The organism is Streptomyces sp. NPDC043867 (assembly GCF_056435845.1).
Genome location: NZ_JBWKDS010000003.1, coordinates 105,168 through 146,262, shown reverse-complemented (window position 1 = coordinate 146,262; position 41,095 = coordinate 105,168). Strand labels below are relative to the sequence as shown.

The 41,095-nt window shown below is 72.1% G+C and carries 38 protein-coding genes; 20 read left to right on the top strand and 18 right to left on the bottom strand.

Annotation, left to right across the window (positions count from 1 at the left end; all coding sequences use genetic code 11):
• Positions 1-107: 107 nt before the first annotated feature.
• From AC069T_RS04195 to AC069T_RS04170, 6 genes are read right to left on the bottom strand one after another with little or no spacing between them, the layout of a single operon-like run.
• Positions 108-1,373 carry a methyltransferase domain-containing protein gene (locus AC069T_RS04195; protein WP_478781240.1) on the bottom strand — a complete coding sequence of 422 codons (1,266 nt, stop codon included), beginning with the start codon at positions 1,371-1,373 and terminating at the stop codon, positions 108-110.
• The gene (locus AC069T_RS04190) at positions 1,370-2,857 is read right to left on the bottom strand and encodes an NDP-hexose 2,3-dehydratase family protein (RefSeq protein ID WP_478781239.1); all 1,488 of its coding nucleotides are present in this window, start codon (positions 2,855-2,857) and stop codon (positions 1,370-1,372) included. The genes AC069T_RS04195 and AC069T_RS04190 overlap by 4 nt, the downstream gene beginning before the upstream one ends.
• Positions 2,854-3,801: an NAD-dependent epimerase/dehydratase family protein gene (locus AC069T_RS04185; protein ID WP_478781238.1), complete on the bottom strand. Its 948-nt coding sequence runs from the start codon at positions 3,799-3,801 to the stop codon at positions 2,854-2,856. The genes AC069T_RS04190 and AC069T_RS04185 overlap by 4 nt, the downstream gene beginning before the upstream one ends.
• The gene (locus AC069T_RS04180) at positions 3,798-4,412 is read right to left on the bottom strand and encodes a dTDP-4-dehydrorhamnose 3,5-epimerase family protein (RefSeq protein WP_478781237.1); all 615 of its coding nucleotides are present in this window, start codon (positions 4,410-4,412) and stop codon (positions 3,798-3,800) included. The genes AC069T_RS04185 and AC069T_RS04180 overlap by 4 nt, the downstream gene beginning before the upstream one ends.
• Before the next feature lie 55 nt (positions 4,413-4,467).
• A complete protein-coding gene (locus AC069T_RS04175) occupies positions 4,468-5,679 on the bottom strand; it encodes a methyltransferase domain-containing protein (protein WP_478781236.1) in 1,212 nt (403 codons plus the stop codon).
• A 36-nt stretch (positions 5,680-5,715) separates the two neighbouring features.
• Positions 5,716-7,059 carry a cytochrome P450 family protein gene (locus AC069T_RS04170; RefSeq protein ID WP_478781235.1) on the bottom strand — a complete coding sequence of 448 codons (1,344 nt, stop codon included), beginning with the start codon at positions 7,057-7,059 and terminating at the stop codon, positions 5,716-5,718.
• A 132-nt stretch (positions 7,060-7,191) separates the two neighbouring features.
• On the opposite strand from AC069T_RS04170, the gene AC069T_RS04165 reads away from it, so the two are divergent.
• Together AC069T_RS04165 and AC069T_RS04160 are read left to right on the top strand one after the other, a co-directional pair.
• Entirely contained in the window at positions 7,192-7,935 is a 744-nt protein-coding gene (locus tag AC069T_RS04165; protein WP_478781234.1) for an NAD-dependent epimerase/dehydratase family protein, read from the top strand.
• A gap of 126 nt (positions 7,936-8,061) precedes the next feature.
• On the top strand, positions 8,062-9,285 hold the full coding sequence (locus tag AC069T_RS04160) for an acyl-CoA dehydrogenase family protein (RefSeq protein ID WP_478781233.1): 1,224 nt from the start codon (positions 8,062-8,064) through the stop codon (positions 9,283-9,285).
• A 116-nt stretch (positions 9,286-9,401) separates the two neighbouring features.
• Here the strand turns inward: AC069T_RS04160 and AC069T_RS04155 are convergent, their stop codons facing one another.
• Both AC069T_RS04155 and AC069T_RS04150 read right to left on the bottom strand, forming a co-directional pair.
• Positions 9,402-10,352, bottom strand: coding sequence for an aromatase/cyclase (locus tag AC069T_RS04155; RefSeq protein ID WP_478781232.1), 951 nt, complete (start codon positions 10,350-10,352; stop codon positions 9,402-9,404).
• A gap of 149 nt (positions 10,353-10,501) precedes the next feature.
• A complete protein-coding gene (locus AC069T_RS04150) occupies positions 10,502-12,106 on the bottom strand; it encodes an FAD-binding oxidoreductase (RefSeq protein ID WP_478781231.1) in 1,605 nt (534 codons plus the stop codon).
• 347 nt (positions 12,107-12,453) lie between these two features.
• Between AC069T_RS04150 and AC069T_RS04145 the strand changes: the two genes are divergently transcribed.
• From AC069T_RS04145 to AC069T_RS04135, 3 genes are all read left to right on the top strand, one after another.
• Positions 12,454-13,443, top strand: coding sequence for an ATP-binding cassette domain-containing protein (locus AC069T_RS04145; protein ID WP_478781230.1), 990 nt, complete (start codon positions 12,454-12,456; stop codon positions 13,441-13,443).
• 2 nt (positions 13,444-13,445) lie between these two features.
• On the top strand, positions 13,446-14,219 hold the full coding sequence (locus AC069T_RS04140) for an ABC transporter permease (protein WP_478781229.1): 774 nt from the start codon (positions 13,446-13,448) through the stop codon (positions 14,217-14,219).
• Positions 14,220-14,280: 61 nt separating this feature from the next.
• A complete protein-coding gene (locus AC069T_RS04135) occupies positions 14,281-14,982 on the top strand; it encodes a mycothiol-dependent nitroreductase Rv2466c family protein (RefSeq protein WP_478781228.1) in 702 nt (233 codons plus the stop codon).
• Between the two features lie 56 nt (positions 14,983-15,038).
• On the opposite strand, the gene AC069T_RS04130 is transcribed toward AC069T_RS04135, so the two are convergent.
• The gene (locus AC069T_RS04130) at positions 15,039-15,824 is read right to left on the bottom strand and encodes an SDR family NAD(P)-dependent oxidoreductase (RefSeq protein WP_478781227.1); all 786 of its coding nucleotides are present in this window, start codon (positions 15,822-15,824) and stop codon (positions 15,039-15,041) included.
• Positions 15,825-16,020: 196 nt separating this feature from the next.
• On the opposite strand from AC069T_RS04130, the gene AC069T_RS04125 reads away from it, so the two are divergent.
• From AC069T_RS04125 to AC069T_RS04095, 7 genes are all read left to right on the top strand, one after another.
• On the top strand, positions 16,021-16,839 hold the full coding sequence (locus AC069T_RS04125) for an NAD(P)H-binding protein (protein ID WP_478781226.1): 819 nt from the start codon (positions 16,021-16,023) through the stop codon (positions 16,837-16,839).
• Between the two features lie 99 nt (positions 16,840-16,938).
• The gene (locus AC069T_RS04120) at positions 16,939-18,123 is read left to right on the top strand and encodes a class I SAM-dependent methyltransferase (RefSeq protein WP_478781225.1); all 1,185 of its coding nucleotides are present in this window, start codon (positions 16,939-16,941) and stop codon (positions 18,121-18,123) included.
• A 29-nt stretch (positions 18,124-18,152) separates the two neighbouring features.
• Positions 18,153-19,376 (top strand): nucleotide disphospho-sugar-binding domain-containing protein, encoded by a 1,224-nt coding sequence (locus AC069T_RS04115; RefSeq protein WP_478781224.1) that lies wholly within the window; start codon positions 18,153-18,155, stop codon positions 19,374-19,376.
• A gap of 88 nt (positions 19,377-19,464) precedes the next feature.
• Positions 19,465-20,253 (top strand): SDR family NAD(P)-dependent oxidoreductase, encoded by a 789-nt coding sequence (locus AC069T_RS04110; RefSeq protein WP_478781223.1) that lies wholly within the window; start codon positions 19,465-19,467, stop codon positions 20,251-20,253.
• 167 nt (positions 20,254-20,420) lie between these two features.
• Positions 20,421-21,731: an activator-dependent family glycosyltransferase gene (locus tag AC069T_RS04105; RefSeq protein WP_478781222.1), complete on the top strand. Its 1,311-nt coding sequence runs from the start codon at positions 20,421-20,423 to the stop codon at positions 21,729-21,731.
• 86 nt (positions 21,732-21,817) lie between these two features.
• Positions 21,818-22,225, top strand: coding sequence for a MarR family winged helix-turn-helix transcriptional regulator (locus AC069T_RS04100; RefSeq protein ID WP_478781221.1), 408 nt, complete (start codon positions 21,818-21,820; stop codon positions 22,223-22,225).
• Between the two features lie 155 nt (positions 22,226-22,380).
• Positions 22,381-23,682 (top strand): activator-dependent family glycosyltransferase, encoded by a 1,302-nt coding sequence (locus AC069T_RS04095; RefSeq protein ID WP_478781220.1) that lies wholly within the window; start codon positions 22,381-22,383, stop codon positions 23,680-23,682.
• Positions 23,683-23,706: 24 nt separating this feature from the next.
• Here AC069T_RS04095 and rfbD read toward each other — a convergent pair whose 3' ends face one another.
• Positions 23,707-24,558 carry a dTDP-4-dehydrorhamnose reductase gene (gene rfbD / locus AC069T_RS04090; protein ID WP_478781219.1) on the bottom strand — a complete coding sequence of 284 codons (852 nt, stop codon included), beginning with the start codon at positions 24,556-24,558 and terminating at the stop codon, positions 23,707-23,709.
• On the bottom strand, positions 24,555-25,550 hold the full coding sequence (rfbB, locus tag AC069T_RS04085) for a dTDP-glucose 4,6-dehydratase (RefSeq protein ID WP_478781218.1): 996 nt from the start codon (positions 25,548-25,550) through the stop codon (positions 24,555-24,557). Before rfbB ends, rfbD begins: the two co-directional genes overlap by 4 nt.
• Positions 25,551-25,692: 142 nt before the next feature.
• Between rfbB and AC069T_RS04080 the strand changes: the two genes are divergently transcribed.
• Positions 25,693-26,016, top strand: coding sequence for a muconolactone Delta-isomerase family protein (locus AC069T_RS04080; RefSeq protein WP_478781217.1), 324 nt, complete (start codon positions 25,693-25,695; stop codon positions 26,014-26,016).
• On the opposite strand, the gene AC069T_RS04075 is transcribed toward AC069T_RS04080, so the two are convergent.
• From AC069T_RS04075 to AC069T_RS04050, 6 genes are all read right to left on the bottom strand, one after another.
• Complete coding sequence (locus tag AC069T_RS04075) at positions 26,006-26,974, bottom strand: SRPBCC family protein (RefSeq protein WP_478781216.1); 969 nt, start codon at positions 26,972-26,974, stop codon at positions 26,006-26,008. The genes AC069T_RS04080 and AC069T_RS04075 overlap by 11 nt on opposite strands.
• Positions 26,971-28,260 (bottom strand): activator-dependent family glycosyltransferase, encoded by a 1,290-nt coding sequence (locus AC069T_RS04070; RefSeq protein ID WP_478781215.1) that lies wholly within the window; start codon positions 28,258-28,260, stop codon positions 26,971-26,973. Before AC069T_RS04070 ends, AC069T_RS04075 begins: the two co-directional genes overlap by 4 nt.
• Positions 28,257-29,414: a cytochrome P450 family protein gene (locus AC069T_RS04065; RefSeq protein ID WP_478781214.1), complete on the bottom strand. Its 1,158-nt coding sequence runs from the start codon at positions 29,412-29,414 to the stop codon at positions 28,257-28,259. The genes AC069T_RS04070 and AC069T_RS04065 overlap by 4 nt, the downstream gene beginning before the upstream one ends.
• Positions 29,411-30,220, bottom strand: coding sequence for a phytanoyl-CoA dioxygenase family protein (locus tag AC069T_RS04060; RefSeq protein WP_478781213.1), 810 nt, complete (start codon positions 30,218-30,220; stop codon positions 29,411-29,413). The genes AC069T_RS04065 and AC069T_RS04060 overlap by 4 nt, the downstream gene beginning before the upstream one ends.
• Before the next feature lie 83 nt (positions 30,221-30,303).
• On the bottom strand, positions 30,304-31,452 hold the full coding sequence (locus AC069T_RS04055) for a nucleotide disphospho-sugar-binding domain-containing protein (RefSeq protein ID WP_478781212.1): 1,149 nt from the start codon (positions 31,450-31,452) through the stop codon (positions 30,304-30,306).
• Between the two features lie 84 nt (positions 31,453-31,536).
• Positions 31,537-32,265 (bottom strand): class I SAM-dependent methyltransferase, encoded by a 729-nt coding sequence (locus AC069T_RS04050; protein ID WP_478781211.1) that lies wholly within the window; start codon positions 32,263-32,265, stop codon positions 31,537-31,539.
• Positions 32,266-32,417: 152 nt separating this feature from the next.
• Here AC069T_RS04050 and AC069T_RS04045 point away from each other — a divergent pair, with 152 nt between their 5' ends.
• Complete coding sequence (locus AC069T_RS04045) at positions 32,418-33,557, top strand: aromatic ring-hydroxylating oxygenase subunit alpha (RefSeq protein WP_478781210.1); 1,140 nt, start codon at positions 32,418-32,420, stop codon at positions 33,555-33,557.
• 52 nt (positions 33,558-33,609) lie between these two features.
• Here the strand turns inward: AC069T_RS04045 and AC069T_RS04040 are convergent, their stop codons facing one another.
• Complete coding sequence (locus AC069T_RS04040; RefSeq protein WP_478781209.1) at positions 33,610-35,043, bottom strand: FAD-binding oxidoreductase; 1,434 nt, start codon at positions 35,041-35,043, stop codon at positions 33,610-33,612.
• A gap of 134 nt (positions 35,044-35,177) precedes the next feature.
• Between AC069T_RS04040 and AC069T_RS04035 the strand changes: the two genes are divergently transcribed.
• The 6 genes from AC069T_RS04035 to AC069T_RS04010 all read left to right on the top strand — a co-directional run.
• Positions 35,178-36,224 carry a beta-ketoacyl-ACP synthase III gene (locus AC069T_RS04035; protein ID WP_478781208.1) on the top strand — a complete coding sequence of 349 codons (1,047 nt, stop codon included), beginning with the start codon at positions 35,178-35,180 and terminating at the stop codon, positions 36,222-36,224.
• A 73-nt stretch (positions 36,225-36,297) separates the two neighbouring features.
• Positions 36,298-36,537 (top strand): acyl carrier protein, encoded by a 240-nt coding sequence (locus AC069T_RS04030; RefSeq protein ID WP_476754225.1) that lies wholly within the window; start codon positions 36,298-36,300, stop codon positions 36,535-36,537.
• Positions 36,537-37,757: a beta-ketoacyl-[acyl-carrier-protein] synthase family protein gene (locus AC069T_RS04025; protein WP_478781207.1), complete on the top strand. Its 1,221-nt coding sequence runs from the start codon at positions 36,537-36,539 to the stop codon at positions 37,755-37,757. Before AC069T_RS04030 ends, AC069T_RS04025 begins: the two co-directional genes overlap by 1 nt.
• A 31-nt stretch (positions 37,758-37,788) precedes the next feature.
• Positions 37,789-39,630, top strand: coding sequence for an acyl-CoA dehydrogenase family protein (locus tag AC069T_RS04020; RefSeq protein ID WP_478781206.1), 1,842 nt, complete (start codon positions 37,789-37,791; stop codon positions 39,628-39,630).
• Between the two features lie 5 nt (positions 39,631-39,635).
• Positions 39,636-40,058, top strand: a complete 423-nt coding sequence (locus AC069T_RS04015; protein WP_476754228.1) for an acyl-CoA thioesterase — start codon at positions 39,636-39,638, stop codon at positions 40,056-40,058.
• A gap of 1 nt (position 40,059) precedes the next feature.
• Positions 40,060-41,095 (top strand): fumarylacetoacetate hydrolase family protein (locus AC069T_RS04010; protein WP_478781205.1); only part of this gene is annotated, 1,036 nt, incomplete at its 3' end.

Here is a 41,095-nt window from a genome sequence, read left to right as displayed (position 1 = left end):
ACTACCCCACCCCCCCCCCACCCCCCCCCCCCCACCCCCCACCCCTCACCCCCCCCCCCCCCCCCCCCCCCCCCCCCCCCCCCCCCCCCCCGTGCCTCGGCTCCGCGTCAGTGGAGCGTGTCGGCGGAGACGACCGCGGGCTTCGGGAAGGGCAGGATGAACCGGCCTCCGCCCCGCAGGAAGTCCGCCTCCTTGCGGAGGATCTCGTCGGCGTAGTTCCACGCGAGCATCAGGTAGACGTCGGGCGGGTCGTTGCGTGCGTGGCCGGGGCTGCGGACCGGGATGTGCGTGCCGGGCAGCACCTTGTCCTGTTTGAGCGAGGTGGTATCGGTGCAGTAGGCCACCTCGTCGGCCCCGAGACCGCAGATGTTGAGCATCGTGGTGCCCTTGGCCGAGGCCCCGTAGCCGGCGACCCGCTTCCCCTCCGCGAGCAGGGAGCGGACCAGGACGGGCAGTTCCTCGCTGACGACGCGGACGCCCCGGGCGAACTCCCGGTAGGCGGCGTCGGAGCCGAGCTCGGCCCGCTCCTCCGCCCCGATCAGCTCACCGACCGTGCCGGTGACGGGCCGTCCCGCCTCGGGACGGCCGACGAGGACGAGGAGGGACCCGCCGTGAACCGTGAGCCGCTCCACGTCGAAGAGCTTCAGTCCATGCCGGGTGAAGAGGGTGTCCAGGGTACGGACGAGGAAGTACGACAGGTGCTCGTGGTAGATGGTGTCGAAGGCGTATTTCTCCAGCAGGTCCACCGCGTACGGGACTTCGATGGCGAAGACCCCGTCGGGGGCGAGCAGCGCGCGCACCCCGGCAAGCACTCCGGCGAGGTCGTCGATGTGGGCGAAGACGTGGCGTCCGAGGATGAGGCGCGCAGGGCCGTGGGAACGGTGCACGGCCCCGGCGGTGGTCTCGGTGAAGAACTCGGGCAGGGTGCGGACGCCGCGTTCGTTGGCGACGGCCACCAGGTTGCGGGCGGGGTCCACGCCGAGCACCCGGGCCCCGTTGCGCGCGAAGGCGGCCAGCTGCTGGCCGGTATTGCTGCCGAGTTCCACCACCAGGTCCCCGGCGGCGAGGCCGGCCCGCTCTCCGCAGGTGGTCGCGACGAACTCCATGTGGCGGGTGATGGTCTCCGAGTCGGAGGTGACGTAGCTGTACGTCCGGTACATCACCTCGGGGTCGACGACGTGGGTGACACTCATCAGCCGGCAGGAGCGGCAGGAGATCACGCCGAGCGGATAGGAGGGCTCGCCCTCGTAGGAGTCTGCGGGCTCCAGGAAGGCGTTGGCCAGGGGCACGTCTCCGAAGGAGACCACGTCCTGCCAGTCCGACGCGCCGCACACCCGGCAACTGGTGACGGTCCGTACGTTCTCCGTGGTCATACCCGGACCTTCCTCTCCGCGGTCGGCGCCGGTTCGCCCGGCATCAGCAGACTCTGCAGGCAGGCCACCAGACTGCGGGCCTGGATGTTGAGATAGTGGCTGTGCCGCAGCAACTCGACGAGTTGGTGGACGGTCATCCACCGGTAGTCGGGATCGTCGGGCGCGACGTCGAGGTCGGTGTCGACGATCAGATAGCGGTTGCGCGCGTGGTGGAAGCGTCCGCCCTCCTCGGAAAGGACGGAGCGGAAACGGACCCGTGCGGGATCCGCGCCCTCCACCGCGTCGAGGTAGCGCGGTCGCGCACTCCTCGGCAGGTGCTCGTAGGAGGCGGGGGTGCACTGGACCGTGGGCGCCAGTTCCACCACGTCCATGTAACCCGCCTCGACCCGGGCGTTCATCAGCACATGCAGCACCCCGCCGATGGGCCGGGTGAGGAAGGCGACGACGCCGGTGCCGTGCGGCTCGATCATCGGCTGGGACCAGCGGGCGACCTCTCGGCCGCCGGCCTCCACGCGGACGCCGATGACGTCGAAGAAGGCTCCGGAGGCGTGCGAGATCCGTTCCCGGGTGCGGTGCCAGTCGGGCAGCCGGGCCAGCGGAACGCGGAGCGCCTGGACCTCGGTGCGGGTGCGGGCCTCGGTGATCCAGCTGAGGATGGCGCCAAGCGGGTGGCGGGCCTCGGCGGAGGGGTCGCAGGAGCGGAAGAGGGCGGCCCGGAAGGGGTCGGCGGGCGTACCGAGCTCCCGGCCGAGTTCCGCGTGGGCGAAGGGCAGGCATGACAGGACCGTACGGGCGTCCATGTTGACCACGTCGTCCTCGGCGAGGAGCCGGTGGAGCTGACCTAGGGTCAGCCAGAGGAAGCCCTCGTGGTCCTCCACCTCCCCTTCGGCCTCGACGACTATGTTCCGGTTCCGTTTGTGGTGAAAGGCGGATCCCTGTTCCGACTGCCGTACGTCGACGAGCGGGCCACGGGGGCCGGGGTCACGGAACCACTGCAGGTACGGGACGGGGCGCCCGCCGTGAACTCCGGTGTAGTTGCTGCGGGTCGCCTGGACGGTCGGAGAGATCTGCACGCCGTTGGCGTTGCCGGGTTCGACCTTGGCCTGCATCAGACAGTGCAGGATCCCGTCGAACTCCTTGACCAGGATGCCCAGCACCCCGACCTCGGGCTGGTTGATGATGGGCTGGCTCCAGGCCGGGACCGGCCCGGCCGGCATGCGCACCTCCAGGCCCTCCACGGTGAAGAAGCCGCCGGTGTGATGACGCAGGTTGCCGGTGCCTGGCTCGGTCTCCCAGCCGGTGAGCTCGTCGAGCGGGACCCGTTCGACCCGGGTGAAGGTGCGGGCGGCGGCCTCGGCGTACCAGTCGTGGAACGTCGAGTGCGGGGCGCGTCCGCCCTCGCGGGCCCGGGCCGACGCGGCGACGCGCAGCGGGGTGGCGGCACCGCGCGGGCGGCTCGCGGTTCGCGTGAAGGATTCGGTCATGACTGCTCCACAGGGTGGCCCGCGCGGGACGCGTCCCACATGTCCTTGATCGATTCGGGCAGTTCCACGGTCGGACGCCATCCCAGCGACCGGGCCGCGTGGCTGATGTCGACCCGTGTCCAGTCGCCGCCCCGCGAGTCGACGGGCGCAGCCCGGAGCCGGACGGCTCCCGGGGGCGGTCCGGCGGCGGCGATGAGCAGGTCGAGCAGGTGCGCCACCGATACGGCCTCGCCGCGGCCCACGTTGATCACCTGTCCGGCGACGGGGGCGGCCGCGGCGGCAAGGACGGCGGCGGCCAGGTCCCGTACGTCCAGGAAGTCCCGGTGGGCGTCGGCGACGGTCAGCTCGGCGGGCCGTTCGGGGGAGGCGGCGCGCAGTTGACGGGCGGCGGCGCCGAGGAATCCGACCTCCGCCGCCTCCGGGCCGCAGAGGTTCACGACGCGCAGGACCACACCGTCCACGAGGCCCGCGCGGGTGGCGCGGAGCACAGCCTCGGCTCCGGCCAGTTTGCTGCGCCCGTAGGCGGAGGCGGGCCGGGGCGGGCGGGTCTCCTCTGCGGCGGTGCCGGCGGGGAGCGGGCCGTACTCGTGGACGGACCCGATCTGCACGAACCGGGTCCTGCCCGGCGTCCGGGCGAGCGCGGCGAGCAGGTTCTCCACCAGGTGGACGTGGACTCGCTCGTTCTCGGCCTCGCCGGTGACCCAGCCGCCGGTCGCGTTGACCACGGTATCCACGCGGGCCGCGGCCAGCAGACCGGCGAGTTCGCCGGGGTGGGCGGCGGCCGCGTCCAGGGTGAGGAAATGGTCGTCGCTCGTGTACGCGGGCCGGTGGCGCGCCACTTCGAGGACCGGCCGGCCCATCCGGACGAACGCGGAGGTCACCGCGCGGCCCACGCAGCCCGTCGCGCCGAACACGGCGACGGCGGGCTTTCGGGCGGCGGTCACCGGGCCGGGCCGCCGCACAGTGCCCTTTCGATCTCCAGGCACCGGCGGTAGTCCGGGAGGGTGCCGGACTTCTCCGCCGTCTCCAGGGTGGGCGCGGCCAGGTCCCGTTCCGACATGACCGGCTCGATGTCCGTCGGCAGGGCGAGTTCGAGGACCGGATCGAACACGGAGAGGGCCAGCTCGTTCTCGGGCACGTACTCCCCGGAAAGCATGTACGACATCACCGTGCGGTCCTCCAGCGCCACGAAGGCGTGGGCTACGCCGACGGGGAAGTAGACGGCGCGGAAGTCCTCTTGGTCGAGGAGGACGGTTTCCGAGCGGCCGTAGGTCGGCGAGCCGACCCGGACGTCGATGACGATGTCCAGGGCCCGGCCGCGCGCGCAGTACACGTACTTGGCGATGCCCGGGGGCGTGAGGGTGTAGTGGGCGCCCCGGATCGTCCCCCGCCTGGAGAGACTGTGATTGGTCTGGGCCACGGGGAACAGCGCGTGCCCCAGGGCCTGTCGGACGGCCGTCTCCTGGAACGGGGATACGAAGAGCCCCCGTTCGTCGGTGAAGATCTTCGGCCGGAACTCGAACGCGCCGTCCACGGCGAGCTGTCGCGACTGCATGACACCGTCCTCGGTTGCTTGTGGTGGTGCCGGCCTTGCCGGCTGCGTTCCGCGGTCAGAGGACGCGGACCTCGGGCACGTACACGATCCAGCGCCCACCGGACTCGCGGAACAGCCGCTCCTTTGCCATGATCTCCTCGGCGTGGTTCCAGGCGAACAGCAGCGCGTAGTCCGGGTAGGGGTGGCTGAGCGCCTCGGTGGGACGGACCGGGATGTGCGAACCGGGCATGAGCTTCCCGTGCTTGGCCGGGGTCACGTCGCACACCCAGTCGATCGACTCGGGGCCGATGCCGCAGAAGTTGGTCACGGTGGCGCTCTTCGCCGTGGCGCCGTAGCCGACGATCCGCTTGCCGTCGGCGCGCAACCCCCTTATGAGCGAGGTCAGTTCGCTGCGGACCCGTTCGACCCCGGAGGCGAAGGTGTCGAAGGTCTCGGGAGTGCCGACCCCCTTGCGGTCCTCCTCGGCGATCAGTTCGGCCACGGCCGGGCTCGGCGTGCCCCGGCCCGTCCGCTTCAGGGTGTAGCGGAGTTCGCCCCCGTGCACGGGCAGCCGTTCGACGTCGACGACCTCGAAGCCGAAGCGGGTTGCGACGGCGCTCACCGAGCGCACGGTGAAGAAGTAGAAGTGCTCGTCGTAGATCTGGTCGAAGGAGGTGCACTCCAGGATGTCGCCGAGGTAGGGGTCCTCGAAGACGAAGACGCCGTCCGGTGCGAGGAGGGTGTCGAGGCCCCGGAAGACGGAATCGAGGTAGGGGATGTGGCAGATGGTGTTGGCCGAGTAGACCAGATCGGCCGGCCCGTCGGCGGCTACGATCTCGGCCGCTGTCGCCTCCTCGAAGAACTCGGTGAGGACACGGACCCCCTGCTGGCGGGCGAGTTCGGCGACGCCGCCGGAGGGTTCGACGCCCAGGTGCCGGATGCCCTCCTTGGCCAGGGCACGCAGCATCACCCCGTCGTTGCAGCCGATCTCCACCACGAAGGGGTCGGGGCCGCGCAAGTGCTCACGGGAGAGGCGGCCGGCAGTCTGCTCGAAATGGCGTCGCATGTGGACCGAGCCGGACGAGTGATAGGGGTAGGCCTCGTGGAACATCCGGTCCCGGGCGACCTCGTCCAGGAGCTGGGTCAAGCCACAGGACTCGCAACTGCCCACAGCGAGCCTATAGAAATACTCGTCGTCGACGCGGTCCGGGTCCAGGAACGCGTCGGACAGTGGCTGGCGCCCGAAGTCGAAGAACTGACGGACGGGTCCTCCACAGACACGGCACATGTGGCCTTCCTCGGGTTCATAGGGTCCGGGGCGGAACTACCGCCGGACGTGTCCTTGGCGGGCGACGGGGAAGCGGATCACACCGCCGGTGATCGGGGACCGGAGGCGGCGCAGCACCTCGCCGGTCCTGGTCAGGCCGGGCAGTTCCGCGGTGATGCCCCGCAGGGCGGCCTCGGCGGCCAGGCGCGCAACCGGACCGACAAGGGTGTCGGCGTGGCCGTCCTCGGGGAGCGGGCGCCGTTCGTGGGCGGGCCGGTGGATGTCGAACCGGTTCGGGTCTCGGTGGTGGCGGGGGTCGCGCCGGGCCGCCTCGGTGAGCAGGACGACCTCCTCGCCCACCGCCACCGGCGTTCCCGCGAGTTCCAGGTCCTCGCGCGCGTACAGCCGGTGCAGGCGGACGGGAGGGGTGTGGCGCAGGGTCTCGGCGACGGCGGCCGGGGCGAGGCCGGGGTCCTCGCACAGGGCCCGCCACTGGTCGGGGTGGTCGAGGAGGAGGGCGACTGCGTTGCCGGTCAGGGTGGTGGTGACGTCGATGCCGACCAGGGCCAGCAGGGAACACACCGTCAGGATGTCCTCAGGCGGCGGTGTGCCGTCGCAGGTGGGGGTGGCGGAGAGACGACGGGGGAGGCCGGAACGGGCACCGCGGCCGCCCGGTGCGCTTCCCGTGCCGGAAGGGCCGGGCGCCCCAGGTGTCTCCAGTGTCTGCGCGAGCAGGGCCCGGAGTTCCGGCAGTGCCGCGAGGTACCGGCGGGCCGTGTCCAGCCGCGGGGGGCAGAGCGTGGCGTCCAGAGCTCCGGTGAGTTGCCCGCACAGTTCCGCGAACCGGGCAGCCAGGTGTTCCGGTATGCCCAGCAGGACGCGCGCGGCGGCCACCGTGGCGGGCCGTATCAACTCGTCCACCAGGTCGAACCGCTCCCCCACCGACTCCGCCCGGTTCCGGTAGGCCCGGACGGCCGAGGCCTGCCGACAGCGCAGGGCGGGCTCGCCCAGCACCGGCGCGGCCCATCCCCGCAGCCGTTCGTACTCCTCCCGGTCGAGCGCCGCCGGAAGTCCGGCCAGCGGCAGTGCCTCCCGCAGGGTCGGCACGTCCCACGGAGCGGGTTCCCCGTCCGGTCCTCCGAGCGGGGGGCCGGTGTCGGGGGGCCTGGGCGTGAGGCGCCGGTCGGCCAGCGCGGCGGCGACCACCTTGTGGTCGGCCGTCACCCAGGTCTCAGCGCTGCTCCAGTACAGGGGGCCCCGTTCGCGGACGCGCCGGCCCAGTTCGGCCCGATCGTCTCCGGCTGCACGCAGCATCAGCGCATACGGGTCACCTTTCGTGCCCAGGATCCACTGGACGCCACGCAGGGTCAGCAGGACGCGCCCCAGCGCGCTGTCAGTCATGCTCGCCGCCATGGGCCGGAACGCTAGGCAGGCCGCCTCGACCCCCTCTCGACTTCCCTTGGCTTCGGCCGGACCGGGCGTCGAGCCGGGCACGAGGGGAGCGTGGCACCGGTTCCCTAGGGTGACGCGGTCATGGACATCATCGGCAAGGGTTTCATCGCCCGGCATCTGTGGCCGTTGCGCGAGACGCATCCCGGGGTGACGGTGCTGGCGGCGGGTGTTCCGCGCCAGCACCTGCCGGATTCCGAGCACGCGCGGGAGGCGGCGCTCGTACGGGAGACGGTCGCGCGCTGTCGCAGCCGGGGCGAACTGCTGGTCTTCTTCTCCACGGTCAGCATGTACGGCGGTCCAGGCTGCCGGGGCCGTGAGGCCGACCCGATCGTCCCCACCACCCGCTACGGCCGCCACAAGTTCGCCCTGGAGTCGACGATCCGGGAGTCCGGCGTGGCGTATCTGGTGCTCCGCCTCTCCTATGTGCTGGGGCCGAACGGGCCCGACTTCCGGCTGGTGCCCACCCTGGTGTCGCAGGTGCGCGCGGGGCGGGTCCGGGTCCATCCCGGGGCCCGGCGTGACCTGCTGCACGTCACGGACTTCGTGGGACTCGTCGACCGCCTGCTGGCCTCCGGGGTGCACGACGAGACGGTGAACGTGGCGTCCGGGGACTGCGTGGACGTCCTCGACGTCGTCGCCCACCTCAAGCGGCGTCTGGGGCTCGATGCCGTGGAGGAGGTGCTGGGCGGGGGCGAAAGCGCCTTCTCGCACTGTCCGTCGGTGGAGAAGCTGCGGGCCCTGGTGCCCGAGGCGGACGGTTCGGTGTTCGGGCCGGGTTACCACCGGCTGGCCCTGGACCGCTATCTCCGTGAGACGGGCGCATGACCGGTGGTGAATCAGGGTGCAGTGGCCTTCCAACGGTCGTCGAATCGCGCCGGACATCATCGAGGCCGTCCCGATCGCTCCGGCGACCGGATTCCAGTGAGTCGAGTGAAGGAAGCGGGGAACGCGATGGCGACGTTCGACAGGAACCGGGCGGTCACGGCGGATCTGCGCGGCCCAGGGACCGCCTCCGGGCACGCGCTGCTCGCGCTGCTGACCGAGCACCTTCCCCGGATGCGGGAGGGGGCCCGCCAGGCGGACCGGGAAGGTGCCTTCCCGGTCGGGGTTTTCGAGGGGCTCCGCACGAGCGGGGTGCTCGGGGCCACCGTGCCGGAGGAACTCGGCGGGCTCGGTGTCTCCTCACTGCACGACGTCTGTCTGGCTCTGACGACCGTGGCCGAGGCGGACGCCTCGACCGCTCTCGCCCTGCACATGCAGCTCAGCCGAGGTCTGACGCTCACCCACGAGTGGCGGCACGGCGAAAAGGGGGCGCGGGAGCTGGCCGAGCGGCTGCTCCGGGGCATGGGCTCGGGGGAGGCGGTCGTGTGCACCACGGTGAAGGACGCGGGCGGGGGCCGGGTGGTCACCCGGCTCAGGCCGGCGCCGGACGGCGGCTGGGTGCTGACGGGCCGCAAGACTCTCGCGAGTATGGCGCCGATCGCCACCGACTTCGTGGTCTCGGCGCAGGTGGAGGTGGCGGGGGTGGCGCGGTCGGCAGCCGCCGTACTGCCCCGGCGAGCCCCGGGGCTGACCGTCCTGGACAACTGGGACGGGCTCGGGATGCGGGCCTCCGGCAGCGTGGACATCCTCCTGGAGGACTGCCCGGTCCGTCCGGAGGACGTGTTCCTGCGCGGGCCGCTCGGCGAGCGTGACGATGCGGCGCTGGCAGGGCAGACCGTCAGCTCGATCACCATGTTGGGGATCTACGTGGGGGTGGCCCAGGCCGCCCGGGACCACGTGGTGACCGAGCTGACCCGGCGCGGCGGTGCGCCGGGGGCAGGGGTGCGCACGCTGCTCGCGGAGATCGAGGCCCGGTTGCACGCGCTTCGCACCACGGCGGCGGGCACGCTGACGGTGGCGGATCACCTGGCGTACGAGTTCGACGGCGATCCGTTGGAGCGTGGCCGGCGCATGATGTTCGACTTCCAGCGGGCCAAGCTGACGGTCAATCGGCTGGCGCCGGAGATCGTCGCGGACTGCGTGACGCTGATCGGCGGCGCTTCGTACTCGGGTTCCCATCCGTTGTCGCGTCTCTACCGGGACGTCAGGGCGGGCGCGTTCATGCACCCGTTCACGTATCCGGACGCGGTGGACTGGCTCTCGGAGGCGGCTCTGGGCGGTCCGAAAGACTGAACCGGGCGGAACCGGCGGAACGGGAGGCCCGGGATTGCCGGCCCTCCCGTTCCGGTGTGCCCGGGGTGACGGCCCAGGGGATCCGGTCCTGTCACCAACGCCAGTGCTCAGTACACCTAGGAGCGGTCCCCCCGGGCGTGGGCGGCCGCGTGCTCCATCGTGGTGGTGCTGTTGCGGCTGAGCGCGTTCCGTACGAACGCGCGGGCGTCGGCGACGGTGGCATCCGGGCCGAGGACCGCCGTGACGGCCTCCTCGTTGAGGACCACGGTGTGGACGGAGGTGATCCGGGCCCCGTCCGCGTCCTCCTCGAACAGCCACCGCCCGATGTGCGCTGTCATCAGCGCGGGGGTGCGCAGCTGTTTGTAGACGATCCGTTCGTCCGGGAAGCAGATCCGGACGGAGCGGGTGGTGTGCGTCGACCCGTCCGGCGAACGGGTCTCCATCTCCAGGGTCTGCACCCCGGGAACGTCCTCCTCCAGGACGGTGCGGGCGACGTGGGGCAGCCGCTCGGGCCAGAGGTCCGCCTCGTTGATGAAGGCGTAGGCGTTCTTGAGGCCGCCGGGGATCTCGACGATGTCCTCGAAGGTGAGGGTGAGGCCGTCGGCGTCCCCGGCCCGTTCGGCCGCGGTGCGCAGGGCGTCCAGTTCGGCGGCGCTGTTGCGGTCGATTGCCCGCTCGATCCATTCCACACCGTCCGGGGCGTCATCGACCGCGCGGAAGTCGTGGAGGAGGCGCACTCGGCTGCGGGTGTCGTCGATCGTCTCGACGATCCACTCCCCGCCCATGGCGGCCACCGGGGGCTGGGAGACCTCCTGCCGGAAGGAGACGCGCAGCCGGTCGCGGTCCAGTTCGCGGCGCGAGGTCCAGGTCTTGACCTCGCCGTTGGCGGTGGCCCAGATCCGGATGCGCTCCTTCGTGGGGTTCCGTTCGACGTGTTCGACGTGGACGGTGGGCGGGAAGGTCTCCGGCCAGCGGCCGACGTCGACGATCAGCTCGAAGACGCGGCGCGCCGGGGCGGCCACCGTGATCGTGTGCTCGGTGTGGTGGGCGGTTCGAGGGTGTGGCATGGTCCTCCGCTCGGCTCTGGGTCAGCGCTCTCGTGGGCGCGGTCAGCTTCGGCGCGGGCTCTGGTCAGGGACTCGACGATGGCTCGGCGCCCCGGGGGACGGCGGAGGTCCCCGCACCGCTCGGCGTCGGTGGAACACGCCGGCGGCCGTCAGCCGGGCGGGCGGACGGACAGGGTGTGGCGGAACAGGTCCAGGGGGTCCCAGCGTTCCTTGACCCGGCGCAGCCGCTCGTCGTGGCCGCGGTGGTAGAGGGTCCTCCAGGGCACCCCTGAGGTGTTCAGCCGGGGGTCGGCGAGGTCGGTGTCCGGATAGTTGACGTACGCACCGCTGTTGGCCTCGTTCGGCACCGGGACGCCGCCGGTGTCGGCGTGGAGCTCCCGGTAGAGGCCCCGGACCCAGGCGAGTTGGCGCTCGGTCTGCCCCTCCTCGCCCCAGAGGGCCTCGTGCACGGCGCTGAAGAGGCAGTCCCGGTGGGGCATGGCGGTGGCCTCCGGGGATACGTCGTTGATCCGTCCGCCGAGGAAGGTGAGGTAGACGGCGGCGGTGGCGAACTCCGGGCCGCCCCGGCCCAGGTGGTCGTGGAGGACGCCGATCTGCCGGTCGTCCCAGGGCTTGCGCAGCAGTGTGGACTTGGACTTGAACCGGGCTCCACCGGGCCATTGGACGCCTCCGAGCACTGACTTCAGCCAGGGAGTCGTGGCCGTCGAGGAGGTGTGCGGTGCTTCGGCCGCCCCGGTCAGCTCGGCGGCGAGGGCGTCCAGGAGTTCCGCTGCACGGGGACGGGACGCGTCGAGCGCGGCATCCACCGTGATCTGCCCGTTGGCCCGGTGGCCGAGGGTGAGCCCGCTCGACAGGTCCCCGTAGGGCGAGCCGGAACCGACGTGCCGGTGGTGCCAGTCCCCGTGGGCGCGCAGGAGCCGGGTGAAGGCCGCGCGGTCCAGGTCCTGCCACTGCCAGCCGAGGGAGAGCGAGCGGACGGCGCCGGGCGGCCGGGGCAGGAGGTCGCCCGGGCCGCCGGTCGCGCCGGGCGTCCGGAACAGGTAGCGGGTGACGACGCCGAAGTTGCCTCCTCCGCCGCCGGTGTGAGCCCACCACAGGTCGCGCTCGGCACCGGTCGAGTTCCGGGTGGCCGTCACGAGGGAGGCCCGGCCGTGCCGGTCCGTGACCACCACCTCGACCCCGTGCAGGTGGTCGACGACAAGCCCGTACCGGCGCGAGAGCGCGCCGTAGCCGCCGCCGGCGACATGGCCTCCCACACCGACCGTCGGACAGCCGCCGCCGGGCAGGGTGACGCCCCATCCGAGGTAGAGGGTGCGGTAGACGCGTCCGAGTGTCGCGCCCGCCTGGACGGTGAAGACCCGTTGTTCCGGGTCGTAGGAGACGGCCGTCATCTCGGAGACGTCGATCAGGACGCGGACGGCGGGGTCGTCGACGAAGTTCTCGAAGCAGTGGCCTCCGCTGCGGACGGCCACGCGTTTGCGGGCACGGGCAGCCTCCTCCAGTGCCCGGACCACCTGCTCGGCGGAACCGGCCAGGTGCACGACGTCCGGGGAGCCGGTGAAGCGGCCGTTGTACCCGCGTGTGGTGAGTTCGGCGTAGCGGGGGTCGTCCGGCTCCAGCACCACCGGTCCGATGGTCCGGGGGCCCGCCGCCCCTTGGGTGGAGGCGGCGTGGCCGTCGAGCAGCGTGATGCCGCCGGTGAGCGCCGAGAGTTGCAGCAGCCGTCTGCGTGTGAGCCGCGTCAATGGGGACACCGACCTTCCCGTCCGGCCCGAGGGCGATCGCCTTGTCGGCGGCCAGCCTGTGCGGCCTCGCTGGCAGGTCGATGGAGTCGCGCTGGTGAGGCGGTGGCCGACGGGCCGGAGGGAACTGTGCGAACGGTGGCTCGACGGACCGGTCGGCAGTGCGGCGGGAGAGGGTTCGAAAGGGTTATCGAGACCGTCAGTGATGCTGACAAAGACGTCATTAACGCTTCTAAGCTCGAAGAAGTCAAGAGCCCAGAGCATCTGGCTTTCCCGCACCGTGCCCCGAGAACCCCGGCCGGTCCGGGCGCGGGCCGTGACTCCCCGAATCGCCCCCTGAAAGCCGCACGGGAGAACCCATGATCCATACCCGCGGGCTCACTCGCAGCTTCCGCGCCGGAGGAGAGACCGTCGAGGCCGTGCGCGGCCTTGACCTCGACATCGAGGCCGGCTCCGTGGTCGCCTTCCTCGGCCCGAACGGCGCCGGGAAGACCACCAGTCTCCGGATGCTGACCACCCTGCTCCGGCCGACCTCTGGCACCGCCGTCGTCGTTGGTCACGACGTGCTGACCGACCCCACCGGCGTCCGCCACCGCATCGGCTACCTCGGCCAGGGCAACAGCGCCGGCAGTAACTTCCGGGTCAGCGACGAGCTGATCACCCAGGGCCGCGCGTACGGCCTGAGCCGCGCGGAGTCCCGCACCCGGGCGGAGCATCTGCTGACCGCGCTCGAGCTGGAGGGCCTGGCCAAGCGGACGGTGGGCACCCTCTCGGGCGGCCAGCGCCGCCGTCTGGACATCGCCATGGCCCTGGTCCACAAACCGGAACTCCTCTTCCTCGACGAGCCCACGACCGGTTTGGACCCGCACAGCCGCGCCAACATCTGGGAACACGTGCTGCGGCTGCACAAGGAGTTCGGCACCACGATCGTCTTCACCACCCACTATCTGGAGGAGGCCGATCTGTGGGCCCGTCGGGTGATGGTGGTCGACCACGGCCGGGTGATCGCCGACGACTCCCCCGAGAAGCTCAAGGCCGACCTGGCCGGCGACCGCATCATGCTGGGGCTCGCCGACCGTGCCGACGCCGAGCGGGCCGTGGAGCTCACCCGGCCCCTGCCCGCCGTCCACGAGGTCACTGCCGAGGGCACCGAGGTGCGGATCCGCACCCCACATGGCGAGACCCAACTCCCGGCCCTCCTGAGGAACTTGGAGGCAGTCGGGGTGCGGGCACTCACCGCCCGGCTCACCCGCCCCACCCTCGACGACGTCTTTCTCAGCCTGACCGGCCGCACCCTGCGGGAGAGCGCCGACGCCGCCACCCCGGCCACCACGCAGGACGGAGCCTGACCATGAAGGTGCTCAACGACACCCGCACCGCGTTCGCCCGCGAGCTGGGACCCGAGCTGCGCCAGCCGGCCGGCCTCCTCTTCACGATGCTGCTGCCCTTCCTCTTTCTCGCCCTCTTCGCCCCCCTGCTCTCGGGCATGAGCCCGGCGGGCGGGGAGACGGGGACGGCCTCCCCCTGGCAGTGGTTCGTGCCGGGCATGCTCGTCCTGCTGGCCCTCTCCGCCACCGCCGGGGCCGGGGCGTCGTTGCTCAACGAGATGTCGTCGGGAACCTTCGAGCGGATGCTCGTGACTCCGCTCAACCGGGCCGCGATGCTTGTGGGGCGGGCCCTCAAGGAGGTCGTGATCCTGCTGACGCAGGCCTTGCTGATTCTGGCCCTGCTGCTGCCGACCGACTTCCGGCTCCGCCCGCTGGGCGCCCTGGCGGGCCTGGCGCTGCTGACCGTCTTCGGGATCGGGATCGGCGCGCTGTCCTTCACACTGGCGCTCCACTCCCGCAAACAGCAGACCCTGTTCTACGGGGTGCAGCAGATGATCTTCTTCCCGTTGCTGCTGCTCTCCGGCGTCCTGCTGCCCATCACCGAGGACTCGGCCCCCACCTGGCTCTACGTCCTCAGCCGAATCAACCCCGCGACCTATGTGGTCGAGGCCGAACGCGCCCTGTTCGACGGCCGGTTCGTGGAGACGAGCGTGCTGTACGGAGTACTGGCGGCGACGGCCATCGCGGTGCTGGGGGTCGTCGCGGGCATCAGGGGCATGCGCAACGCCTCCGTATGACGCGCCCACCGCCGCGTCCGCCAGCCGCCGTCCGACTCCGTATGCGAAGGAGCGCCGCGTTGTGACAGCCGAGGCCTTCGGCAACACCCCCCGTCCCGAACAACACCGCACCGTGGACGTCTGGTTCGACCCCGCCTGCCCGTACACGTGGCTGACCGCCCGCTGGCTGCGGGAGGCCGCCCGGGTGCGTCCGCTGGAACCGCGCTGGCACCTGATGAGCCTGTCTCTCCTCAACGAGGGCCGGGACGGCGATCCCGAGGGCGACCCGGAGGGGTACCTGATGGTGCCGGTGCGAATCGGCACCGCCGTCCGGCACCACCACGGGCAGGAGGCCCTGGGCCGCTTCCACGCCTCGCTGTGGGCCGATCTCCGCTCCCCCAAAGAGCGTGTCGGGAACACCAGGAAGTGGATCAACGATCCGGCCCTGTCGCTGGCCCACGCGGGCCTGCCGACGGAGCTGGCGGCGGCGGGCACCTCCCTCGCCTACGACGAGGAACTTCGGGCCTCGCACGCGGAGGCCGTGCGGCTCCTGGGCCCACGGCCCGGAACGCCGGTGGTGGCCGTCGGGGATCCCGCAGAACCGCACCGTCCCCCGCTGGCCTTCTTCGGACCGGTCATCTCCCACGTACCGAAGGGCGAGGATGCGGGGCGGTTGTGGGACGGGACACTGCTGGTGACCGGTACCCCCGGGTTCCACGAGCTCAAGGGGAGGTCCGCCGCCCCGGACCCGGACGTGACCGAACGGGACGTCGGTCCGGCGTGACCGGGCCGACGGCAGGCCCCGGGGCGGGGCGTGCGGGAGCCCGCGGGCTCCCTGGGTCAGTAGTTGCCGAGGCCGCCGCAGACGTTGAGGGCCTGGGCGGTGATGGGCGCGGCGCTGTCGGTGATCAGGTAGCCGACCAGGCCGGCCACCTCCTCGGGGGTCGTGTAACGGCCCAGCGGGATCTTCGCCTGGAACCGTTCGAGGACCGCGTCGGTCGTGGTGTCCCACACCTCCGCGTATCCAGCGCGGACCCGCTCCGCCATGGGCGTCTCGACGTATCCGGGGCAGACGGCGTTGACCGTGATGCCGGTTTTGGCCAGTTCCAGGCCCAGGGACTTGGTGAAGCCGACGACGCCGTGCTTGGAGGCCGCGTAGGGGGCGCCGAGCACGACGCCCTGCTTCCCACCCGTGGAGGCGATGTTGACGATCCGTCCCCGGCCGTTCTCCAGCATGCCCCCGATGGTCAGCGCGGCCCGGGTCACTCGGAACACGCTGTGGAGGTTGGTGTCCACTACGTCGAGCCAGAGCTGGTCCGTCAGCCCGGAGGTCGGGCCGCCACCGTTGCGTCCCGCGTTGTTGACAAGGACGTCGACCGGGCCGTAGCGGTCGACGGCAGCGCGCACGAAGGCGTCGACCTGATCGGTCAAGCGGACGTCGCAGGTCTGCCCGTCGACGTCCACGCCCTCCTCGCGCAGGAGTTTGACAGTCGCGGCGACCGCGTCGGCGTCCCGCGCGCAGAGGAAGATCCGCAGGCCGTCCCTGCCGAGCGAGCGGGCCACGGCGAGGCCTATCCCACTGGTCGCCCCGGTGATGACGGCGACCCGTCCTTCGGTTCCGGTCATGGTCCCTCCCGGATCGTGACATCGGATGTGCGTACGCGGCCGAGGGTGGCAACGGGCGCTCGACGGGCGGTGGACCGGCCGCGTTCACCATGCTTCGAGCCGTTCGAGAGAACAGACCGGAAACGTCGGTGGGTCCGGTGCCGGGCCCACCGCGCACGAGAACGAACACGAGTCGAGAGACGAAGGAGAAGAGACCATGACCGTTCTGGTGACGGGTTCCACGGGGAACGTGGGCCGGCACGTGGTGGCGGGACTGCTGGAGGCCGGCGAGCGGGTCCGCGCGATGACCCGGTCGCCCGAGCGGGCCTCGCTGCCGGAAGGGGTGGAGACGGTCCGCGGCGACCTCACCGACCCGGCGAGCCTCGACGCGTCCCTCGCCGGTGTCGACCGGGCGTACCTCTTCCCACTGCCCGGGACCGCGGAGGAGTTCACCGCGCGGGCGGCGAAGGCGGGGGTGCGGCGGATCGTCGTGCTTTCGTCGGTGGCGGCCGAGTACGCCGACGGGGACTACAGCGGCGACCACCACACGGCGGTGGAACGGGCGGTGGAGGCGTCCGGCCTCGAATGGACCCATGTCAGGCCCGGCGAGTTCATGGCCAATTTGCTGGACTGGTGGGCCCCCTCGATCAAAGCCGAGGACGTGGTCCGCGCCCCCTTCGGCGCGACCCGCAGCACCCCGGTGCACGAGGCGGACATCGCCGACGTGGCGGTGACGGCGCTCCTGGAGGACGGGCACGCGGGGAAGGCGTACTCCTTCGCCGGTCCGGAGTCCCTGGCCAAGACCGAGCAGGTACGTGTCCTGAGCGAGGTCCTCGGCCGCGAGATCCGCTTCGAGGAGCTCACGGTGGATGCGGCCCGCACCCTGTGGCTGGGCCAGGGCATGCCCGCAGGCGCGGTCGACTGGCTGCTCCAGGACCCGGTGGACGTGCCGGTGGGCCCGACCGCCGGGCGGGTCACCGGGCGGCCCGCCCGCACGTTCGCGCAGTGGGTGGCCGATCACCGGGCGGACTTCTGAGGGATCCCCGGGCGGTGTTCAGCGGCGGTTGAGCGGGTTTCCAGGCAGTCCGCCGACCGTGGCAGGGACCGTCTTCGCGGACCGATGGGAAACGCCCTCATGGTGGATGTCGCACAGAACGCCCTGATCCGACGACTGGTCCGGGCCGGAGCAGGCTCCGACGACGAGATCGACTCCGTGCTGAAGGACGCCGGTCTGACCGACGTGGCACGCGTCCTCGTCGAGGAGGTCCTGTTTCGCTGCCCGGAACCGGTCAACACCGCGCCCGTCGACGTGGCTCTGGACGTCACCCACGGCGGAGAGCGGCACACCGTCGTCCTGCGCATGGTGCGCGACGAACCGATCCGCGTGGTCGGGGACGACTCCGCCCGGGTCCGCTCCCGGGTGACTTTCACGGTGCCGGGACTGGTCCGCCGGCTCTTCGGGCCGGCGGACTCCCCGCGCACCGGGGACTTCCACAACTCGTTCGTGCCGACGCCGGAAGACCCGGAGCGGGTGCGGGAGCTACTGGCCGAGATGAACACGGTGCTGCGCGCGGCGGCCCAGGCCACCGCCACCCTGATGGCCGGCTGCACGGGCAGCTGCCCCGACCTGGGTGAGCTCTCGATCCGGTACGGCTCCGACAAGTGGGCCAGTTTCCACTGGTACACAGCCCACTACGAGCGTCACTTCGCCCCGTACCGGGACCGGCCCGTGCGGGTCCTGGAGATCGGCATCGGCGGCTTCGACGACGACCTCGGCGGCGGTTCGCTCAAGATGTGGAAGCGCTACTTCCCCCGGGGCACCGTCCTCGGCCTGGACATCTACGACAAGACGGCGCTGACCGAGCCCCGGCTCACGGCGCTGGTCGGCGACCAGAACGACCCGGAGTACCTGACCGAACTGGCCAGGGAGCACGGCCCGTTCGACATCGTCATCGACGACGGCAGCCATGTGAATGAGCATGTGCGCACCTCGTTCCGGACGCTCTTTCCGTACGTGCGTCCCGGCGGTCTCTACGTGATCGAGGACCTCCAGACCGCCTACTTCACCGACTTCGGCGGCAGCACGGGAGGGGTCGCGGGCCCGGACACCTCACTCGGGCTCGTCAAGACGCTGATCGACGACCTGCACCACCGGGAGCACCGCGAGCCCGCCGTCACCCGGCCCACCCCGACGCAGAGCACCGTCACGGCGGTGCACGCCTATCACAACATCGTCTTCGTGGAGAAGGGGACGAACGGGGAGGACACGCTGCCCTCGTGGATGGACGCGGACGTGTGGACCGCGCTCGGCGCCAAGTGAGCCGCGGAGGAGAACGAAGGGGTTCGAGCATGCGCGTTCTGTTCACCGTGTCCACGTGGCCCACCCAGTACGCGGCCATGGTGCCGCTGGGCTGGGCGTTCCAGGCGGCAGGTCACGAGGTCCGGGTGCTGTGCGCCCCCTCACAGGCCGCCGCAGTGGGCCGGGCCGGGCTCGTGCCCGTACCGGTCCTCGGAGGGATGGAGGAGGTGCTGCGACTGCGGCTGCAGTACCACGCCGAGGCCGTGAACGGGATCTGGCCGTACCCGTGGCTCCCTCCGCACCCGCTGACCGGTGAACGGCTCGACCGGCTCGACGCCTTCGACACCGGGCGCTTCGACCGGGAGGTCGCGCCGGAACTGGACGCCTCGGCGGCCCGGAGCTTCGACGCGGCCGTGGCCTACGCCCGTGACTGGCGGCCGGACCTGGTCCTGCATGACCCGGGAAGTCTGGAGGGCCTCCTCGCGGCCAAGGTCCTGGACGTTTCGGCGGTCCTCTGTCTCTGGGGTCCCGCGAGCCCGCACGACCCCGATCACATGCGGATCGTCCCCACCGATCACAGCGGATCGTTCGCCCGGTACGGCCTGGGACCGTTCGACCTGGCCATGATCGAGCGGGTGGTGGATCCCAACCCGCCGTCCCTGAAGGTGCCGGTCGGAGCGGAGCGGATGCCCGTACGGTACGTCCCGTACAACGGGGCCGGGCCTGCCCCGGCGTGGACCGCGCGGCCACCGGAGCGGCCGAGGGTCTGTGTCACCTGGTCCACGGCCCTGTCCACCGTCTCGGGCCCCGACTCCTACCTGCTCCCCCGGATCGTCGCCGCCCTCGACGGACTGGACTGCGAGGTCGTGCTCACCGCGACCGCGCGCGACGTGGCGGCGCTCGGTCCGGTGCCCTCCGGCGTCCGGGTGGTGGAGAACCTGCCGCTGGCCGCCCTGCTGCCGGGCTCCGCCGCCGTCGTGCACCACGGGGGCAGCGGCAGCACGCTGACGTCCCTGTGGGCGGGGGTGCCGCAGTTCATCGCGACCTTCGCGTCGGAGCAGCAGGTGACCGGGGAGAGGGTGGCCGCCACCGGCGCCGCGCTCCATGTGCCCGGGCACCTCGCGGACGAGGCGGCGATCCGGGCCGGTGTGGAGCAGCTGGTCGAGGACGATGTCCATCGGGCCGCGGCCGGACGGCTCCGCGAGGAGGTCGCGGAGGCGCCGGCGCCGGCTGCGCTCGCCTCCGAGCTGGAGGCCCTGGCGACCGGCGTCTGAAGAACCGTGCCTGGCCGGAACCGCGGCAGCGGTTCCCGGTGCGCAAAGATCGAGGCGGATACGAGGTCCGCTGCCGATTCTGCCGGGCATGACCACGCGAACCGAAGGAACCGACAGTGAGGTCCTGCCCGGGGCCGCACGCGGGATCGTCGTCACCGGCGGCGGGACCGGCATCGGCCGGGCAACGGCCCGGATGTTCGCCGCACGCGGGGACCGGGTGCTCGTCGTCGGACGCACCCGGGCCACGCTCGACGCGACCGCCGAGGGACACTCCGGCATCCAGTGCCTCGTCGCCGACGTCACCGAGCCGGACGCCCCCGACCGGGTCGTCGAGACGGCCCTGAGCGTCCTCGGCCGGGTCGACGTCCTGGTGAACAACGCGGCCGCGATGGGGTACCGCCCGCTGGCCGCGCTCGACCGGGCCGAGGCCGAACGGCAGCTCCACACCAACCTCCTGGCTCCGGTCCTGCTGACCCGGGCCGCGCTGGAACCCCTGGCGGAACGGTCCGGCACGGTGGTGAACATCGGCTCCTCCGGCGCCCTCGGCCTACGGTCCTGGCCCGACAACGGCCTGTACGGGGCCGCCAAGGCGGGGCTCGACTTCCTCACCCGCACATGGGCCGTCGAGCTGGCCCCGCGCGGGATCCGGGTGGTCGGTATCGCCCCCGGGGTGACCGACATCGGCGGCGTTCCGGAACCCGACGGTCCCGACGCCGCGTACACGGACTTCCTGAAGGTGATCGCCGCCCGGACGCCGAGCGGACGGGTCGGCCGCCCCGAGGAGATGGCCTGGTGGATCGTGCAGCTCACGTTGCCGGAGGCCGTCCACGCCAACGGGACAGTCGTCCCGGTGGACGGCGGACTCTCCCTGACGTGATGGTCGGCCCCCAGCAGCCGCAGCCGGCCCCGGTGACCCGGCGCCCCATCGAACCCTGTGACGGTGTCCCGCCCACCCCGTGACCGGCGCCCGACCCGCACGACGACCGAGTCCGCAGGCCCGGGAAGGCGACCGCGTCCGCACGTCGATCCGAGAGGGGAGCGCCGATGCGTGTCCTGTTCCAGCCCTTCGCCGCCGCCACCCACGTGGCCGCCCAGGTCCCGCTCGCCTGGGCGCTGCGCGCGGCCGGTCACGAGGTGCGGGTCGCGACGCAGCCGGACGTGACCGAGGACGTCACCCGCGCCGGTCTCACTGCGGTGCCGGTCGGTGAGCCTCTGCACGTCGCGGCCAGGATGAACCCCGACGACGCGAATCTGGTGGACGAGTTGCGCGGCGACGCCTGGCTGCGGGTGCTCGATCCGGGCGAGATCAGTCCCGAGCGGCTGACGCCCGGTCACCTGCACGGGGTGTTCGCCGCCTGGACACCGCTGGTCCACCGGAACACGGTGCCGGACCGGATGATCGACGACCTGGTGGCCTTCGCCCGGGACTGGCGGCCCGACCTGGTGGTCTGGGACACCATGACCTACGCGGGCCCGGTCGCCGCCCGTGCGAGCGGCGCCGCGCACGCCCGGCTGATGTTCGGTCTCGACCTGGTCGGACTGCTGCGCGAGCGGTACCGGGCCGCCCTCGACAAGCTCCCGCCAGAACTGCGGGACGACCCGCTGGAGGAGTGGCTGGGGCACGTTCTCGAACGACATGGTCTTGAGGGCCCGGGCCGGGGCTTCGACGAGGAGCTGGTGGTCGGCCAGTGGACGCTCGACCCGGTACCCACCTCCCTCGCCCTGCCCGTCTCCCTCCCCCGGGTTCCGGTGCGCTACGTCCCGTACAACGGCCCCGCGCACGTGCCCGGTTGGCTGGACGAGCAGCCCGGGCGCCGCCGCATCTGCCTCACCCTCGGCGTCTCCTTCCGGGAGGTCGTCGGTGAGGACCAGGCGTCGATCGGTGAACTGCTGGAGGCCGTGGCCGATCTGGACGTCGAGGTGGTGGCGACACTCAACGCCGAGCAGCTCCATACCCTTGGCCCGCTGCCGCCGAACGTCCGGGCCGTAGACTTCGTCCCGCTGAACGAACTGCTGCCGAGCTGTGCGGCGATCATCCACCACGGGGGGGCGGGCACTTTCCTGACCGCCCTGGCCCACGGGGTGCCGCAGGTCGTCGTGCCGTCCCGGATGTGGTGCAACACCCCGCGCGCGGAGCGGGCCCGAGCGGCCGGAGTGGCCCTGACGTGTGCGCCCGAGCTGCTCACGGCCGTCCGGCTGCGCGCAATGGTGACGCGGGTCCTGGAGGACCCGTCGTTCGTGCGTGCGGCGGCCCGGGTGCGTGGCGAGCTGCTCAGGACACCGACGCCCGCCGGGATCGTCCCGGTCCTGGAAGGGCTGGTGACCGCCCATCGCTCCCCCGCGCCGAAGCGATGATGGCATACGGTCGGAGAGAGAAGATCACGGTCTCCGACGGTTGAGGTGAAGCCGCCTTGAGGACACACATCCCCTATCTCTTAGCCGTGGCCAGCACGGTCGCGACGCGCCAGGTCGACGAGCGGCTGGCGGCGTACGACCTGACGATTCGTCAATACGGTCTGCTCGCCCAGCTCTCGCTCGAACCCGCGCTGACCATGGCGGAGCTGGCCCGACAGCTGGGCATCGCCCGGCAGTCGGTCCACCAGCTGGTCAACGAGCTCGTCGAGGCGGGCCATGTGCGCCGGTGCCCGGGCGCGGATGACCGCTCTCGCCGACTGGAGATAACCGATACCGCGCACTATCTGCTGACGCGGATCGACGGGCCGCTGGAGCGGGTGGAGGCGGAGCTGCTCGGCGATCTCGCCCCGGACGAGGCCGAGTCCCTGCGTGGCCTCCTCCAGCGCGTTCTGGCCCACGCCACCGACGACGAGGCCTGGCTGCCCGCCCGCTGACGGCGCCGCGGCCCTTGTCCCGCGCCCGTACGTGCCAAGCCCTGCGCACACCAGTGTGCGGCCCGTACCGGGTTCCGGCGCGCGGCCCGCCTGAAAGGCACGGGTGCCAACGGGAGTCGAGGCCGTGTCGAGGTCCGGTCCCTAGCCTCGCCGACATGCGTGTGCTGTTCGTGACCCTGGCCGCCTCACCCCACTTCTTCGTCCAAGTGCCGTTGGCCTGGGCCCTGCGCGCCGCCGGACACGAGGTGCGCGTCGCCAGCCAGCCCGACCTCATGGACACCATCACCGCCGCCGGGCTGCCCGCGACCCCGGTGGGCCCCAGGCTCGCCCAGGACGAGTCCGTGGAGGAGCTGCGACGACGGCAGGAGAAGGCGGCCGAACGCCTGGCGGAGCCTCCGGACGCCCAGGAACTGATGCGGATGGCGGAGGCCCGGCCCGAGCGGCTGACCTCCGACTTCCTGGACGGTCTGTTCACGGTGATGAGTTCGGCCATCTTCCAGAACTTCTCGGCCGAGGAGACCGTGGACGACCTGGTGGCGCTGGCCCGGCGCTGGCGGCCCGACCTGGTGGTCTGGGACACCCTGATGATGGGCGGGGCGGTCGCCGCGCGCGCCTCCGGGGCAGCCCACGCCCGCCTCCTCTACGGACTCGACCTGGTGGGCACGATGCGGGCGCGGCACCAGGCCTCGCTCACGGCCCGGCCCCCGGAGTTGCGGGAGGACCCGCTCGCCGAGTGGCTGGGCTGGACGGCGGCACGGTACGGCTGTGGGTTCACGGAGGATCTGGTGACCGGTCAGTGGACCCTCGACCCCACGCCGGCGTCGCTGCGCCCGCCCACCACCCTGCCGTGGGTCCCCTTCCGTCACGTCCCCTACAACGGCCGGTCCGTGGTGCCGGAGTGGTTGCGCGAGCCGCCGGCGCGGCGCCGGGTCTGTCTCACCTTGGGGCTGTCCTTCCGCGAGGTGATGGGCGGCGACCAGGCCTCCGTACCGGCTCTCCTCGAGGCGATGGGTGAGCTGGACGCCGAGGTGGTGGCGACCCTCGATGCCGGGCAACTGGCCGAGGCCGGCCGGGTTCCCGGGAACGTGCGCGTGGTGGACTTCGTCCCGCTGGACGCGCTCCTGCCGTCCTGTTCGGCGATCGTGCACCAGGGCGGCTTCGGCACCGCGCAGAACGCGCTGGCGCACGGCGTGCCCCAGGTCGTCGTGCCCAACGACCTGTGGGACATCCACCCCCGTGCGGCCCTCATCGAGCGGGCGGGCGTCGGACTGCGTCCGCCCGGGGACGGTCGGCTGCGCCCGGCGGAGCTGCGCGAGCTGGTGACACGGGTGCTGGACGAGCCCTCGTACGCGAAGAGCGCGGCCCGGCTGCGGGGCGAGATCCGGGAGGCGCCCACGCCGGCCGAGCTGGTCCCGGTGCTGGAGGACTTGACCGCACGCCACCGGCGGGGCGGCTGAACCGCGGCGGACGGCCCGGCGGGATCAGCCGCCCCGGACCATGGCCTCGGCCAGGGCCTCGCGCCAGGGCCGGGGCGCCGGGATGCCCGCCTCGTGCCACCGGCGGTGGCCGAGCACGGTGTACCGGGGCCGGGGCGCGCGCCCGCCGAAGGCCGCGGCGGAGACCGGCCGTACCCGGTCGGGATCGGCTCCGGCCAGCCGGAACACCTCGCGGGCCAGCTCGTACCAGCTGGCCCGGCCGGCGTTGGTGGCGTGGAAGACGCCGCTGGCCCCCGGTGCGCGTCCGAGGGCCAGGAGAGAGCGCGCCACGTCGGCCGCCCAGGTCGGCTGACCCACCAGATCGGCAACCACGTCCACGGGTTCGTGGCCTCGCGCCCGCTCGGTCATGGTGCGGACGAAGTTGCGGCCGTGCTCTCCGTGGAGCCAAGCGGTGCGGACCACCGCTCCTCGGTCCGGCAGGAGGTCGAGGACGGCTCGTTCGCCCGCCCGTTTGCTCCGTCCGTAGACATTGCGGGGAGCGGTGGGATGGTCCTCGGGATACGGGGAGTCGGCGTCGCCGGGAAAGACGTAGTCGGTGGAGAGGTGCAGCAGCCGGGCCCCGTGGCGGGCGCAGAGTGCGGCGAGGTGGCGGGGGCCGTCTCCGTTGACCCGGAAGGCCCGCTCCGCGTCGGTTTCGGCGGCGTCAACGGCCGTGTAGGCAGCGCAGTTGACCACGAGGCCGGGGCGGTGCCGGGCGAAGGCGGCGGCGAGCGCGTCGGGGTCGGTGACGTCCAGGGCGCGCCGGTCCAGACCCACCGCGTCCGCGCCCTCGGCCGCCAGCGCCGCCGTCATCTCGTGGCCGAGGAGCCCTCCGGCGCCGGTGACCAGCCACCTCATCGTGGGATCCGGTCCGCCGTGTCCAGTGGTTCGGGCAGGCGGTGTTTGAGCGGTTCCCACCAGTCACGGTTCCGCCGGTACCAGGCGACGGTGGCCGCGAGTCCGTCGGCGAAGGCGTGCCGGGGGCGGTAGCCGAGCTCGGCGCGGGCCTTGCCGTCGTCGAGGGCGTACCGCAGGTCGTGGCCCTTGCGGTCGGCCACCCGCCGGACGCGATCCTGTCCGGCTCCACAGGCGTCGAGGAGCAGTCCGGTCAGTTCCCGGTTGGTGAGTTCGGTGCCGCCGCCGAGGTGGTAGACCTCCCCGGCCCGGCCCCGGGTTCGGACCAGGTCGACGCCGGCGCAGTGGTCCTCGACGTGCACCCACTCGCGTACGTGGGTGCCCTCGCCGTAGAGCGGCACCTGCTCCCCGTCCAACAGGTTCGTGACGAAGAGCGGGATCAGCTTCTCGGGGAACTGGCGCGGCCCGTAGTTGTTGGAGCAGCGGGTGATCCGTACGTCGAGTCCGTGCGTACGGTGCTGGGCCAGGGCGAGCAGGTCGGAGGCAGCCTTGGAGGCCGCGTAGGGGGAGTTGGGGCTCAGCTGGCACTCCTCGGTCCAGGCGCCTTTGGAGATGGAGCCGTAGACCTCGTCGGTCGAGACGTGCACGAAGGGGCCGACGCCATGGCGCACGGCCGCGTCGAGCAGCGTCTGGGTTCCCAGCACGTTGGTGCGGACGAAAGGTTCCGCTCCGGAGATGGAGCGGTCCACGTGCGATTCAGCCGCGAAGTGCACCACCTGGTCGGCAGCGGCCATCAGGCGGTTGACCAGGACGGCGTCGCAGATGTCTCCGTGCACGAACCGCAGTCGGGGGTGAGAGGTGTCGAGGTTGTCGAGGGTGCTCGCGTAGGTCAGGAGGTCCAGCACGGTGACGTGGACAGCCGGATCCTCTGACAGCAGGGTGCGGACGTAGGCCGAGCCGATGAAGCCGGCCGCTCCGGTGACCAGGAGATTCACGGGAGCGAGCATGTCCGGCGCGGGTCGAGGATCCGACGACGGTCCCTGGTCACGGCCCGCCGTGGGCTCCATCGGTCGTCGACCGGTCGGCGACCGGGGCGGCCGAGACTCCGGCATCGAGATCCCGAACGCTGGAGGAACCATGGCGCTGTTCGCTGTCCTCGCCACCCAGTCCCCCACCGGAATCCCCGCCGACGAGTTCAGGCGGCGGCTGCCCGAGGGGTTCGCGTACGTCAGGGAACTGATCGACAAGGGAGTCATCCTGCACAACTGGATCCGCGTCGGCGCCTCGGGCGGCCTGCTGATCTACGAGGTGGACTCGCACGAGGAGCTGAACTCCCTGCTGTACGGGAACCCCCTGAGCCCGCACCTGCGCTTCGAGGTGATCCCGCTGGCGGAGGTCGGCGGCTTCGACCCGGTGGCCTTCCAGAACCGGAGCGCCGGGGCCGGAGACGTCAGCCGGTGACCAGCGCGCGGGCGAGATTCCGGTAGAAGGCCGTGACTCCGGGTTCCTTCGGGGAGAGATGGCCGCGCTCCGCGAAGCGGGAGCCCGCCACCCGCTGCACGGCCTCCATGCCGAGCCGGTCCTCCCGGTTGACCACCCCGGCGCTCTCCTCGTTCTGCTCGCGAAGCGCGTCACGGTCCTGACCGACGAGGGCGGAGGGATGCATGAGCACCCCGCCGCGGACCTCGATGCGGTCGATGGCCAGCGGGATCATCGTGATCCAGACGACGGAATCGCCGAAGGCCGCCAGGCTGCTGCACGGGAAGACGGCGCAGTTGTACATGGTGGCGCGCTGTTCGGCGGAGAGCGGCAGCGCCGTCTCCGCGAGGGGTTCGCGGAAGGGGCTGAGGAGCCGGGTCACCCAGGCCGACTCGGTGCGCACCTCCATAGCGCCTCCCGGCGGAGTGATGAGCGCCACGGTGGTGGGGTGGAGTCCCATGGCGTGGTAGTTCTCGTGGGCGTTCTGAACGGCGATCTTCCAGTTGCACCGCCACTCTTCGGTCCAGCCGGCGATCCGTGCCATCTCCGGCAGCCGGTAGGCGTCGAGCTCCTCGCCGGTCCGCCGCAGGTGCGGCGCCAGCGGCTCGGCGTCCGGGTCGGGGTTGACGAAGACGAACCCCCGCCACTCCTCCACGGCCGGCTGCGGCCGGTGCGGGCCCAAGGCCGACCGTGCGCGCAGCACCCCGTCCTCCCCCCGGAAGACGGTGACGGGCAGGCCGCCGGGCGAGACGGTCAAGAACGCACCGGGAACGGCCAGTTCGTCGGTGTGGGCCACCAGCAGCCAGGACCGCCCGAAGACCCGATCCCGCTCCGCCTCCCACAACTCGGGGGAGGTGAAGGCCGCCGGGGACAGGCTCAGCTCGGGGGCGTCAGCCTCCACATACCCCGCCAGCTCCGCCATGAGCTCCGTGAGCGTCATGCTCCTCGCCGTTCCCTTCCGTAGCGGGCCGTGAGCCGCTCTATCTCGGCCACGGCCTCGTTGGGTGTCTGCATCTCCTCGATCTCCCGCCGAAGCCGCTGCGCGTGGGCGGCGAACGACGGCTCGGTCAGTACGCGCGCGACCGTCTCGCGGAAGCGGTCGGCGGTGAACTCCCGCAGCGGGAGGGACAGGAGGTTGCCCTGTTTCTCGTAGTCGGCGCCCATGGACTCGGTGACCCACTCCCAGCCCGTGAGGAGGACCTGGGGGACGCCGTGGAACTCGGCGGTGGCCTTGGTCTGGTATCCGCCGTGGTGCACCACCGCTGCGCAGGTCGGCAGCAGGTCGTGCATGGGCACGTGGTCCACCACCCGCACGGTGTCCGGGAGCGGCGGCAGATGGGCGCGCTGTCGCGCGGAGAGCGCAGCGACAAGCTCCACGTCCAGTTCACCCAATGCGCCCAGCATGCCGATGAGGACGGTGTCGAGGTCCCAGAGTCCGTAGCCGCTGTCGATGCTCACCCCCAAGGTCAGGCAGACCCGGGGTCTGAGGGGTGGCTCCCGGAGCCACCGGGGTACGACCGCACGCCCGTTGTACGGGATGTAGCGGGCCGGGACAGTCGGGACGCCCAGGTCCTCGCGGAGGCTCGCCGGCCTGGTGTCGACGGTCCACTGGCCGGTGAGCACGGACTCGTCGAACCGGGCCCCCGCGCCGAGGCGTTCGAGGGTCCAGTCAAGCCACTCCGCCGTGGGGTCCTCGCGGTGCTCGGGCTCCTGCTCGGCGGCGAGTCGCAGGAAGGTACGGCGGGTACCCAGTTGCATGGCGAGCTCGGGCCCGGAGACCAGACGCGCGTGGGCCGCGCCCACGGTGAGCGCCGCGACCGGGCCCGCCAGACAAAGTGTCTCCCAGATGACCAGGTCGGGCCGCCAGTGCCGGGCGAGAGCCACCAGCTCGTCAATCATCGTGTCCGAGTTCAGGCGGGAGTTGAGGGCGGGGACGATGACGCTCTCGTAGCCGAGCTGCTCCTCCCAGGTCTCCTCCCGGTCCGGTCCCCGGTCCCGGTCGGCGGTGCCGAAGTGGGCGATGGCGTCCTGGTGGAACTCGCCCAGCGACTCGTACCACGGGGGGCTCTCGATCGGGACGGCGGTGATACCGCACCGGGTGACGGTCTCCACCACACCGGGGACACAGGCGGCCCGCACCTCGTGGCCGGCGGTGCGCAGCGCCCATGCCACCGGGGCGAGCAACTGGAAGTGGCTGCCCTCCAGCGAGGTGAACAGAACCTTCATCGCGCTTCTCCTCTCCTCGCCCCGGGGGCGGCCGCCGGGGACGTGGTCGCCGTCGGGGTGGTCGTCGTGGCCGCCCTGCGGTCAGTCGTCGGGGTTGTCGTCTCGGCGGACCCGCGGTCGGCGGTCGCGGTGGCCGTCCCGGTCCCGGCAGCCACGGCGGCCGTGACCCTGACCCGGGCCCGGGCTGAACCGCGGGTCAGCGGGGCTCTGGCACGGCGCACCACGGGAGCGGCGGGGCAGAGCCGGGCGTACCGGTCGGCCAGAGCGGCGAGGACGGCCTCGGTCAGAGCGCGGTGGAACGGGGCCAGCACGCGGTGAGCGGGAGCCCTCACCGCCCCGGGACCGCTGTCCACCAGGATCGCGAGCCGCTCACCTGCGGCGATCCGGGCGTCCGCCACCTCCAGACCGGTCCGGGCCGTCAGGGGCACGATCCACCCGGGCGGCTCGGTGCGCAGCGCCGCCTCGGCCGTCCGCCCCGCGTCGCGGGCCGACAGCGGGAACCGTGTCCGCAGCACGGACCGGACGACGAGGTCGGCACCGGTGCGGGCGGCGATGACGACCGTGGCCGGGCCCGGCGCACCGGGAGGAGCACCGTCGAGGAGGGACCGCAGCTCGGCCAGGCCCGTACGCAGTCGCCGGGTGGTGGCGAGCCGCTGCGGGCACACCACCGCGTCCTGGGCGGCGCCGCACGCGGCGAGGGCCTCGGCGAACCGGTCGCGGTCCGCCCCTGCGATCGCGCACACCTCGGCTAGGGCACCCGCCACCAACGGCTCGGCCAGGTCGGTGACCAGGTCGAACTCGGCCCCCACCGCGTCGAGCAGCCGCGCACAGAGGGAGCCGAGGTCCTCCGGCACCCGCACGTCCGTCACGGCGGCCTCGCCCGACAGGACCGGCACGTGACCGATGCCCGGGTGGTCGAGCAGAGCGGCCGCCGTGACCGGGTCGGCGGTGACCCAGGATCCGGGTCCGGAGCGCCACAGCGGCCCGGCGGCCCGGACCCCGCGGCGCTGCGGCCCCGGGTCCTCGTCGATGTCGCAGAGCAGAGCTGCGTAGGGGTCGCCCTTGAGCCGGTGCAGCCACAGCGTCCCGTGCTCGAGCTGCAGCCGCTCCCCCAGCCCCGCCAGTTCCCGCGGCTCCATGGGCTCCGCGGTCACGGGGCGGCGCCGGGGCTGGCGGCGATCAGGGGGAACAGGTCCCCGTCGACGGGTGCGCCGGGCCTCAGATGGGCCACCGGGTGGTCCTGGACGCCCGGCCGGTACGTGGCGTCGGAGTCCATGTAGACGGAGGCGAAGGCGAGCCGGCGTTCCCCGTCGGTGTTGACCCCGGCCAGGTGCACGGTGCGGAAGTCGTGGAAGACCACGTCACCGGCGCGCATGGGGACGGCCACCCGGGGGCTGAACGGGAAGTCGGGCCAGATCTCCTCCATCGGCCGGTAGTCCTGGAACCCGGTCAGGTGGACCTGGCGGTGTTCAAGGGGGCGCCGGTGCGAGCCGGGGACGTAGACCAGGCAGCCCCGGTCGGCGGGCACGTCGACCAGCGGGACCCACGCCGTCAGGGTGCGGGTCAGACCGGCGAGCGGCAGGCCCGGCTCGTCGTCGTGGACCACGGTGGGCAGGTGAACGTCGGGATCCTTCTTGAGCACGTCGGTGCCGTAGAGCCGCAGCGGTCCTCCGGCGAGGTGCTCGGCGACCCGGGTGACCACGGGGTGCAGGGCCAGCCTGCGTAGACCGGGGTGTTTGCACCAGGCGGCCTCGACGTAGTGAACCTGGGTCTCTTCCTCGGAGGCGCCCCAGATCTTCGGGCCCTCCTTGGCGAGGAGTTCCTCTGCGGCGGCACGGAAACCGGCGACCTCCTCGGCGGAGAGCACCGCCCGCAGGTGGACGAATCCCTGGTCCTGGAATCGGCGGAGAGTCTCCTGGGTCGGCAGGCCGTTCTCCGTCAGATCGGAGGTTGTCAGCATGTGATCGTCTTTCCTCGTCGTGTGGGAGGTCGAGGTCGTGCGGGGGACCGTGCCGGACGGCGTGGCGGACCGCGGGGAGGCGGTCACGGTCGCCCGAGGGCGAGCCCGTCGACCGTCTCGGCCGGGGTGGGCATCGCGAGGATCTCGTCGCGGACCCGGAGGGCGTTGTCGCGCAGGTGCTCGTCCTTGAGGAGCGTCCGGCACTCGGTGGCCCCGAGTGTGCCGGGCTCCGCCACGATCCCGATGCCCCGCGCGGGCAGCAGGTCCGCGCCCGTCTGCTGGTAGGAGCCGCGTGGGATGACGCACTGCGGGAGGCCGGCGGCGGCGGCCGTCAGCATGGTCCCGCTGCCGCCGTGGTGGATGATCGCAGCGCAGGTGTCGAGGAGCAGGTCGAGCGGGGCCCAGTCGACCAGCCGTACGTTGGCCGGTACGTCGGGCAGCAGGGCCGGGTCGCCGCCGCCGAGGGTGACCACGAACTCGACTTCCATGCCCCGGACCGCCTCCAAGAGCGGCCTCAGGATCGCGAGGCCGCCCCACTGGGCCTCGATGGTGCCCAGGGTGACGGCGATGCGCGGCAGCCTGGGGGCCTCCGCGAGCCAGCCGGGCAGCACGGCCCCTCCGTTGAAGGGCAGGGGTCGCATCGGCCGGACCTCGGGGGTGCGGCGGCCCTCGGGGAGGAGGGCGGTGAGGCTCGGCGGGAGGGTGGTGAGTGGGATCGTCGCCGGGGGTTCACCCGAGACGCCGTGCCGGGCCCAGTGAGGTTCCATCCCGGCTCGGAGCAGGCAGTGGAGCCGGGCACCGCTGTCGTACGAGCCCAGGCGGGGTTCGACCAGGGGCACGCCGAGCGCGGCGGCGAGCAGCCGACCGGCGCCCTGCAGGGGCGGGGCGACCACCAGGTCGGGGGACCAATCCCGGGCCGCCGCCAGGGCACCGTCCACCATGACCCCGGAAACCCGGGCGAAGAGCGTGGCCAGTTCGGCGTCCTCGGGGTCCTCGGCGAACATGGGATGGTCCGTCGGGCTGTCGGCCTCGGGCTCCTGGGGCACGTAGACGGGCAGGTAGTCGAGGCCGGGGGTGACATCCACGACGTCGAACCCCGCCTGGGCGGCGGCCAGGCTGAGCCCGCCGGTGACGTACCGGACCCGGTGGCCGGCCGCGCGGAAGGCCTGGGCGAGGGGGATGGTCGGAAAGAGGTGGCCGAGGCCCGGAGAGGTCACGAACAGGACGCGCATGCTGCCCCCAGGCAGGAGTCGTCGGGTGAGGTGCGGGAGGTCTGGGGCCCCGGCCTCATGGAGGCGGGCCCGGCGGAGCCGGTTTCACGAGGCCCGGTGCCACGGGGCGGTCCCGAGGAAGAGGCCACGGCCCGCGTGCGGACCGGGGAGGTACTCGACGGTGAGGCCGGCGGCCCGGAAGGCCGCCTCGTAGGCCGTACGGGTGAAGAGCGAGATGCGGTGGGTCTCGGTGAAGTGCCGGGCGCCGGCGTGGGCGTCGGCGACCACGTAGTGCACTTCCATCCGGCACGCCCCCCTGTCGCGCGAGGAGTGCGAGACCCGCGCCACGGTCCGGCCCGCCACGGTGGTGACGTCTGCCGAGATGTGTCCGTCCAGGTAGGTCTCGGGGAACCACCAGGGGTCCACGGCCACCACTCCTCCCGGCGTCAGGTGCCGGGTGAACGCGCCCAGGGTGGCGTGGAGTTCGGCCTCCGTGGTCGCGTAGCCCAGGGACCCGAACATGCAGGTGACCACGTCGAACCGGGCGTCGAGGTCGAAGGTCCGCATGTCGCCGACGTGGACGGGGACGTCCGGCAGCGCCGTGCGCGCGGCGCGGACCATGGGCTCGGACAATTCGAGACCCGCGACGGCGTCGAAGAGCCCGGCGAAGTGGCGCAGGTGCGCGCCGGTGCCGCAGGCCACGTCAAGGAGGGAGCGCGCGTCGGGCCGCAGTCGGCGCACGTGCCGGGTCAACTCGTGCGCCTCGGCCTCGTAGTCCTTGCCGCGGCTTTCGTGGATCAGGTCGTGGATCTCGGTGAGGTCAGCGCCATACATGGTCGGATCGTCGGAAGGCGGCCTGGAGAAATCACCCAGGACGGATGGAGGCGGAACAGGTGGTGTGTCGATCGGGTGGCGACCGATTCACCAGGACGCGCGGTCACCCTCGGCCGGACCAAAACGAGAGCCGGAACGAGCGGAGGGCCGACGTGGACGTTGGGGAGATCGTGGCGGAGCTGGAGCGATATCTGGGTCCGGACGCGGAAGAGTTGAGTCTGCCGCCCGCGGCGTTCACGTCGCCGGGGTTGTGGGAAATGGAGCGGGAGCGGGTGTTCGGGCGTTCCTGGGTGCTGGTGGCGCACGCCGACGAACTGGCGGAGACCGGGTCCTATGTGGCCCTGTCGGTGGCGGGCGAGCCGGTGCTGGTGGTCCGGGGCGAGGACGGGGCATTGCACGGGATGTCGCCGGTCTGCCGGCACCGGCTGATGCCGGTGGTGGAGGAGGGTTCAGGTCGTACGGACGTGTTCACCTGCCCGTACCACCTGTGGCGGTACGGGCTCGACGGGCGGCTGGTGGGCGCCACCCACATGAAACGGAATCCGGCGTTCGACCCGTCGGCGTGTCAGCTGCCTCGGTTCTCGGTGGAGGAGTGGCACGGATTCGTCTTCGTCAACCTCGATGCCTCGGCGGAGCCCCTCGGTCCCCATCTGCAGCGGATCGACGAGGATCTGGTCAACTACCGCCTGCCGGAGCTGACCCAGGTGGCGGGCTGGACGGAGGAATGGCACTGCAACTGGAAGATCGCCGTCGAGAACGCCCATGAGAACTACCACGTAATGGGCTTCCACCCGGAGACCCTGCAGCCGACCACCCCCGGTGGCGCGGAGACGAGGGTCCGGGCGGACTCGCCGTGGGCCGACAGCATGCGGGTGCGGTACTCGACCCCGCTGGAGCCCGTCGTCCTGGACCTCACCGAGGAGGAACGGGCCCATCTGTACGGCTTCTTCGTCTTCCCCTCGGGCAGCCTCGCCGCCTCGGGCGACATGGTGATCTGGCTCAGCCTCATCCCCGCAGCACTCGACCGCACCACGGTACGGGGCGGGGTCCTGATGCCCTCCGCCATGATCGAGGGGCAGGACCGGGAGACCGTACGGAAGGAGGCCGAGGCCTATGCCGCGGTGATCAACGGCGAGGACCGGCAAGGTCTGGAGGCGGTACAGCGGGGCGCCGGATCCCGCTTCGCCGAACGGGGTTACCTCTCCCCCAAGGAGCCCGGGGTCGTCCTCTTCTACCGGTCCCTGGCCCGTGCCCTGCTGCGCGAGGACGCCGACTGGCCCGGCGGCCTCTGAAAAGGCGACGGCGCCGTCCGGCACCGGGCCGACAGGCCCGTCCGCGACGTCATCAGGAGGCGAAGACCTTCCCCGGGTTGAAGATTCCGGCCGGGTCGAAGACCTTCTTGGTCGCGCGGTGCAGGTCGAGCACCGCGGGGCTCAGTTCCCGGGTCAGGCCGCGCATCTTGAGCAGTCCCACCCCGTGCTCCCCGGTGACGGTGCCGCCCAGCGCGATCGCCTGGTCGACGACCTCCTCGAACACCCCGCGCCCCCGGGCCAGGGCGGCCTCGTCGCCCCGGGGAACGACCATCATCGGGTGCAGGTTGCCGTCCCCCGCGTGGGCCAGGCTCGCGATGTGCACGTCGTGCGCCGCGGCGATCCGCTCCAGGTGGGCGAGCATCCGCGGTACGAGCATGCGCGGTACGCAGATGTCCTCGCTGAGCACCAGGCCCAGCCGCTCCAGCGCCGGATAGACCAGCCGGCGCGCGGCGAAGAGGGCATCCGCCTCGGCAGCGTCGGTCGAGCGGGCGCTCCAGGTCGCGCCCGCGCTCTCGAAACAGCTCAGGACGGTGTCGGCCTCCTGGTCCCCGGCGGCTCCGGGGGCGTCACAGCGGGCCAGCAGCAGGACGTTCCCGGCGTCGGTGAGGCCCATGTTCTTCCAGTCGTCCACGGCGCGCAGGCAGTAGCGGTCGACGAGTTCGAGGGCGCTCGGCACCACTCCGGAGGCGACCACGCGGGCGACCGCACGTCCCGCGCCGGGCAGGTCGTCGAAGTAGCCGACGACGGTCCGCTCCCTGGCCCGGGCGCCGCGCAGCCGCAAGGTGACCTCGGTGACCAGGCCCAGGGTGCCCTCCGAGCCCACCATCAGCCCGGCCAGTTCGTAGCCCGCGGTGCCCTTGGCGGTCTGCCGCCCCAGCCGGACGGTCTCGCCGCGTCCGGTGACGGCCTCGAGTCCGAGGACGTAGTCCCGGGTCACCCCGTACTTCACGCAGCACAGCCCTCCCGCGTTGGTGGCCACGTTCCCGCCGATCGTGGACCACGGGGCGCTGGCCGGGTCGGGCGGATACCACAGGCCCTTCTCGGCGCAGGCCGCGCGCAGATGGTCGTTGACCACTCCGGGCTGTACGACGGCGAGCCGCTCGTCGGGGTCGATGCGCAAAATCGCGTCCATCGCGGTGAAGGAGACGACCACGCAGCCCTCGATGGCGTTGGCGCCGCCGGACAGCCCGGTGCCCGCGCCGCGCGCGACCAGCGGGATGCCCCGCTCGGCGCAGTACGCGACCACCGCGGCGGCCTCGGCGGTGTCGTGGGGGCGTACGACGGCGGCGGGCATGCCGAAGGGGGCGCCCGCCGCCTCGTCGTGGGCGAAGGAGGCGCGGGTGTCCCGGTCGGCGATCACCCGTCCCGCGGGAAGGAGCCGCGCCAGCTCGGACGAGGTCGTGGCGGCCGAAGGAGCTTCGGTGGCCGAAGAGGCTGTGGTGGCTGAAGGAGTCGCGGTGCCCATCTTGGCGACGCTTTCACTGGCCGCGCCGGGGGTCAATTGGCCTTTGGTCCAGCCGGATCCGCAGGTGTACGAAAGGCCAATTGCCGTGCTCAGAGGGCTGCGCGAGGGTGGTTGGACGCCAGGTCAGACAGTCAATGGCGGCCAGCAGGGGGGAAATTCACATGGCGGTGGTGCTCTCGGGTATCGGGGGATTTCTCCCTCCCAGGGTGGTCACGAACGACGACCTTTCCGCGACGCTCGACACGAATGACGAATGGATCAGGACGCGGACCGGAATCAGTGAACGCAGGGTCGTCTCGGACGGCCTTTCGACCGGCTCCCTGGCCGTGGAGGCCGGTGCCCGGGCGCTGCGGTCCGCCGGGGTGAGCGGGGTGGACCTGGTGGTCGTGGCGACCACCTCCCCCGACCGGCTCTGCCCCGCGGTGGCACCGGAGGTCGCGTCCCGGCTCGGCATGGGCACGGTCGCGGCCTTCGACCTCACCTCGGCGTGCAGCGGGTTCCTCTACGGACTCGCCACGTGCGCCGGGCTGATCGCCTCGGGGACCGCGGACAGCGTGCTGTTCATCGGCTCGGAGGCCTTCACCACGCTGGTCGACCAGCAGGACCGCGGAACGGCGCCGATCTTCGGCGACGGAGCGGGCGCGGTGGTGCTGCGCCGCGGTGAGGACGACGAGCCCGGCGCGCTGGGCCCCTTCGACCTGGGCAGTGACGGCTCGCTCGCCGATCTGCTGGCCATCCCGGCCGGCGGTTCGCGCCAGCGGTCCGCGGACGCGGGCCTCGGCCACGAGGTGGTGCCCACCGGGGACTGGTACCTGCGGATGGAGGGCCGCCCCCTCTACACGCAGGCGGTCGAGCGCATGACGCAGTCGGCCAAGGCGGTGCTCAAGCGCACCGACTGGTCCGTGGCGGACGTCGACTGGTTCGTCGGCCACCAGGCCAACGTCCGGATCGTGCGTGCGGTGGCCGAGGAACTCGAAGTCCCCATGGAGCGCGTCGCGGTCAACATCGACCGGGTCGGGAACACCCTGTCGGCCTCGGTCCCCCTGCTGCTGAACGACATCGCCGCCGACGGCGGCCTCAAGGCCGGCGACCGGGTGCTGCTGTCGGCGTTCGGAGCCGGTCTCTCGTGGGGCTCGACGACCCTCGTCTGGCCCGACATCCCTGCCGAGCACGTGAACTGACCGAGCACGTGGACTGACCGAGCACGTGAACCGACCCGCTTTCACCAACATATTCCGAACCAGGAGACACACCATGAGCACCGTTCAGGAATCCGTCGTCGAGGTCTTCGTCTCCCGCTTCGATCTCGACGCCGAGAGCGTCGTCCCGGAAGCGACCTTCGACGACCTCGGTCTCGACTCGCTGTCCCAGATCGAGCTGGCGACCGCGCTGAAGAAGCGCCTCGGCGTCGTCATCACCGACGCCGAGCTGTCCGAGGTGGAGACCGTCTCGGACATCATCGCCCTCATCGAGCAGAAGCCCGCCGCCGTCTGATGAGCGGCTTCACGGCTCCCGTCACCGGTATCGGGCTGATCACCCCCGCGGGCATCGGGGTCAAGGAGAACTGGGAGCGCGTGGTCGACGGACGGCCGACCGCCGCCCACCACGACGACCTGGCCGGCCTGCCGGTGACCATGGCCTGCCGGGTGCCCGACTTCTCGCCCCGGCGGCTCGGGCTGCGCGGCGCCTGGCAGTTCGACCGCTACTCCCAGTTCGCCATCGCCGCGACGCGCGAGGCCCTCGCCCAGGCCGGTCTCGTGGCCGGGGAGTGGGCGGACAGCGCACGGGTGGCCGTCATCGTCGGTTCGGGAGCCGGCGGCACCGCGACGCTGGAGGAGCAGCACCGGGTCCTGATCGAGGAAGGACCCGACGAGGTCTCCCCGATGACCCTGCCGATGGGGCTGCTGAACATGGCGGCCGGGCAGGTCGCCATCGACATCGGGGCCAACGGCCCCTGCCTGGCGCCGTGCACCGCGTGCGCAGCCGGAGCCAGCGCGATCGGCCTCGGCCGGGAGCTGCTCCGGTCCGGGCTGGCCGACATCGTGATCGCGGGCGGTGCCGAGGCTCCGATCACCCCGCTCTACGTGTCCTCCTTCGCCCGGATGCGGGCACTGTCCAGGCGCCTGGACGACCCGGCGACGGCCTCCCGTCCCTTCGACGCGACCCGCGACGGGTTCGTACTGGGCGAGGGCGCGGGGATCGTGGTCATGGAGTCCGAGGAGCACGCCCGGGCCCGCGGCGCCCAGACCCTGGCCCGCGTGATCGGGTACGGCGCCTCGGCCGACGCCCACCACGTGACGTCCCCTCATCCGGAGGGCAGGGGCGCGGAGCTGGCAATCCGGGCGGCGCTCGCCGACGCGGGCCTGACCGGCCGCGACGTGGACTACGTCAACGCCCACGGCACCTCCACCCCCCTCAACGACGTGATCGAGGCCGGGGTGATCCGCCGGGTGATCGGCCCGGACGCCAAGGTCAGCTCCACCAAGGGGGTCACCGGGCACCCGCTCGGCGCGGCGGGCTCCATCGAGGCGGCGTACGCGGCGCTCGCGGTGCACCACGGCGTGATCCCTCCGACGGCCTCGCTCACCGAGGTCGACCCGCGGGTGGACGTCGACGTCGTGCACGGCGCGCCGCGGCTCGGTCCGGTGGACATCGCCCTGAGCAACTCCTTCGGGTTCGGCGGCCAGAACGCCGCCCTGCTGATCTCCTCGTGAACCGCACCAGAACCGTGAAAGGACCTCCCAGATGAACCCGGCCGCCACCGCCGACCTGGCCAGGCTGCTCTTCGACGGCAGGTACGAGCAGGCGCACAAGGACATCAGCGAGCTGCTGCTCGACCCGGTCTTCGATCCCCGTGAGGGCCTCACGATGAACGAGGCCGGGAAGCTCGCCTACGAACGGTCCCGGGTGGTGCACGCCGGACTGGAGCGGCCCACGGAGATCCTCAAGGACCCCTGGCGGCTGTTCGCCCTGGCCGAGTGGCCGTCACTGGTCGACGTGTCCACGTTCTCGCTCCTGATGGTCCACTACAACCTCAGCTTCGGCACGGTCGTCGAGCACGGCGACCGGCCCGAACTCAAGGACCTCGTCGACGAACTGGACCGGCTGGACTCGTTCAGCCCGTACATGGCCACCGAGCTGGGCTACGGCAACAACGTGGCCGCCATGCGCACCGAGGCGGTCTACGACGCCGCCTCCCAGACCTTCGTCCTGAACACCCCGGACGCGCTGGCCCAGAAGCACATGTCCTACAGCGGGTTCCAGGACGTCCCCAAGCTCGCCGTCGTCATGGCGCGGCTGAAGGCGGACGGCAAGGACCACGGCGTCTACCCCTTCCTCGTCCCGATCAGCGACGGCACCCGCCTGCACGAGGGGGTCCACGCGGCCCCCTGCCCGGAGAAGCCCGTCCAGGGCCTGGACAACGGCGTCACCTGGTTCGACCACGTCCGCGTCCCGCGCCGCAACCTGCTCCACGGCGACATGGGCGGCTTCGACGAGAACGGCACCTTCCGCCCCACCCCGGGCAACCAGCGCAAGCGGTTCCTGCGCGCCATGAGCCGGATCCTGCCCGGGCGCCTGTGCGTCTCCAGCTCGGCGGTCGGCGCGGGCCGGGCCGGGGTGTACATCGCGCTGCGCTTCGCGGCGCAGCGGCTCACGAACGCCCCCGGCCGCAACGACCTTCCGGTGATCGAGTACCGGAGCCACCAGCTGGCCCTGTTCACCGCGCTGTCCAAGGTCTACGCGATGACCCTGCTGCTCAACCACGCCAAGCGGGAGTTCGTGGCGGCCCCTGCTGCCGTGCCGGCCGAGCTGAACCACCTGATCTCGATCACCAAGGCCCTCTCCACCTGGGAGATGACCGAGGTCATCGCGGTCTGCCGGGAGCGCTGCGGCGCCCAGGGCATCTTCAGCGTCAACCGGATCGCGGACTACGGCTCGCTGCTGCAGGGTCTGGTGACCGCGGAGGGCGACAACCAGGTCCTGCTCGCCACCACGGCCGGCCAGATCATCGCCCAGGGCCGGGCCGAGGAGGAGGCGCCGTCCGAGGCACCCGACCCCGCCGGGCGCGACCTGCGCGACACCGCGTTCCTGCTGGCGGCCCTGCGCCACCGGGAGCGGGAGCTGCTCGGGGCCGCCCGTGCCGCCATGGCGGACGAGACCCGTGAGCGTACCTACCTCGAGGCCTGGAACGACACGATGAACACCGGGCTGACCATGGCCCGGGTGCGGGGCGTGCGTACGGCACTCGAGTGCTTCACCGAAGCGGCCGGGGGCGCCGAGACCGAGGAGGCACGGACCGCGCTCGGCCTGCTCGCCTCGCTGTACGCGCTCACCGAGGTGCAGCGCGACGCGGGCTGGTACCTGGCCCGCGGGGTGTTCACGGCCGGCCAGGTCGAGGAGCTGCCGCAGGCCCTGGACGCCCTGTGCGCCCTGATCCGGCCGTACGCGCAGACGCTGATCGGCGGTTTCAACCTGTCGCCCGAACTGCTGCGCGCCCCGATCGCCGCGGACGACTACGTGACCGCCTTCCAGCAGCGGACCGGAGCGTTCGGTCCCGCCGGCGCCCAGCTGACCACCGGGAACTGATCACCATGACACGGCACACCTATCCCTGCCCGATCCGCTGGTCCGACATGGACATCTACGGGATCGTCAACAACGTTTCCTTCGTGCGCTATCTGGAGGAGGCCCGGGTCGACTTCATCTTCCGGATGGCACCGACCGAGGGTGACGCGTTCTTCCGGGACGGCTCGGTGGTCGTCTCCCACCAGATCCGCTACCGGCGTCAGCTCGTCCACCGCCACGAGCCGGTCGACATCGAGATGTGGGTCTCGGACCTCCAGTCGGCGACGGTGACCGTCGACTACGCGGTGCGGGACGGCGACCTCGTCTACGCCACCGCCTCCACCACGATGGCCCCGTTCGACTACCGGGCGGGCCGCCCCCGTCGGCTCACGGACGCGGAGACCGGCTTCTTCGAGAAGTACCTCGAAGAGACCGGGTCGGCACGCTGACATGCGCCTGCTCCGGATCGGCCCGCAGGGCGGGGAACGGCCGTGCGCGGTCGGCCCCGGTGGAGTGGTCCGCGACCTGTCGTCCTGGGTCGCGGACTGGACGGGCGAGAGCCTGGACCCGGACGTACTGCGCGAGCTGGACGCCCGGCTGGTGCGGGAGGCCGGCACGCTGCCGGTGGCCGACCCGGCCGCCGAGCGGGTCGGCCCGCCCGTCCGGCCGGGCGGGCACCTGCTGTCGATCGGCCTCAACTACCGTGCGCACGCCGCCGAGGCCGGTCTCGAGCTGCCGGACGAGCCGATCGTCTCCAGCAAGGCCCCGATGACGCTGGTCGGCCCGAACGACACCCTCCTGCTGCCCCCGGGCGGCGAGAGGACCGACTGGGAGGTCGAGCTGGCGGTCGTCATCGGACGGCGTGCCCAGTACCTGCCCGACCGGGCGGCCGCCCCCGCCCACGTGGCGGGCTTCGCCACGGGCAACGACGTGTCCGAGCGGCGCTGGCTGCTGGAGCGCGGCGGCCAGTGGGTCAAGGGCAAGTCCTTCGAGTCCTTCAGCCCGCTGGGCCCCTTCCTGGTCACACCCGACGAGGTGCCCGACCCGCAGGACCTGCGGCTCAGCTGCACGGTCAACGGCCGGGTCATGCAGGACGCCTCCACCGCCGACATGGTCTTCGACGTGGCCCATCTGGTCTGGTACCTCAGCCAGTTCATGGTGCTGCACCCCGGGGACGTGATCCTCACCGGCTCCCCGGGCGGGGTCGCGCTCGGCCGCCCCGACCAGCCCTACCTGCGCCCCGGCGATCTGGTCGAGGCCGAGGTCGCGGGTCTGGGCGCGCACCGCCAGCACTGCCGCCGGGCCGTGCGGCCCGCTGCGCCGGCCGGGCCGGCGTCGCCGCGCGGCCCGGCGCCGGGAGTGCGGGGGGGGGGGGGGGGCGTGCCCCCCGTTGCGTTCCGGCCGTCGGGGCGCCTTTCGTCGTCTTTACACCCCTTTTGTTTCCCCCCCCCCCCACCCATCGCAAAAAACAACCCACCCCCCCCTC

Excerpts from the sequence above, each read along its gene's own strand:
- AC069T_RS04020 (WP_478781206.1), top strand. The coding sequence starts at position 37,789 with ATGAACCCGGCCGCCACCGCCGACCTGGCCAGGCTGCTCTTCGACGGC.
- AC069T_RS04195 (WP_478781240.1), bottom strand. The coding sequence starts at position 1,373 with ATGACCACGGAGAACGTACGGACCGTCACCAGTTGCCGGGTGTGCGGC.
- AC069T_RS04095 (WP_478781220.1), top strand. The coding sequence starts at position 22,381 with ATGCGTGTGCTGTTCGTGACCCTGGCCGCCTCACCCCACTTCTTCGTC.
- AC069T_RS04120 (WP_478781225.1), top strand. The coding sequence starts at position 16,939 with ATGGTGGATGTCGCACAGAACGCCCTGATCCGACGACTGGTCCGGGCC.
- AC069T_RS04175 (WP_478781236.1), bottom strand. The coding sequence starts at position 5,679 with ATGTGCCGTGTCTGTGGAGGACCCGTCCGTCAGTTCTTCGACTTCGGG.
- AC069T_RS04070 (WP_478781215.1), bottom strand. The coding sequence starts at position 28,260 with ATGAAGGTTCTGTTCACCTCGCTGGAGGGCAGCCACTTCCAGTTGCTC.
- AC069T_RS04035 (WP_478781208.1), top strand. The coding sequence starts at position 35,178 with ATGGCGGCCAGCAGGGGGGAAATTCACATGGCGGTGGTGCTCTCGGGT.
- AC069T_RS04155 (WP_478781232.1), bottom strand. The coding sequence starts at position 10,352 with ATGCCACACCCTCGAACCGCCCACCACACCGAGCACACGATCACGGTG.
- AC069T_RS04015 (WP_476754228.1), top strand. The coding sequence starts at position 39,636 with ATGACACGGCACACCTATCCCTGCCCGATCCGCTGGTCCGACATGGAC.
- AC069T_RS04025 (WP_478781207.1), top strand. The coding sequence starts at position 36,537 with ATGAGCGGCTTCACGGCTCCCGTCACCGGTATCGGGCTGATCACCCCC.
- AC069T_RS04080 (WP_478781217.1), top strand. The coding sequence starts at position 25,693 with ATGGCGCTGTTCGCTGTCCTCGCCACCCAGTCCCCCACCGGAATCCCC.
- AC069T_RS04180 (WP_478781237.1), bottom strand. The coding sequence starts at position 4,412 with ATGCAGTCGCGACAGCTCGCCGTGGACGGCGCGTTCGAGTTCCGGCCG.
- AC069T_RS04030 (WP_476754225.1), top strand. The coding sequence starts at position 36,298 with ATGAGCACCGTTCAGGAATCCGTCGTCGAGGTCTTCGTCTCCCGCTTC.
- AC069T_RS04190 (WP_478781239.1), bottom strand. The coding sequence starts at position 2,857 with ATGACCGAATCCTTCACGCGAACCGCGAGCCGCCCGCGCGGTGCCGCC.
- AC069T_RS04145 (WP_478781230.1), top strand. The coding sequence starts at position 12,454 with ATGATCCATACCCGCGGGCTCACTCGCAGCTTCCGCGCCGGAGGAGAG.
- AC069T_RS04055 (WP_478781212.1), bottom strand. The coding sequence starts at position 31,452 with ATGCGCGTCCTGTTCGTGACCTCTCCGGGCCTCGGCCACCTCTTTCCG.
- AC069T_RS04160 (WP_478781233.1), top strand. The coding sequence starts at position 8,062 with ATGGCGACGTTCGACAGGAACCGGGCGGTCACGGCGGATCTGCGCGGC.
- rfbD (WP_478781219.1), bottom strand. The coding sequence starts at position 24,558 with ATGAGGTGGCTGGTCACCGGCGCCGGAGGGCTCCTCGGCCACGAGATG.
- AC069T_RS04050 (WP_478781211.1), bottom strand. The coding sequence starts at position 32,265 with ATGTATGGCGCTGACCTCACCGAGATCCACGACCTGATCCACGAAAGC.
- AC069T_RS04125 (WP_478781226.1), top strand. The coding sequence starts at position 16,021 with ATGACCGTTCTGGTGACGGGTTCCACGGGGAACGTGGGCCGGCACGTG.
- AC069T_RS04115 (WP_478781224.1), top strand. The coding sequence starts at position 18,153 with ATGCGCGTTCTGTTCACCGTGTCCACGTGGCCCACCCAGTACGCGGCC.
- AC069T_RS04140 (WP_478781229.1), top strand. The coding sequence starts at position 13,446 with ATGAAGGTGCTCAACGACACCCGCACCGCGTTCGCCCGCGAGCTGGGA.
- AC069T_RS04130 (WP_478781227.1), bottom strand. The coding sequence starts at position 15,824 with ATGACCGGAACCGAAGGACGGGTCGCCGTCATCACCGGGGCGACCAGT.
- AC069T_RS04165 (WP_478781234.1), top strand. The coding sequence starts at position 7,192 with ATGGACATCATCGGCAAGGGTTTCATCGCCCGGCATCTGTGGCCGTTG.
- AC069T_RS04110 (WP_478781223.1), top strand. The coding sequence starts at position 19,465 with ATGACCACGCGAACCGAAGGAACCGACAGTGAGGTCCTGCCCGGGGCC.
- AC069T_RS04040 (WP_478781209.1), bottom strand. The coding sequence starts at position 35,043 with ATGGGCACCGCGACTCCTTCAGCCACCACAGCCTCTTCGGCCACCGAA.
- AC069T_RS04170 (WP_478781235.1), bottom strand. The coding sequence starts at position 7,059 with ATGACTGACAGCGCGCTGGGGCGCGTCCTGCTGACCCTGCGTGGCGTC.
- AC069T_RS04075 (WP_478781216.1), bottom strand. The coding sequence starts at position 26,974 with ATGACGCTCACGGAGCTCATGGCGGAGCTGGCGGGGTATGTGGAGGCT.
- AC069T_RS04060 (WP_478781213.1), bottom strand. The coding sequence starts at position 30,220 with ATGCTGACAACCTCCGATCTGACGGAGAACGGCCTGCCGACCCAGGAG.
- AC069T_RS04105 (WP_478781222.1), top strand. The coding sequence starts at position 20,421 with ATGCGTGTCCTGTTCCAGCCCTTCGCCGCCGCCACCCACGTGGCCGCC.